The organism is Streptomyces sp. NPDC013187 (assembly GCF_042899705.1).
GTDB lineage: Bacteria > Actinomycetota > Actinomycetes > Streptomycetales > Streptomycetaceae > Streptomyces > Streptomyces hawaiiensis_A.
The window spans coordinates 114200-171870 of record NZ_JBIBAF010000006.1 but is presented as its reverse complement, the minus strand read 5'-3'; the positions used below and the strand labels follow the sequence as shown (position 1 = coordinate 171870).

Annotated in this window: 53 protein-coding genes (2 of these 53 running past the window's edge); 48 read left to right on the top strand and 5 right to left on the bottom strand. The window is 70.4% G+C overall.

Annotated features, from left to right (window positions below):
• The 3 genes from ACFY5B_RS14230 to ACFY5B_RS14220 all read left to right on the top strand — a co-directional run.
• Positions 1-682: the 3' portion of a hypothetical protein gene (locus tag ACFY5B_RS14230; protein ID WP_389968752.1), read on the top strand. 545 nt of this gene lie to the left of the window's left edge; the window shows 682 of its 1227 coding nt (coding positions 546-1227); the start codon falls outside the window, past its left edge; its stop codon occupies positions 680-682.
• 313 nt (positions 683-995) lie between these two features.
• Positions 996-2972, top strand: a complete 1977-nt coding sequence (gene thrS / locus ACFY5B_RS14225; RefSeq protein WP_389968750.1) for a threonine--tRNA ligase — start codon at positions 996-998, stop codon at positions 2970-2972.
• A 66-nt stretch (positions 2973-3038) separates the two neighbouring features.
• Positions 3039-3596, top strand: a complete 558-nt coding sequence (locus ACFY5B_RS14220; protein WP_381441732.1) for an HIT family protein — start codon at positions 3039-3041, stop codon at positions 3594-3596.
• A 111-nt stretch (positions 3597-3707) separates the two neighbouring features.
• Here ACFY5B_RS14220 and ACFY5B_RS14215 read toward each other — a convergent pair whose 3' ends face one another.
• Complete coding sequence (locus ACFY5B_RS14215) at positions 3708-5375, bottom strand: hypothetical protein (protein WP_389968747.1); 1668 nt, start codon at positions 5373-5375, stop codon at positions 3708-3710.
• Between the two features lie 171 nt (positions 5376-5546).
• Positions 5547-7745 carry an elongation factor G-like protein EF-G2 gene (locus ACFY5B_RS14210; protein ID WP_389968745.1) on the bottom strand — a complete coding sequence of 733 codons (2199 nt, stop codon included), beginning with the start codon at positions 7743-7745 and terminating at the stop codon, positions 5547-5549.
• Positions 7746-7963: 218 nt separating this feature from the next.
• Here ACFY5B_RS14210 and pgsA point away from each other — a divergent pair, with 218 nt between their 5' ends.
• The 16 genes from pgsA to relA all read left to right on the top strand — a co-directional run bounded on the left by pgsA (position 7964) and on the right by relA (position 24094).
• Positions 7964-8728, top strand: coding sequence for a phosphatidylinositol phosphate synthase (pgsA, locus tag ACFY5B_RS14205; protein ID WP_389969192.1), 765 nt, complete (start codon positions 7964-7966; stop codon positions 8726-8728).
• A complete protein-coding gene (locus ACFY5B_RS14200) occupies positions 8725-9633 on the top strand; it encodes a phosphatidylinositol mannoside acyltransferase (RefSeq protein WP_389968743.1) in 909 nt (302 codons plus the stop codon). The genes pgsA and ACFY5B_RS14200 overlap by 4 nt, the downstream gene beginning before the upstream one ends.
• Positions 9630-10793, top strand: a complete 1164-nt coding sequence (locus ACFY5B_RS14195; RefSeq protein ID WP_389968741.1) for a glycosyltransferase family 4 protein — start codon at positions 9630-9632, stop codon at positions 10791-10793. The genes ACFY5B_RS14200 and ACFY5B_RS14195 overlap by 4 nt, the downstream gene beginning before the upstream one ends.
• Positions 10794-10906: 113 nt before the next feature.
• A complete protein-coding gene (locus ACFY5B_RS14190; protein WP_389968739.1) occupies positions 10907-11449 on the top strand; it encodes a hypothetical protein in 543 nt (180 codons plus the stop codon).
• A 161-nt stretch (positions 11450-11610) separates the two neighbouring features.
• Positions 11611-11871, top strand: coding sequence for a hypothetical protein (locus tag ACFY5B_RS14185; RefSeq protein WP_389968737.1), 261 nt, complete (start codon positions 11611-11613; stop codon positions 11869-11871).
• A gap of 495 nt (positions 11872-12366) precedes the next feature.
• Positions 12367-13272, top strand: a complete 906-nt coding sequence (gene pdxS, locus ACFY5B_RS14180) for a pyridoxal 5'-phosphate synthase lyase subunit PdxS (protein WP_389968735.1) — start codon at positions 12367-12369, stop codon at positions 13270-13272.
• Positions 13273-13285: 13 nt separating this feature from the next.
• A complete protein-coding gene (pdxT, locus tag ACFY5B_RS14175) occupies positions 13286-13894 on the top strand; it encodes a pyridoxal 5'-phosphate synthase glutaminase subunit PdxT (protein WP_389968733.1) in 609 nt (202 codons plus the stop codon).
• 48 nt (positions 13895-13942) lie between these two features.
• Positions 13943-14695, top strand: coding sequence for a YebC/PmpR family DNA-binding transcriptional regulator (locus tag ACFY5B_RS14170; RefSeq protein WP_003988987.1), 753 nt, complete (start codon positions 13943-13945; stop codon positions 14693-14695).
• 198 nt (positions 14696-14893) lie between these two features.
• On the top strand, positions 14894-15433 hold the full coding sequence (gene ruvC, locus ACFY5B_RS14165) for a crossover junction endodeoxyribonuclease RuvC (RefSeq protein ID WP_031139032.1): 540 nt from the start codon (positions 14894-14896) through the stop codon (positions 15431-15433).
• Positions 15430-16035: a Holliday junction branch migration protein RuvA gene (ruvA, locus tag ACFY5B_RS14160; protein WP_389968731.1), complete on the top strand. Its 606-nt coding sequence runs from the start codon at positions 15430-15432 to the stop codon at positions 16033-16035. Before ruvC ends, ruvA begins: the two co-directional genes overlap by 4 nt.
• 22 nt (positions 16036-16057) lie before the next feature.
• Complete coding sequence (ruvB, locus tag ACFY5B_RS14155; RefSeq protein ID WP_389968729.1) at positions 16058-17128, top strand: Holliday junction branch migration DNA helicase RuvB; 1071 nt, start codon at positions 16058-16060, stop codon at positions 17126-17128.
• A gap of 196 nt (positions 17129-17324) precedes the next feature.
• Positions 17325-17816, top strand: a complete 492-nt coding sequence (gene yajC, locus ACFY5B_RS14150) for a preprotein translocase subunit YajC (protein ID WP_389968727.1) — start codon at positions 17325-17327, stop codon at positions 17814-17816.
• Between the two features lie 132 nt (positions 17817-17948).
• Positions 17949-19715: a protein translocase subunit SecD gene (gene secD / locus ACFY5B_RS14145; RefSeq protein WP_389968725.1), complete on the top strand. Its 1767-nt coding sequence runs from the start codon at positions 17949-17951 to the stop codon at positions 19713-19715.
• A gap of 1 nt (position 19716) precedes the next feature.
• On the top strand, positions 19717-20832 hold the full coding sequence (gene secF, locus ACFY5B_RS14140) for a protein translocase subunit SecF (protein WP_389968723.1): 1116 nt from the start codon (positions 19717-19719) through the stop codon (positions 20830-20832).
• Positions 20829-21368 (top strand): adenine phosphoribosyltransferase, encoded by a 540-nt coding sequence (locus ACFY5B_RS14135; protein WP_389968721.1) that lies wholly within the window; start codon positions 20829-20831, stop codon positions 21366-21368. Before secF ends, ACFY5B_RS14135 begins: the two co-directional genes overlap by 4 nt.
• 203 nt (positions 21369-21571) lie before the next feature.
• Positions 21572-24094, top strand: a complete 2523-nt coding sequence (gene relA, locus ACFY5B_RS14130) for a GTP pyrophosphokinase (protein WP_389968719.1) — start codon at positions 21572-21574, stop codon at positions 24092-24094.
• Between the two features lie 72 nt (positions 24095-24166).
• Here relA and ACFY5B_RS14125 read toward each other — a convergent pair whose 3' ends face one another.
• Entirely contained in the window at positions 24167-25396 is a 1230-nt protein-coding gene (locus tag ACFY5B_RS14125) for a DUF349 domain-containing protein (RefSeq protein WP_389968717.1), read from the bottom strand.
• A 136-nt stretch (positions 25397-25532) separates the two neighbouring features.
• Positions 25533-26378, bottom strand: a complete 846-nt coding sequence (locus ACFY5B_RS14120; RefSeq protein ID WP_389968715.1) for a peptidylprolyl isomerase — start codon at positions 26376-26378, stop codon at positions 25533-25535.
• Positions 26379-26545: 167 nt separating this feature from the next.
• Between ACFY5B_RS14120 and ACFY5B_RS14115 the strand changes: the two genes are divergently transcribed.
• The 19 genes from ACFY5B_RS14115 to nusB all read left to right on the top strand — a co-directional run bounded on the left by ACFY5B_RS14115 (position 26546) and on the right by nusB (position 45517).
• On the top strand, positions 26546-27253 hold the full coding sequence (locus tag ACFY5B_RS14115; RefSeq protein ID WP_389968713.1) for an MBL fold metallo-hydrolase: 708 nt from the start codon (positions 26546-26548) through the stop codon (positions 27251-27253).
• Between the two features lie 11 nt (positions 27254-27264).
• Positions 27265-28527, top strand: a complete 1263-nt coding sequence (hisS, locus tag ACFY5B_RS14110) for a histidine--tRNA ligase (protein ID WP_389968711.1) — start codon at positions 27265-27267, stop codon at positions 28525-28527.
• Between the two features lie 330 nt (positions 28528-28857).
• Positions 28858-29514: a vitamin K epoxide reductase family protein gene (locus tag ACFY5B_RS14105; protein ID WP_389968709.1), complete on the top strand. Its 657-nt coding sequence runs from the start codon at positions 28858-28860 to the stop codon at positions 29512-29514.
• 57 nt (positions 29515-29571) lie between these two features.
• Positions 29572-30924 carry a replication-associated recombination protein A gene (locus tag ACFY5B_RS14100; protein WP_389968707.1) on the top strand — a complete coding sequence of 451 codons (1353 nt, stop codon included), beginning with the start codon at positions 29572-29574 and terminating at the stop codon, positions 30922-30924.
• 305 nt (positions 30925-31229) lie between these two features.
• The gene (gene rpsD, locus ACFY5B_RS14095; RefSeq protein WP_053668303.1) at positions 31230-31844 is read left to right on the top strand and encodes a 30S ribosomal protein S4; all 615 of its coding nucleotides are present in this window, start codon (positions 31230-31232) and stop codon (positions 31842-31844) included.
• A 261-nt stretch (positions 31845-32105) separates the two neighbouring features.
• On the top strand, positions 32106-32546 hold the full coding sequence (locus ACFY5B_RS14090; protein WP_104778781.1) for a DUF948 domain-containing protein: 441 nt from the start codon (positions 32106-32108) through the stop codon (positions 32544-32546).
• Positions 32547-32555: 9 nt separating this feature from the next.
• The gene (locus ACFY5B_RS14085; RefSeq protein WP_389968704.1) at positions 32556-32921 is read left to right on the top strand and encodes a hypothetical protein; all 366 of its coding nucleotides are present in this window, start codon (positions 32556-32558) and stop codon (positions 32919-32921) included.
• On the top strand, positions 32921-35593 hold the full coding sequence (gene alaS, locus ACFY5B_RS14080; RefSeq protein WP_389968702.1) for an alanine--tRNA ligase: 2673 nt from the start codon (positions 32921-32923) through the stop codon (positions 35591-35593). The genes ACFY5B_RS14085 and alaS overlap by 1 nt, the downstream gene beginning before the upstream one ends.
• Before the next feature lie 17 nt (positions 35594-35610).
• Entirely contained in the window at positions 35611-36075 is a 465-nt protein-coding gene (gene ruvX / locus ACFY5B_RS14075) for a Holliday junction resolvase RuvX (RefSeq protein ID WP_389968700.1), read from the top strand.
• Positions 36076-36196: 121 nt separating this feature from the next.
• Positions 36197-37933: an endolytic transglycosylase MltG gene (gene mltG / locus ACFY5B_RS14070; RefSeq protein ID WP_389968698.1), complete on the top strand. Its 1737-nt coding sequence runs from the start codon at positions 36197-36199 to the stop codon at positions 37931-37933.
• The gene (locus ACFY5B_RS14065; protein ID WP_389968696.1) at positions 37914-38753 is read left to right on the top strand and encodes a shikimate dehydrogenase; all 840 of its coding nucleotides are present in this window, start codon (positions 37914-37916) and stop codon (positions 38751-38753) included. Before mltG ends, ACFY5B_RS14065 begins: the two co-directional genes overlap by 20 nt.
• A gap of 51 nt (positions 38754-38804) precedes the next feature.
• On the top strand, positions 38805-39221 hold the full coding sequence (locus tag ACFY5B_RS14060; protein ID WP_389968694.1) for a hypothetical protein: 417 nt from the start codon (positions 38805-38807) through the stop codon (positions 39219-39221).
• 141 nt (positions 39222-39362) lie between these two features.
• Positions 39363-40547: a chorismate synthase gene (gene aroC, locus ACFY5B_RS14055; protein ID WP_389968692.1), complete on the top strand. Its 1185-nt coding sequence runs from the start codon at positions 39363-39365 to the stop codon at positions 40545-40547.
• On the top strand, positions 40544-41059 hold the full coding sequence (locus ACFY5B_RS14050) for a shikimate kinase (RefSeq protein ID WP_389968690.1): 516 nt from the start codon (positions 40544-40546) through the stop codon (positions 41057-41059). The genes aroC and ACFY5B_RS14050 overlap by 4 nt, the downstream gene beginning before the upstream one ends.
• On the top strand, positions 41056-42147 hold the full coding sequence (gene aroB / locus ACFY5B_RS14045; protein WP_389968688.1) for a 3-dehydroquinate synthase: 1092 nt from the start codon (positions 41056-41058) through the stop codon (positions 42145-42147). Before ACFY5B_RS14050 ends, aroB begins: the two co-directional genes overlap by 4 nt.
• A 163-nt stretch (positions 42148-42310) precedes the next feature.
• Positions 42311-43162: a Pro-rich N-terminal domain-containing protein gene (locus tag ACFY5B_RS14040; protein WP_389968686.1), complete on the top strand. Its 852-nt coding sequence runs from the start codon at positions 42311-42313 to the stop codon at positions 43160-43162.
• Positions 43163-43344: 182 nt separating this feature from the next.
• The gene (locus ACFY5B_RS14035) at positions 43345-44460 is read left to right on the top strand and encodes an aminopeptidase P family protein (protein WP_389968684.1); all 1116 of its coding nucleotides are present in this window, start codon (positions 43345-43347) and stop codon (positions 44458-44460) included.
• 53 nt (positions 44461-44513) lie between these two features.
• Positions 44514-45080, top strand: a complete 567-nt coding sequence (gene efp, locus ACFY5B_RS14030; protein ID WP_030843148.1) for an elongation factor P — start codon at positions 44514-44516, stop codon at positions 45078-45080.
• A gap of 2 nt (positions 45081-45082) precedes the next feature.
• Positions 45083-45517 (top strand): transcription antitermination factor NusB, encoded by a 435-nt coding sequence (nusB, locus tag ACFY5B_RS14025; RefSeq protein ID WP_344454648.1) that lies wholly within the window; start codon positions 45083-45085, stop codon positions 45515-45517.
• Positions 45518-45702: 185 nt separating this feature from the next.
• On the opposite strand, the gene bldD is transcribed toward nusB, so the two are convergent.
• Positions 45703-46206 carry a transcriptional regulator BldD gene (gene bldD / locus ACFY5B_RS14020; RefSeq protein WP_006131213.1) on the bottom strand — a complete coding sequence of 168 codons (504 nt, stop codon included), beginning with the start codon at positions 46204-46206 and terminating at the stop codon, positions 45703-45705.
• Between the two features lie 266 nt (positions 46207-46472).
• On the opposite strand from bldD, the gene pyrR reads away from it, so the two are divergent.
• The 10 genes from pyrR to gmk all read left to right on the top strand — a co-directional run.
• Positions 46473-47048 (top strand): bifunctional pyr operon transcriptional regulator/uracil phosphoribosyltransferase PyrR, encoded by a 576-nt coding sequence (pyrR, locus tag ACFY5B_RS14015; RefSeq protein ID WP_389968681.1) that lies wholly within the window; start codon positions 46473-46475, stop codon positions 47046-47048.
• A 102-nt stretch (positions 47049-47150) separates the two neighbouring features.
• Entirely contained in the window at positions 47151-48128 is a 978-nt protein-coding gene (locus ACFY5B_RS14010; protein WP_389968679.1) for an aspartate carbamoyltransferase catalytic subunit, read from the top strand.
• Between the two features lie 5 nt (positions 48129-48133).
• A complete protein-coding gene (locus tag ACFY5B_RS14005) occupies positions 48134-49420 on the top strand; it encodes a dihydroorotase (RefSeq protein ID WP_389968677.1) in 1287 nt (428 codons plus the stop codon).
• Entirely contained in the window at positions 49417-49986 is a 570-nt protein-coding gene (locus ACFY5B_RS14000) for a hypothetical protein (protein ID WP_389968676.1), read from the top strand. Before ACFY5B_RS14005 ends, ACFY5B_RS14000 begins: the two co-directional genes overlap by 4 nt.
• Positions 49983-51125 (top strand): glutamine-hydrolyzing carbamoyl-phosphate synthase small subunit, encoded by a 1143-nt coding sequence (gene carA / locus ACFY5B_RS13995; protein ID WP_389968674.1) that lies wholly within the window; start codon positions 49983-49985, stop codon positions 51123-51125. Before ACFY5B_RS14000 ends, carA begins: the two co-directional genes overlap by 4 nt.
• On the top strand, positions 51118-54426 hold the full coding sequence (gene carB, locus ACFY5B_RS13990) for a carbamoyl-phosphate synthase large subunit (protein WP_389968672.1): 3309 nt from the start codon (positions 51118-51120) through the stop codon (positions 54424-54426). The genes carA and carB overlap by 8 nt, the downstream gene beginning before the upstream one ends.
• 70 nt (positions 54427-54496) lie before the next feature.
• The gene (locus tag ACFY5B_RS13985; protein ID WP_389968670.1) at positions 54497-55603 is read left to right on the top strand and encodes a quinone-dependent dihydroorotate dehydrogenase; all 1107 of its coding nucleotides are present in this window, start codon (positions 54497-54499) and stop codon (positions 55601-55603) included.
• On the top strand, positions 55600-56445 hold the full coding sequence (pyrF, locus tag ACFY5B_RS13980) for an orotidine-5'-phosphate decarboxylase (protein ID WP_389968668.1): 846 nt from the start codon (positions 55600-55602) through the stop codon (positions 56443-56445). The genes ACFY5B_RS13985 and pyrF overlap by 4 nt, the downstream gene beginning before the upstream one ends.
• A gap of 277 nt (positions 56446-56722) precedes the next feature.
• Positions 56723-57046, top strand: coding sequence for an integration host factor (locus tag ACFY5B_RS13975; protein ID WP_003977346.1), 324 nt, complete (start codon positions 56723-56725; stop codon positions 57044-57046).
• A 58-nt stretch (positions 57047-57104) separates the two neighbouring features.
• Positions 57105-57671: the 5' portion of a guanylate kinase gene (gmk, locus tag ACFY5B_RS13970; RefSeq protein ID WP_031105569.1), read on the top strand. Its footprint extends 27 nt past the window's final position; only the first 567 of its 594 coding nucleotides appear in the window; it begins with the start codon at positions 57105-57107; the stop codon falls past the right edge of the window.

Below are 57671 nucleotides of genomic sequence, written 5' to 3'. Positions count from 1 at the left end.
CACCGGCGGTCGGCTGACCGCGTTCGTGCCGGTCGCCGGCGGCCGCCCCCTGGCCGTACGCCTCCACCAGGCGCTGTTCGCCGCCCGGGAGGCGATCGACTACCAGCGGGCCACCGGTGGCATGGACGGCTTCGACACCGCCGTCGAGGCCGGGGTGAGCCACGAGCTCACCGAGGCCCTGGTGGCGCTCGTCCGGGGCACGGAAGGGGCCCGGATCGCCGTCGAGTGGGCCCCGGCGGCGGGCGTGCCCGAGGGGTGCGCGCCCTCCGCCGAGCCCGTCGAGTTCTCGCCCGGCGACCTGGCCGTGCTGCGCGAGGCGGGAGCCCGCTACCTGCGTGAGGAACCCGCCGTGGCGGTGCGGATCACGGGAGCGGTGGTACGGCTGCGCCGGGCCGGGCCGCGCGGCTACGGCACCGTACGGCTGCGTGTGCTGGCCGGGGCCGACGTCCCGAACGTCCGGATCACCCTCGACGAGGACGCGTACCGGATCGCCGGGCACGCCCATCTCGTGGGACTTCCGGTCCGGGTGCAGGGGCGGCTGGAGAGCCGGGGCGGGTTCCGCCGCCTCACCGGTGCCCACGGCGTCGTGCCCGTCCAGGTCGACGACGCCGAGCGGGACCGCCTGATGAAGGAGCTCCACGAGAACCTCGACTTCTTCGAGGGGGCGTGCGAAGGGGACTGACGCACCCTGCGGCAGGGGACCGCCGAGGCCCGGGGAGGGACTGCCGAGGGGACTGACGCACCCTGCGGCAGGGGACCGCCGAGGCCCGGGGAGGGACTGCCGAGGGGACTGACGCACCCTGCGGCAGGGGAGAGCCGAGGTCCGCGGAGGGACTGCCGAGGGGACTGACGCACCCTGCGGCAGGGGAGAGCCGAGGCCTGCTGAGGGGGCTGCCGGGACTGATTTCGCGTCGGGCGGTCCCGGGTCGGTACGATCCTTACTCGTGCGCGCGCTCGGGTATGGCGCCGCAGCCCCCTTCAGTCAGGAGAGACCGGTGTCAGACGTCCGTGTGATCATCCAGCGCGATTCCGAGCGGGAAGAACGCGTGGTGACGACGGGCACTACGGCCGCCGAGCTCTTCGCCGGCGAGCGCTCGATCATCGCCGCGCGCGTGGCCGGCGAGCTCAAGGACCTGTCGTACGCCCTGTCCGAGGGCGACGAGGTCGAGGGCGTCGAGATCTCCTCCGAAGACGGCCTCAACATCCTGCGCCACTCCACCGCGCACGTCATGGCACAGGCCGTGCAGGAGCTCCACCCCGAGGCCAAGCTCGGCATCGGCCCGCCCGTCAAGGACGGCTTCTACTACGACTTCGACGTCGAGAAGCCGTTCACGCCCGAGGATCTCAAGGCCATCGAGAAGAAGATGCAGGAGATCCAGAAGCGCGGGCAGCGCTTCTCGCGCCGTGTGGTGACCGACGAGGCCGCCCGCGAGGAGCTGGCCGACGAGCCCTACAAGCTGGAGCTGATCGGCCTCAAGGGCGCCGCCTCGTCCGACGACGGCGCGGACGTCGAGGTCGGCGCCGGTGAGCTGACGATCTACGACAACCTGGACGCCAAGACCGGCGACCTGTGCTGGAAGGACCTCTGCCGAGGCCCGCACCTGCCGTCGACCCGGGCCATCCCCGCCTTCAAGCTGATGCGCAACGCGGCCGCCTACTGGCGCGGCAGCGAGAAGAACCCCATGCTCCAGCGCATCTACGGCACCGCCTGGCCCACCAAGGACGAGCTGAAGGCCCACCTGGAGTTCCTCGCCGAGGCCGAGAAGCGCGACCACCGCAAGCTGGGCAACGAGCTGGACCTGTTCTCCGTCCCCGAGCAGATCGGCTCCGGCCTCGCCGTCTTCCACCCCAAGGGCGGCATCATCCGCCGGGTCATGGAGGACTACTCGCGCCGCCGCCACGAGGAGGAGGGCTACGAGTTCGTCTACACCCCGCACGCCACCAAGGGGAAGCTCTTCGAGACCTCGGGCCACCTGGACTGGTACGCCGACGGCATGTACCCGCCCATGCAGCTCGACGAGGGCGTGGACTACTACCTCAAGCCCATGAACTGCCCGATGCACAACCTGATCTTCGACGCGCGCGGGCGTTCCTACCGTGAACTGCCGCTGCGTCTCTTCGAGTTCGGGACCGTGTACCGGTACGAGAAGTCGGGCGTCGTGCACGGCCTGACCCGGGCCCGCGGCTTCACCCAGGACGACGCGCACATCTACTGCACGCGTGAGCAGATGTCCGAGGAGCTGGACTCCACGCTCACCTTCGTGCTGAACCTCCTGCGCGACTACGGCCTGACCGACTTCTACCTGGAGCTCTCCACCAAGGACCCGGAGAAGTTCGTCGGCTCGGACGAGGCCTGGGAAGAGGCCACCGAGACGCTGCGCCAGGTCGCCGAGAAGCAGGGCCTGCCCCTGGTGCCCGACCCGGGCGGCGCCGCCTTCTACGGCCCGAAGATCTCCGTCCAGGCCAAGGACGCCATCGGCCGGACCTGGCAGATGTCGACGATCCAGCTCGACTTCAACCTGCCCGAGCGCTTCGACCTGGAGTACACGGGTCCCGACGGCTCCAAGCAGCGCCCCGTCATGATCCACCGCGCGCTGTTCGGCTCCATCGAGCGGTTCTTCGCGGTGCTCCTGGAGCACTACGCGGGCGCCTTCCCGGCGTGGCTGGCCCCGGTCCAGGCCGTCGGCATCCCGATCGGTGACGCGCACGTCGAGTACCTGGAGAAGTTCGCCGCCGCGGCCAAGAAGAAGGGCCTGCGCGTCGAGGTCGACTCCTCCTCCGACCGCATGCAGAAGAAGATCCGCAACGCCCAGAAGCAGAAGGTGCCCTTCATGGTCATCGCGGGCGACGAGGACATGTCCCACGAGTCCGTGTCCTTCCGCTACCGCGACGGCTCGCAGGAGAACGGCATCCCCTTCGACGAGGCCATCGCCAAGATCCTGAAGGTCGTCGAGGAGCGCGCCCAGGTCTGATCACGCGAGGCACGGGCCCCCGGGGAGATCCCGGGGGCCTTTGCCGTCCCCCCAGCTCGACGCCATATGCTGCACTGCATGACGAGTGAGCCGGAGCAGCAGCTGGGAGTGGGGACGCAGGACGCGTTCCAGCGTCTGTGGACGCCCCATCGGATGGCCTACATCCAGGGTGAGAACAAGCCCACCGGCCCGGGTGCCGGCGACGGCTGCCCCTTCTGCTCGATCCCGGCCAAGTCCGACGAGGACGGGCTCGTCGTCCGGCGCGGCGAGCAGGTCTACGCGGTGCTCAACCTCTACCCGTACAACGGCGGCCACCTGATGACCGTGCCCTACCGGCACGTCGCCGACTACACCGACCTCACCGCGGGGGAGACGGCCGAGCTCGGCGAACTCACCAAGCAGGCGATGACGGCCCTGCGCACGGCCTCCGGCGCCCACGGCTTCAACATCGGCATGAACCAGGGCACGGTCGCCGGCGCGGGCATCGCCGCACACCTGCACCAGCACATCGTGCCGCGCTGGGGCGGGGACACGAACTTCATGCCGGTGGTCGGGCACACGCGGGTGCTGCCGCAGTTGCTGGCCGACACGAGGAAGATGCTGGCGGAGGCATGGCCGTCATAAACCGCGGGCATGCGTGCCGCCTGGGGCGGCACGGGTGGGCGCGGCGGCACCCCGCAGCGCCGGGTTGCGCACCCACCCGCGCCCCAGCAACAACGCTGGGCACTCCACCAACTAGGCGTCGTAGACGTCGGCCTTCTTCGGTGAAGCCTCCTGCACCGCCCCGCTGAGCGCCGCCGACCTGGACCCGAACTTCTCCACGTCCACCCCGTTCTCCCGCAGCACCTTCAGCGCCGCCGTGTGCACCACCCGCAGCACCGGCGTGGCCGCCCGCAGCGCGTCGTCGGCCATGAAGCGGTGCCGCCACGGCTGGTCGGCCCACGCGTGCCGCAAGCCGAACGGCTCCGGCAGCGTCAGACTGCCGCCGAGCCAGTTCAGCACCGGCGGGTACCAGGTCAGCGGGGCGCGCGCGGCCAGCCGTACCACCTCGTCGGCGTCGATCAGCGGGAGCTTCACCGTGCGGGTCTCCCAGAACCGGAGCGACTTCTGGACCGTCTTCTCCTTGGCGGCCGGCTTCTCGTTGAACAGGGAGTTCACCGGCCCCAGGGCGTGCCCGGTGACCTCGATGCGCAGCGTGTCGTGCAGCACGGTCACCGTGATCAGCATCGTGATCACCAGGTGGCCGTCCCACAGGGTCCACTGCACGCCCAGGTAGTGCCGGTCGCCGCTGCCGAACTGCTGCTTGTTGCAGATGTCCTGTATGGCGTGCGTCCGGACCGTGTACGCGTCGACGTCCGTGCCGCTCGGCCGGGACACCTCCGTCGCCTTCTCGCCGATCGGCGTGACGACCCAGTGGGTGATGGACGGCTTGGGGAAACCGCCGGTGTTGATCGACGTGCGCTCCAGCATGCCGAGGCCGCCCTGGATCGCCACGATGATGTCCCAGCTGCGGAACGGGTGGAACTCCTTGCCCGGCTCGGCGGAGACCAGCTCCTCGGCCAGTTGCCAGCTGCCCCACCGCGTGCCCATGCCGAGTATGCCCTTGGGGCCGGCGTAGAAGACCGAGTTGGAACGCTGTTCGGCGGCGAGGCGGGCCAGCTCCTTGCGGACCTGCTCGGCCGCGTCACCGGGGTTGCCGGGGACGGCCTCGGGGATCTTGGCGCCGACCCCGCCGCCCGACAGCAGGCTCGACCAGCGCTCCCGCAGGTCCCGGGCGGTCCGCTCGCAGATGTGCTTGGCCCAGAACCAGCCGACGACCGGCATGATCACCGCCGCGCGCCCGTACAGGGCCCAGAACCCCGTGAACGGCATGCGCAGCAGGAACAGCACGGCCAGTGCGCCCACGGCGACCAGCAGCGTCGTGGCCAGGGCGCCCGCACGCTTGTCCTCGCGCTTGGCCATGGTCGTGCGCAGGGTGAACACCAGCAGCCACACGAGGAAGCCCGGGAGGAACAGGAGCCCGCAGATCACCGTGATCGCCGACAGCCAGTTGTCGCGGTCGCGGCGGATGCGGTGGGCCGCCAGGCAGTGCTCCACGACGACCTGGGGCTCGATGCCGAAGGACTGGATGACCGGCTTGCGCCCGGCCCCCAGCATCCGGTCGATCACCGCGCGCGAGAACGCCTCGCCCAGCCTGGGGCGGAAGATCTTCGCCCAGGAGCGCGGCGGGGTCACCTTCGACTGGTGCCACTCGTTGTCGGCGGCCAGGATCTTGGTGACCTCGTCGTCCCGGTACGCCGCCGCGGCCAGCGCGTAGGTCGCCGCCGTCTGGCCGCTCGCACCCGCGAGAGGAACCTGGGCTCCCGGGCTGAAGTCGAATCCGTCCGTCACTGCCGCCCCCATCGCTGCCGCATCCGCATCTGCGGCCTTCCCGACTTCCGCGCTCCGCACACCTGTTGATCAGGTCATCAGCGTATCCGTCCGCACCGGCGTGCGGGGGCGGGCGGCCTGTCAAGCCGTCCGCCCCCGCGGAGGGGAGCCCACACAGGGGCACTTGGTGGCGCCGGGCGCCAACTACGACGCCTTGCGCTCCTCTTCACGCACCCGGTCCGCGACCTGCTGCGGCATCGGTTCGTGCCGCGCGTACCGGCGGCTGAACCCCGCCGTGCCGTGCGCCATCGACCGCAGGTCGATCGCGTACCGGCCGATCTCGATCTCGGGCACCTCGGCCCGGATCAGCGTGCGCCCGCCGGGGGTCTGCTCGGTGCCGAGCACTCGCCCGCGCCGCCCCGACAGGTCGCTCATCACAGCGCCCACGAAGTCGTCGCCGACCAGCACCGACACCTCGGCCACCGGCTCCAGCAGATGGATCTTCGCGTCGGCCGCGGCCTCCCGCAGCGCGAGCGCGCCGGCCGTCTGGAACGCGGCGTCGGAGGAGTCCACCGAGTGCGCCTTGCCGTCCAGCAGGGTCACCCGTACGTCGATGAGCGGGTAACCGGCCGCCACGCCTCTGGCCGCCTGAGCGCGCACCCCCTTCTCCACCGACGGGATGAACTGCCGGGGCACCGCGCCGCCCACGACCTTGTCGACGAACTCGATGCCGGACCCGCCGGGCAGCGGCTCGACCTCGATCTCGCAGATGGCGAACTGCCCGTGCCCGCCGGACTGCTTGACGTGCCTGCCCCGGCCGGCCGACCTGGTCGCGAACGTCTCGCGCAGGGACACCCGGTGCGGCACGACGTCGACCTGGACGCCGTACCGGCTGCGCAGCCGCTCCAGGGCCACGTCGGCGTGCGCCTCGCCCAGGCACCACAGCACCACCTGGTGGGTGTCCTGGTTCTGTTCGAGCCGCATCGTCGGGTCCTCGGCCACCAGTCTGGCCAGGCCCTGGGAGAGCTTGTCCTCGTCCGGTTTGCTGTGCGCCTGGATGGCCAGCGGCAGCAGCGGGTCGGGCATCTGCCACGGCTCCATGAGCAGCGGGTCGTCCTTGGCGGACAGGGTGTCGCCGGTCTCGGCGCGGCCCAGCTTCGCCACACAGGCCAGGTCACCCGCGATGACGTGCGACACCGGGCGCTGCTGCTTGCCGAACGGCGTGGACAGGGCGCCGATCCGCTCGTCGACGTCGTGGTCCTCGTGCCCCCGGTCGGCCAGCCCGTGCCCGGAGACGTGGACCGTCTGGTCGGCGCGCAGGGTGCCGGAGAACAGCCGGATCAGCGACAGCCGGCCCACGTACGGGTCGGAGGAGGTCTTCACGACCTCCGCGACCAGCGGAGCGCCCGGGTCGCACGGCTTGAGCTCGCGCGGCTTTCCGTCGATCGTCGTCACCCGCACCGTCTCGTGCTCCAGTGGCGTCGGGAAGCCCCGCGTGATCAGCTCCAGCAGCTCCAGGGTGCCGAGGCCCTGCCGGGCGCCCTCACCCGCGGGGGCGGCGGCCAGGACCGGGAAGAAGACACCCCGCGCGACGGCCCGCTCCAGATCGTCGATGAGCGTCTTGACGTCGATCGGCTCCCCGCCGAGGTAGCGGTCCATGAGGGTCTCGTCCTCGCTCTCGGAGATGATCCCCTCGATGAGCCGGTTGCGGGCCTCCTCGATCAGCGGCAGCTGGTCCTCGCCCGGCTCGGACTCCTTGCGCTCGCCGGTCGAGTAGTCGAACAGCTTCTGTGACAGCAGGCCGATCAGCCCGGTCACGGGCGCGTGCCCGTCGGGGGCCTGGGGGCCGTGCAGCGGCAGGTAGAGCGGCAGGACCGCGTCGGGGTCGTCCGCGCCGAAGGCCTCCGCGCAGGTCCGGGTCATCTCCTCGAAGTCGGAACGCGCCGACTCCAGGTGCGTGACGACGATGGCCCGGGGCATGCCCACGGCCGCGCACTCCTCCCACACCATGCGGGTCGAGCCGTCCACGCCGTCCGAGGCCGAGACGACGAAGAGGGCCGCGTCCGCCGCGCGCAGACCGGCCCTGAGCTCACCGACGAAGTCGGCGTATCCGGGGGTGTCGAGAAGGTTGACCTTGATGCCGTCCCACTCGACGGGCACCAGGGAGAGCTGCACCGAGCGCTGCTGCCGGTGCTCGATGTCGTCGTAGTCGGAGACGGTGCCGCCGTCCTCCACGCGGCCCGCCCGGTTCACCGCCCCCGCCGTCAGTGCGAGGGCCTCCACCAATGTGGTCTTGCCCGATCCGGAGTGGCCGACCAGCACCACATTCCGTACGGACTGAGGGTGGTCGGCCGCTTGTGCCCTGCCGGCGGCCCCAGGGTGTGTCTGTGCCTTGTCGCCCATGATCCTGCCTCCCGTGCACGGTGAGGTCACTGTGGGCGCGGACACGCGGGATCCGCGTGCGGTGCGGCTCCGGCGACGCCCGCGGTCATTCGACCTTCCCACTGTCGTCACGGCGCGTCCATACGAACGACGTGAGCGCGCCGCCCACCAGCGGCCCGTGGGTTCCCCCGAAAGGGGTCCGGGTGCCCGCCCCTCACCCACGCGCGCGCGTGACTACGATGGGCCAGCCGGTGGCCAGCAGGGGCCAGACGGCGACACCGACCCTCGGGAAGGCCATGCTGAACAAGTACGCGCGTGCATTCTTCACGCGTGTCCTCACACCGTTCGCCGCGTTTCTGATCCGGCGGGGCGTGAGCCCCGACACCGTCACGCTCATCGGCACGGCCGGTGTGGTCGCGGGCGCGCTGGTCTTCTACCCCATGGGCGAGTTCTTCTGGGGCACGGTCGTGATCACACTGTTCGTGTTCTCCGACCTCGTCGACGGCAACATGGCCCGTCAGCTGGGCCGCTCCAGCCGCTGGGGCGCCTTCCTGGACTCGACGCTCGACCGGGTCGCCGACGGCGCGATCTTCGGCGGCTTCATCCTCTGGTACGCCGGCGGGGGCGACGACCTCGTCCTGTGCGCCGTCTCGATCTTCTGCCTGGCCAGCGGGCAGGTGGTGTCGTACACCAAGGCCCGGGGCGAGTCGATCGGACTGCCGGTGGCGGTCAACGGGCTCGTCGAGCGGGCCGAGCGGCTGGTGATCTCCCTGGTCGCGGCGGGGTTGGCGGGCCTGCACAAGTTCGGTGTGCCCGGCATCCAGTACCTGCTGCCCGTCGCCCTGTGGATCGTCGCCGTGGGCAGCCTCGTCACGCTCATCCAGCGGGTCGTCACGGTCCGCCGGGAGTCCGCGGAGGCCGAGGCGGCGGCGGCCACGCCGGACGGGAAGGACAATGAGGACGAGCAGCAGAACGCCTCTCACGGGAGCGAGGCGGCCACGTGAGCGTTCAGGACCGGTTGACGGACACGCTGTACGGCCTCGGCTGGAGCACGGTCAAAAAGCTCCCCGAGCCCGTCGCCGCACGGCTCGGCCGGATCATCGCCGATCTGGCCTGGAAGCAGCGCGGCAAGGGCGTGAAGCGCCTGGAGAGCAACTACGCGCGCGTGCTGCCCGGCGCGAGCTCCGAGCGCCTCGCCGAGCTGTCCCGCGCGGGCATGCGCTCCTACCTGCGCTACTGGATGGAGTCCTTCCGCCTCCCGGCCTGGAGCGAGGAGCGGGTCAAGGCCGGCTTCGAGGCCAAGGACCTGCACCACCTCACCGAGGGCCTGGCCGCCGGCAAGGGCGTGATACTCGCCCTGCCGCACCTCGCCAACTGGGACCTCGCCGGTGCCTGGGTCACCACGAAACTCGGCATCCCCTTCACCACGGTCGCCGAGCGTCTGAAGCCCGAGACGCTCTACGACCGGTTCGTCGCCTACCGCGAGGGCCTCGGCATGGAGGTCCTGCCGCACAGCGGCGGCACCGCCTTCGGCACCCTGGCCCGGCGGCTGCGCGACGGCGGTCTGGTCTGCCTGGTCGCCGACCGCGACCTGTCGGCCTCCGGGGTCGAGGTGGACTTCTTCGGCGACACGGCCCGCATGCCGGCCGGGCCGGCCCTGCTCGCCCAGCAGACCGGCGCCCTGCTGCTGCCGGTGACCCTCTGGTACGACGACTCGCCCGTGATGCGGGGCCGCGTCCACCCGCCGGTCGAGGTGCCCGAGTCGGGTACGCGCGCCGAGAAGACGTCTGCCATGACACAGGCGCTGGCCGACGCCTTCGCCACCGGCATCGCCGACCATCCGGAGGACTGGCACATGCTGCAACGCCTGTGGCTCGCGGACCTCGACCCCGCGAAGGGGCGCCCGTGAGAATCGGTATCGTCTGCCCGTACTCCTGGGACGTACCGGGCGGCGTGCAGTTCCACATCCGTGACCTCGCCGCGTACTTCATCCGCCTCGGCCACGAGGTGTCCGTCCTGGCCCCGGCCGACGACGACACCCCGCTGCCGCCGTACGTGGTCTCGGCCGGACGCGCGGTGCCGGTGCCGTACAACGGCTCGGTGGCCCGGCTGAACTTCGGCTTCCTGAGCGCCGCCCGGGTGCGCCGCTGGCTGCACGACGGCTCGTTCGACGTCATCCACATCCACGAGCCGACCTCGCCGTCGCTGGGCCTGCTGACCTGCTGGGCCGCCCAGGGGCCGATCGTCGCCACGTTCCACACGTCCAACCCGCGCTCCCGGGCGATGATCGCCGCGTACTCGATCCTCCAGGCCGCCCTGGAGAAGATCAGCGCCCGCATCGCGGTGAGCGAGTACGCCCGCCGCACGCTGGTGGAGCACCTCGGCGGCGACGCGGTCGTGATCCCCAACGGCGTCGACGTCGACTTCTTCGCCGAGGCCGAGCCCAAGGCCGAGTGGCAGGGCGACACGATCGGCTTCATAGGGCGCATCGACGAGCCCCGCAAGGGACTCCCGGTGCTGATGAGGGCCTTGCCCAAGATCCTCGCCGCGCGCCCGCAGACCCGGCTGCTCGTCGCCGGCCGTGGCGACGAGGAGGAGGCCGTGGAGTCCCTGCCGGCCGACCTGCGCTCCCGCGTCGAGTTCCTCGGCATGGTCAGCGACGAGGACAAGGCCCGCTTCCTGCGCAGCGTCGACCTGTACGTCGCGCCCAACACCGGCGGCGAGAGCTTCGGCATCATCCTCGTCGAGGCCATGTCCGCCGGAGCTCCCGTCCTCGCCTCCGACCTGGACGCCTTCGCCCAGGTCCTGGACCGGGGAGCGGCCGGCGAACTGTTCCCCAACGAGGACGCCGATGCCCTGGCCGACGCGGCCGTACGGCTCCTGGCGGACCCGGAGCGGCGGGCGGAGCTGCGTGCGCGGGGGAGCGCCCACGTGCGGCGCTTCGACTGGTCGACCGTCGGCGCGGACATCCTGTCCGTCTACGAGACGGTCACGGCGGGAGCGGCGGCGGTGGCCGAGGACGAGCGGACGACCGGCCTGTGGGGGCGTCTGGGGTTCGCCCGGGACTGATGCCGGGCCGGCACCGGCCCGGCATCAGTCCCGGGCCGGCACCGGGCCGGCGGCCGACCACGGGCGGGGCGGGGTGAACGGCGAGGCCGCCCGTGCCGCTAGCCTTGCCGCCCGTGACCACCACTCTCATCTGGATCGCCGTCGCCCTGGTCGCGATCGGGCTCTACCTGAGCTGGACCGCCGGCCGGCTCGACCGTCTCCACGCCCGGATCGACGCCGCCAGGGCCGCCCTGGACGCGCAGCTGCTGCGCCGGGCCTCGGTGGCGCAGGAACTGGCGACTTCCGGGGTACTGGACCCGGCCGCCTCGATCGTGCTGTACGAGGCCGCGCACGCCGCCCGGCAGGCCGAGGAGGACCAGCGGGAGGTCGCCGAGAGCGAACTGAGCCAGGCGCTGCGGGCCGTCTTCGCAGAGGCCCCTCAGGTGGAGGCGGTGCGGGAGGCACCCGGGGGAGAGGAGGCGGCCCGGGAGCTCACGGAGGCGGTCCGCAGGGTGCCGATGGCCCGGCGCTTCCACAACGACGCCGTCCGCGCGGCCCGGGCCCTGCGCCGGCATCGCAAGGTGCGCTGGTTCCGCCTGGCCGGTCACGCGCCCTTCCCGATGGCCTTCGAAATGGACGACGAGCCTCCGGCGGCCCTGGTGGACCGGGCCGCCTAGAGCGGCACCGGCCTTTGGTCAACCGAACCGCCCCGGTACGACTGGCAGGGGCCGAACGGCGCGCCTCACATCGAGTTCGTCATCCCGGTCGGGCGGCTGAAGGGATTTTACGATCTCACCGTCAAGCGTGAGTAGCTGAAGGGCAAGAAGGGCTGACGGCCATGGAGTATTCCCTGCACTACGAAGTCGACGTCACCGTGGTCGCCGCCCGCCCCTGGGGTCTGGAGGTCGAATCGGGACACGGCGCCCCTGCCTTCATCGACAACACCAAGAGCCCGGCGTGGCCGTCGGGCGATCAGCAGGCCCTGGTCGGCAGCGTCCTGCGTGCCGTCGTCATCGACGACCGGCGGGACCCGGTCCGGCTGAGCACCCTCGACACGGACATGCGGATCGCCCGCGAGAAGAGGAGCTGTTCCTCCTAGGGGCAGCAGCTCACAAGGCCCCACCGGCCGGGACGCCGGCGGGCCGTCCTCCGACACCGTGACACGAGGGAGGAGAACCGGTATGGGTCTGGCGATGCGCAGACTGAACCCGCGCGCAGGACGTGCCCTCCGGAGGAGGTGAACCGCTCGGTTGCGCGATCCAGACGCTGCGGCCGGACGGCCTCACGCCGGAGCAGGCCGACACGGTCGAGGCAGCCGTCGTCGCGGCGGCGACGGGACTTCGGTGCGCGAACCACTCGGGGACAAGCGCCTGAGGGCGTCGCCGGAGCTGAAGAGTGAGGAGAGTGGGGCAGGTCTGACCCTGCTCTCTCCCGCCCGTCCGTGTCGACAGCCGGCCGACCCCGCTGCGTCATCGACCGCACCGACGCTCGCCGAGAAAAATCCACCGGCTTCCCATTGGCCCTTGATGTGGCCTGGCCCCGTCCCGTTTCCTCGTTGCTGCAGAAACCCCCTTTCCCCTCAGCGAGGTCACCCGTGTCCATCTCCGAAAACCAGGCTCCCGAGACCGGCACCGCCCGAGTGAAGCGCGGCATGGCCGAGCAGCTCAAGGGCGGCGTGATCATGGACGTCGTCACGCCGGAGCAGGCCAAGATCGCCGAGGACGCGGGCGCCGTCGCCGTCATGGCGCTGGAGCGGGTCCCCGCCGACATCCGCAAGGACGGCGGCGTGGCCCGCATGTCCGACCCGGACATGATCGAGGGCATCATCGACGCCGTCTCGATCCCGGTCATGGCCAAGTCCCGCATCGGCCACTTCGTCGAGGCCCAGGTCCTGCAGTCCCTCGGCGTCGACTACATCGACGAGTCCGAGGTCCTCACCCCGGCCGACGAGGTCAACCACAGCGACAAGTTCGCCTTCACCACCCCCTTCGTCTGCGGCGCCACCAACCTGGGCGAGGCCCTGCGCCGCATCGCCGAGGGCGCGGCCATGATCCGCTCCAAGGGCGAGGCCGGCACCGGAAACGTGGTCGAGGCCGTCCGCCACCTGCGCCAGATCAAGAACGAGATCGCCCGCCTGCGCGGCTACGACAACAACGAGCTGTACGCCGCCGCCAAGGAGCTGCGCGCCCCGTACGAGCTGGTCAAGGAAGTCTCCGAGCTCGACAAGCTCCCCGTCGTGCTGTTCTCCGCCGGCGGCGTGGCCACCCCGGCCGACGCGGCCCTGATGCGCCAGCTCGGCGCCGAGGGCGTCTTCGTCGGCTCCGGCATCTTCAAGTCCGGCGACCCGGCCAAGCGCGCCGCCGCCATCGTGAAGGCCACCACCTTCTACGACGACCCGAAGATCATCGCCGACGCGTCCCGCAACCTCGGCGAGGCCATGGTCGGCATCAACTGCGACACCCTCCCCGAGGCCGAGCGCTACGCCAACCGCGGCTGGTAAGGCACAGGACTCCATGAGCGACACCCCCGTCATAGGCGTCCTGGCCCTGCAGGGCGACGTACGGGAGCACCTCGTCGCCCTGGCCGCGGCCGATGCCGTGGCCAGGCCGGTGCGGCGCCCCGAAGAGCTCGCCGAGGTGGACGGCCTCGTCCTCCCCGGCGGCGAGTCCACCACCATCTCCAAGCTGGCCGTCCTGTTCGGCCTGATGGAGCCCCTGCGCGCACGCGTGCGGGACGGCATGCCCGTCTACGGCACCTGCGCCGGCATGATCCTGCTCGCCGACAAGATCCTCGACCCGCGCTCGGGCCAGGAGACCATCGGCGGGATCGACATGATCGTGCGCCGCAACGCCTTCGGACGGCAGAACGAGTCCTTCGAAGCGGCCGTCGGCGTCAAGGGCGTCGAGGGCGACCCGGTGGAGGGCGTCTTCATCCGAGCCCCCTGGGTGGAGTCCGTCGGTGCCCGGGCCGAGGTGCTCGCCGAGCACGACGGCCACATCGTCGCCGTCCGCCAGGGCGCCGCGCTGGCCACGTCGTTCCACCCGGAACTGACCGGCGACCACCGTGTGCACGCCCTGTTCGTCGACATGGTGCGGGGGAACCGGACAGCCGAGTCCTTGTAGGATTCCTGCGTTCGTTGCTGAGATGGGTTACGCGAAGGAGACAGGCAGATGTCCGGCCACTCTAAATGGGCCACGACGAAGCACAAGAAGGCCGTCATCGATGCCAAGCGCGGCAAGCTCTTCGCGAAGCTGATCAAGAACATCGAGGTCGCGGCGCGGATGGGTGGCGTCGACCTCGAGGGCAACCCGACGCTCTACGACGCCGTTCAGAAGGCCAAGAAGCAGTCGGTGCCGAACAAGAACATCGACTCCGCGATCAAGCGCGGTGGCGGTCTCGAGGCCGGCGGCGCCGACTACGAGACGATCATGTACGAGGGTTACGGCCCGAACGGCGTCGCCGTGCTCATCGAGTGCCTCACCGACAACCGCAACCGCGCGGCCTCCGACGTCCGCGTCGCCATGACCCGCAACGGCGGCTCGATGGCCGACCCGGGCTCGGTGTCCTACATGTTCAGCCGCAAGGGCGTCGTCATCGTCCCCAAGGGCGAGCTGACCGAGGACGACGTCCTCACGGCCGTCCTGGACGCGGGTGCCGAGGAGGTCAACGACCTCGGCGAGTCCTTCGAGGTCATCAGCGAGGCCACCGACCTGGTCGCGGTCCGCACCGCCCTCCAGGACGCCGGCATCGACTACGACTCCGCCGACTCCAGCTTCGTGCCGTCCGTCCAGGTCGAGCTGGACGAGGAGGGCGCCAAGAAGATCTTCAAGCTGATCGACGCGCTCGAGGACAGCGACGACGTGCAGAACGTCTTCGCCAACTTCGACGTGAGCGACGAGGTCATGGAGAAGGTCGACGCGTAACGCTGCCGCGAGTGCCGCGATCTCTGCGGGCCGGGGGACACACGTCTTCCGGCCCGCTGTCGTTGTCGGTGGCGGCGGATAGCCTGGCGTAGTCAAAGATCACCGTCCACGACCGCGACCATCGATCGAGGAACCACGACGGTGCTCGGCCAGGTCCGCGAGAGCGGCGGCGGTTCAGCCGGAACAAGGGGAGGGCGCGTGCGCGTACTGGGGGTGGACCCGGGGCTGACCCGGTGCGGTGTCGGCGTCGTCGAGGGCGTCGCCGGGAGGCCGCTCACGATGATCGGCGTCGGTGTCGTCCGCACGCCCGCCGACGCCGACCTCGGCCACCGCCTCGTGGCGGTCGAGCAGGGCATCGAGCAGTGGCTCGACGAGCACCGGCCCGAATGCGTCGCCGTCGAGCGCGTCTTCAGCCAGCACAACGTCCGTACGGTCATGGGCACCGCGCAGGCCAGCGCCGTCGCGATGCTCTGCGCCGCCCGCCGCGGCATCCCCGTCGCCCTGCACACCCCGAGCGAGGTCAAGGCGGCCGTCACCGGCAGCGGCCGGGCCGACAAGGCACAGGTGGGCGCCATGGTGACCCGCCTGCTCCGGCTCAGCGCCCCGCCCAAGCCCGCCGACGCGGCCGACGCCCTCGCCCTCGCCATCTGCCACATCTGGCGCGCCCCCGCGCAGAACCGACTTCAGCAGGCCGTCGCCCTGCACACCGCCAAAGCACCGAAAGGCCGGACGGCATGATCGCCTTCGTCAGCGGCACAGTGGCCGCACTCGCTCCGGACGCCGCGGTCGTCGAGGTCGGCGGCGTCGGCATGGCCGTCCAGTGCACGCCGAACACGCTGTCCACGCTTCGCATGGGGCAGCCGGCCAAGCTGCACACCTCCCTGGTCGTCCGCGAGGACTCCCTCACCCTCTACGGCTTCGCCGACGACGACGAGCGGCAGGTCTTCGAGCTGCTCCAGACCGCGAGCGGCGTGGGACCGAGACTCGCCCAGGCGATGCTGGCCGTGCACACCCCGGACGCGCTGCGCCGGGCCGTCGCCACCGGCGACGAGAAGGCCCTCACCGCCGTCCCCGGCATCGGCAAGAAGGGTGCCCAGAAGCTGCTCCTGGAGCTGAAGGACCGGCTCGGCGCGCCGGTCGGCGCACCCGCTGTCGGCGCACCGGTCAGCAGCGGCTGGCGTGACCAGCTGCACGCGGCCCTGATCGGCCTCGGGTACGCCACCCGCGAGGCCGACGAGGCCGTGACGGCCGTGGCCCCCCAGGCCGAGGCCGCCGACGGCACGCCCCAGGTCGGCCAGCTGCTGAAGGCAGCCCTGCAGACCCTGAACCGCGCCCGCTGACCCCCACCCTGAGGCACATCACATGAACTGGGACGACACGACCGACGCCGACGCCGCGGAGCGGCTGGTGGACTCCGTCGCCGACCGTGAGGACCAGGCCGTCGAGGCCGCCCTGCGCCCCAAGGACCTGGACGAGTTCATCGGCCAGGAGAAGGTCCGCGAGCAGCTCGACCTCGTACTGCGCGCCGCACGCGCGCGTGGCGCGACGGCCGACCACGTGCTGCTCTCCGGCGCCCCCGGCCTCGGCAAGACCACCCTGTCGATGATCATCGCGGCCGAGATGGGCGCCCCCATCCGCATCACCTCGGGCCCCGCCATCCAGCACGCCGGCGACCTCGCCGCGATCCTCTCCTCCCTCCAGGAGGGCGAGGTCCTCTTCCTCGACGAGATCCACCGCATGTCCCGGCCCGCCGAGGAGATGCTGTACATGGCCATGGAGGACTTCCGCGTCGACGTCATCGTCGGCAAGGGCCCCGGCGCCACGGCCATTCCCCTGGAGCTGCCCCCCTTCACCCTGGTCGGTGCCACCACCCGGGCCGGCCTGCTGCCGCCCCCGCTGCGCGACCGCTTCGGCTTCACCGCGCACATGGAGTTCTACGAACCGGCCGAACTGGAGCGGGTCATCCACCGCTCGGCGAACCTCCTCGAAGTCGAGATCGAGCCGGCGGGCGCCGCCGAGATCGCCGGACGCTCCCGCGGCACGCCCCGCATCGCCAACCGCCTGCTGCGCCGCGTCCGCGACTACGCACAGGTCAAGGCCGACGGCCTGATCACCAGGGACATCGCCGCGGCGGCCCTCGCCGTGTACGAGGTGGACGCGCGCGGCCTCGACCGCCTCGACCGGGGTGTGCTGGAAGCCCTGCTCAAGCTGTTCGGCGGCGGCCCGGTCGGCCTCTCCACGCTCGCTGTCGCGGTCGGGGAGGAACGTGAGACCGTGGAGGAGGTCGCCGAACCCTTCCTCGTACGGGAGGGACTGCTGGCCCGCACCCCCCGCGGCCGGGTCGCCACACCCGCCGCATGGGCGCATCTCGGCCTCACCCCGCCCCGCTCCCAGACCACCGGAAACGGACAACAGGACCTGTTCGGGGCGTGACGGGACCGTCACGCCTCCGGGGCGGCGATCCGGCGGCGAGGTCACTGGCCGGACCAGGAACCCCGGTGCCATGCTGAGCGTTGTTCCATGCGCGCGGACTCGCTTAGACTCCGCCGATGCCGCCCTTGACAGCGGCGTACACACCCCCAACCATCTGGCCGCTCACAGCGCGGTCGTGTGAAGGAAGTACCGACCCGTGAGTCTCCTGACCCTCCTCCCGTTCATCGTGCTCATCGGGGCCATGTTCCTGATGACCCGATCGGCAAAGAAGAAGCAGCAGCAGGCCGTGGACATGCGGAACCAAATGCAGCCCGGCAGCGGCATCCGCACCATCGGGGGCATGTACGCCACGGTCAAGGAGGTCAACGAGGACACCGTCCTCGTCGACGCCGGTCCCGGCGTCGAACTCCTCTTCGCCAAGAACGCCGTCGGCGCCGTCCTCACGGACGACGAGTACAACCGCATCGTCCACGGCATCGAGCACGACCTGAAGTCCGACGCCGACATCGTCCCGGACGACGCCTCCTCCCTCACCGAGACCGGCGACTCCGCCGCCGACGCCCCCGCTGACGACAAGGCCGTCGACCTCGGCAAGAAGGACACGGCCGATGAGCCGGCCGACGAGGCGACCGAGGCGAAGACGGACGCAGAGCCGAAGAAGACCGACGGCGACTCCGAGGCGAAGTAGTCGTGACCCGGGGTGCGCGGGCCCGTCCCGCGCACCCCGGGACACGCCCAGCTCGCACGGAATCCCGACACCATGTCATGGCCGCCCGTCCGCCGATCCGGAGCGAGGTGGCCCGAGAGGGAGTACGAGAAGGTGGCCACACCTAAAAAGGGCAGGAACGCGAGCGCCCAGAGCAAGCCGGTGCGCTCGCTGGCCCTGATCCTGATCGCCATCGCGGCGCTCACCGGTGGAATGTTCGCCTCGGGTCACACCAAACCGCGTCTGGGCATCGACCTGGCCGGTGGCACGAGCATCACGCTCCGCGCGGTCCCCGAGGCCGGTAATGAGTCGGCGATCAACAAGACCAACATGGACACGGCCGTCTCCATCATGGAGCGCCGTGTCAATGGTCTGGGCGTCTCTGAGGCCGAGGTCCAGACGCAGGGCCGCGACAACATCGTCGTGAACATCCCCAAGGGGACCAACTCCGAGCAGGCCCGCAAGCAGGTCGGCACCACCGCCAAGCTCTACTTCCGCCCGGTCATCGCCACCGAGGTCTCCGGCGGCAATGGCGCGGCCAGCCCCTCCCCGAGCCCCACCGGCAGCCCCTCGGGCAAGCCGTCCGGCGCGGTCGGCGACAAGCCCGAGGCCACCGACAAGAACTCCGCCTCGCCGTCCGCCACGCCCACCACCCAGGGCCGCGCGGTCACCGACGGGCTGAAGGCCGACGCCACACCGTCCGCGAGCGCCTCCGACAAGCCCGGGACCAGCCCCTCCCCGTCGGCGAGCGGCGGCACCGCCGAGGCCGACGCGAACGCGCTGCAGGCGAAGTACGCCAAGCTCGACTGCACGGACGCCAAGACCCGCTCCAGCGTGGGCGACGGCGTCAAGGCCTCCCAGCCCACCCTGGCCTGCGGCAAGAACTCGGGGGGCCAGTGGCAGAAGTACATCCTCGGCCCCGCCGAGGTCGACGGCACCGACGTCGACAAGGCCCAGGCCGTCCTGAACACCCAGACCGGTGCCGGCTGGACCGTCACGATGGACTTCACGGACGCCGGCGCCAAGAAGTTCGGCGACATCACCGGCAAGCTGGCCCAGAACCAGCCGCCGCAGAACCAGTTCGCGATCGTCCTGGACGGCGACGTGGTCTCCGACCCGTCCGTCAAGCAGGCTCTGACCGGCGGCAACGCCGAGATCTCCGGCAACTTCAACCAGCAGTCCGCCCAGGAACTGTCCAACATGCTGAGTTACGGTGCGCTGCCGCTGACCTTCAAGGTGGACAGCATGACGACCGTGACCGCCGCGCTGGGCGGTGACCAGCTGCAGGCCGGCCTCATCGCCGGCGCGATCGGTCTCGCGCTGGTCGTCATCTACCTGCTGGCCTACTACCGCGGTCTGTCGTTCGTCGCGATCCTCTCGCTGCTGGTCTCCGCCGGCCTCACCTACACGCTCATGGCCCTGCTCGGCCCGGCCATCGGCTTCGCGCTGAACCTGCCGGCCGTCTGCGGTGCCATCGTCGCCATCGGCATCACGGCGGACTCGTTCATCGTCTACTTCGAACGTGTCCGGGACGAGATCCGCGAGGGCCGCACGCTGCGCCCCGCCGTCGAGCGGGCCTGGCCCCGCGCCCGGCGCACCATCCTGGTCTCCGACTTCGTGTCGTTCCTCGCCGCCGCGGTGCTCTTCATCGTCACCGTCGGCAAGGTGCGCGGCTTCGCCTTCACGCTCGGCCTGACCACGCTGCTCGACGTCGTCGTGGTCTTCCTTTTCACCAAGCCGCTGCTGACCCTGCTGGCCCGCCGTACCTTCTTCGCGAGCGGCCACAAGTGGTCCGGCCTCGACCCGAAGAGCCTGGGTGCCGAGCCGCCACTGCGCCGCACCCGCCGTCCCTCCGCCCCCGTCGAGACGAAGGAGGCGTGAGATGTCGAAACTCGGCAACCTCGGCGCCCGGCTGCACCGCGGCGAGATCGGCTACGACTTCGTCAAGAACCGCAAGATCTGGTACGGCCTGTCGATCCTGATCACCATCACGGCCATCGTCGGCCTGGCGGTGCGCGGCCTGAACATGGGCATCGAGTTCCAGGGCGGTGCCGTCTTCACCACCCCGAAGAACGTCAGCGTCTCGGTGTCCCAGGCCGAGGAGTACGCGGAAACGGCCTCCGGCCACGACGCGATCGTCCAGAAGCTCGGTGACGGCAGCCTGCGGATCCAGGTCGCGGGCATCGAGACCGACAAGGCCAACCAGATCAAGAGTCAGCTCTCGGACGACCTCAAGGTCGACGCGGAGCAGATCAACGCCGAACTGGTCGGCCCCAGCTGGGGTGAGCAGATCGCCGACAAGGCCTGGCAGGGCCTCGGCATCTTCCTCATCCTCGTGGTGATCTACCTGGCGATCGCGTTCGAGTGGCGCATGGCGCTCGCCGCCTTCGTCGCGCTGATCCACGACATCACCATCACCGTCGGCATCTACGCCCTCGTCGGCTTCGAGGTCACACCGGGCACGGTGATCGGTCTGCTGACCATCCTCGGTTACTCGCTCTACGACACGGTCGTGGTCTTCGACAGCCTCAAGGAGCAGACGAAGGACCTCACCAAGCAGACCCGCTGGACCTACAGCGACGTCGCCAACCGCTCGATCAACAGCACCCTGGTCCGCTCCATCAACACCACCGTGGTGGCACTGCTGCCGGTCGCGGGCCTGCTGTTCATCGGTGGCGGTGTCCTCGGCGCAGGCATGCTGAACGACATCTCGCTGTCGCTGTTCGTCGGTCTCGCCGCCGGTGCGTACTCCTCCATCTTCATCGCCACGCCGCTCGTCGCCGACCTCAAGGAGCGCGAGCCGGCGATGAAGGCCCTGAAGAAGCGCGTCCTCGCCAAGCGGGCCCAGTCCGCCGCCAAGGGCGAGCCCCCGGTCCAGGGCGACGACGAGGCGTTCGCCGACGAGCCCGAGGACGCCGCACCCGCGGTGGTCGGGCCGCGCAACCAGCCCGCCTCCCGCAGCCGCGGCCGCGGCCGTCCCTCGGGGAAGCGCCGATGACCGAGATCAGGGAGCTCCTCCTCAGCCGCATCCGGGACGTGGCCGACTATCCGGAGCCGGGTGTGATGTTCAAGGACATCACCCCGCTCCTGGCGGACCCGGCGGCGTTCACCGCGCTCACCGACGCCCTCGCCGAGATCGCCGAGAGGACCGGGGCCACCAAGGTCGTCGGCCTGGAGGCCCGTGGCTTCATCCTCGGTGCCCCGGTGGCCGTCCGCGCCGGACTCGGCTTCATCCCCGTACGCAAGGCGGGCAAGCTCCCCGGAGCCACCCTCGCCCAGGCCTACGACCTGGAGTACGGCTCGGCGGAGATCGAGGTGCACGCCGAGGACCTGAACCCCGAGGACCGGGTGCTCATCGTCGACGACGTCCTCGCCACCGGCGGCACGGCCGAGGCCTCGGTCGAGCTCATCCGCCGGGCCGGCGCCGAGGTCGCGGGTCTCGCCGTCCTCATGGAGCTCGGCTTCCTGAGCGGCCGCGCCCGCCTGGAGCCGGCGCTGAACGGTGCCCCGCTGGAGGCGCTGCTCACGGTCTAGCGGCCGCGCAGCCGGCCCGGCGGATACCGGCACGAGACCGCAGAGGCGGGCCCGGAGGAATCCGGAGCCCGCCTCGTGCGTTACCCGTGTTTCCCGGGTAGACGGTCCTCACATTGGCCTGAAGGCGATCCCGGGGCCCGGGATCGCTACCATGGGGGTCCGGAGCCTGACCGGGGGACCCGGATCGCGCACGAGGAGTCCTCTTGCCAGACGAGGCCCAGCACCTGACCGCCGCCAAGCCCGAGTCCGCCTCGGCAGCCGCGGCGAAGCCCGCGCCGAACGCGCCCCACGCGAAGAACGACACCCGCGGGCCGGTCGAGCACGCCCAGGCGGCGCCGGCCGACAAGTCGGAAGAGCAGTCGCGGCCCAAGCCCACCCCGCCGCCCGCGGTGCGGCAGAGCGCCGGACAGCCGGCCCGCTCCGGCTCCTCCAACCGCGTCCGCGCCCGTCTGGCCCGGCTCGGCGTGCAGCGCGCGAACCCGTACAACCCGGTGCTGGAGCCGCTGCTGCGGATAGTGCGCGGCAACGACCCGAAGATCGAGACGGCGACGCTCCGCCAGATCGAGCGCGCCTACCAGGTCGCCGAGCGCTGGCACCGCGGCCAGAAGCGCAAGAGCGGCGACCCGTACATCACGCACCCCCTCGCCGTCACGACCATCCTCGCCGAGCTGGGCATGGATCCGGCCACGCTGATGGCCGGCCTGCTGCACGACACGGTCGAGGACACCGAGTACGGGCTGGACGATCTGCGCCGCGACTTCGGCGACGTCGTCACGCTGCTCGTCGACGGCGTCACCAAGCTGGACAAGGTCAAGTTCGGCGAGGCCGCGCAGGCCGAGACCGTGCGCAAGATGGTCGTCGCCATGGCCAAGGACCCGCGCGTCCTGGTCATCAAGCTCGCCGACCGCCTGCACAACATGCGCACCATGCGCTACCTCAAGCGTGAGAAGCAGGAGAAGAAGGCGCGCGAGACCCTCGAGATCTACGCGCCGCTCGCCCATCGCCTGGGCATGAACACCATCAAGTGGGAGCTGGAGGACCTCGCCTTCGCGATCCTCTACCCCAAGATGTACGACGAGATCGTCCGGCTGGTGGCCGAGCGGGCGCCCAAGCGCGACGAGTACCTGGCCATCGTCACCGACGAGGTGCAGCAGGACCTGCGGGCGGCCCGCATCAAGGCGACCGTCACCGGCCGCCCGAAGCACTACTACAGCGTCTACCAGAAGATGATCGTCCGCGGCCGGGACTTCGCGGAGATCTACGACCTGGTGGGCATCCGCGTCCTCGTGGAGACCGTCCGCGACTGCTACGCGGCCCTCGGCACGGTGCACGCGCGATGGAACCCGGTCCCCGGCCGGTTCAAGGACTACATCGCGATGCCCAAGTTCAACATGTACCAGTCGCTGCACACGACGGTCATCGGCCCCGGCGGCAAGCCGGTCGAGCTGCAGATCCGCACCTTCGACATGCACCGCCGCGCCGAGTACGGCATCGCCGCGCACTGGAAGTACAAGCAGGAGGCCGTCGCCGGCGCGTCCAAGGTGCGCTCCGACGCCCCCAAGTCGTCCGGCAAGAGCAAGGACGACCACCTCAACGACATGGCCTGGCTGCGGCAACTGCTGGACTGGCAGAAGGAGACGGAGGACCCGGGCGAGTTCCTGGAGTCGCTGCGCTTCGACCTCTCCCGCAACGAGGTCTTCGTCTTCACCCCCAAGGGCGACGTCATAGCGCTCCCCGCCGGTGCCACCCCGGTGGACTTCGCCTACGCCGTGCACACCGAGGTCGGGCACCGCACGATAGGCGCCCGCGTCAACGGCCGGCTGGTCCCGCTGGAGTCCACCCTCGACAACGGCGACCTGGTGGAGGTCTTCACCTCCAAGGCGGCCGGTGCCGGCCCCTCCCGCGACTGGCTCGGCTTCGTCAAGTCGCCGCGCGCCCGCAACAAGATCCGGGCCTGGTTCTCCAAGGAACGCCGCGACGAGGCGATCGAGCAGGGCAAGGACGCGATCGTCCGCGCCATGCGCAAGCAGAACCTGCCGATCCAGCGCATCCTGACCGGCGACTCCCTGGTGACCCTCGCCCACGAGATGCGCTACGCCGACATCTCCGCGCTGTACGCGGCGATCGGCGAGGGCCATGTCTCCGCGCAGAACATCGTGCAGAAGCTGGTGCAGGCACTCGGCGGCGAGGAGGCCGCCACCGAGGAGATCGACGAGTCGGTCCCGCCGGCCCGCGGCCGCAGCCGCAAGCGCCGCTCCAGCGCCGACCCGGGCGTCGTCGTCAAGGGCGTCGAGGACGTGTGGGTCAAGCTGGCCCGCTGCTGTACGCCCGTCCCGGGCGACCCCATCATCGGCTTCGTCACCCGTGGCAGCGGCGTATCGGTGCACCGCAGCGACTGCGTGAACGTCGACTCGCTGTCCCGCGAGCCCGAGCGCATCCTCGACGTCGAGTGGGCGCCCACGCAGTCCTCGGTCTTCCTGGTCGCCATCCAGGTCGAGGCCCTGGACCGCTCCCGGCTGCTCTCGGACGTCACCCGCGTGCTGTCCGACCAGCACGTCAACATCCTCTCCGCGGCCGTCCAGACCTCCCGCGATCGCGTCGCCACCTCCCGCTTCACCTTCGAGATGGGCGACCCGAAGCACCTCGGCCACGTGCTGAAGGCGGTCAGGGGAGTGGAGGGCGTCTACGACGTGTACCGGGTGACGTCGGCGCGCAGCAGGTCGTAGCGGCCCGCGGCTGCCACACGAAAGGGGGGCTCCCGTACGAGGTGTACGGGAGCCCCCCTTCGCGTCGGCCGATCAGCCGCCGAACTCCTGCAGGCCCTTCAGCGCCTGGTCCAGCAGCGCCTGCCGGCCGTCGAGCTCACGCTGGAGCTTGTCGGCCCTGGCGTTGTTGCCCTGCGCGCGGGCCTGTTCGATCTGGCCCCGCAGCTTGTCCACGGCGGCCTGCAGCTGGCCGGTCAGACCCGCGGCACGCGCGCGTGCCTCCGGGTTCGTCCGGCGCCACTCGGCCTCCTCGGCCTCCTGGATGGCCCGCTCGACGGCGTGCATACGGCCCTCGACCTTGGGCCGGGCGTCGCGCGGCACATGGCCGATGGCCTCCCAGCGCTCGTTCACGTTCCGGAACGCGGCCCGGGCCGCCTTCAGGTCCGTGATCGGCAGGAGCTTCTCGGCCTCCTCGGCCAGCTCCTCCTTGAGCTTGAGGTTCTCCGACTGCTCGGCGTCCCGCTCGGCGAAGACCGAGCTGCGGGCCGCGAAGAAGACGTCCTGGGCGCCGCGGAAGCGGTTCCACAGGTCGTCCTCGTGCTCCCGCTGAGCGCGGCCCGCGGCCTTCCACTCGGACATCAGCTCGCGGTAGCGCGCCGCCGTCACGCCCCAGTCGGTCGAGTTCGACAGCGCCTCGGCCTCGGAGACCAGCCGTTCCTTGGTCTTGCGGGCCTCCTCACGCTGCGCGTCCAGCTGCGCGAAGTGCTGCTTGCGCCGCTTGGAGAACGCCGACCGCGCGTGCGAGAACCGGTGCCACAGCTCGTCGTCGGACTTGCGGTCCAGGCGCGGCAGGCCCTTCCAGGTGTCCACCAGGGCCCGCAGCCGCTCACCGGCCGCCCGCCACTGGTCCGACTGCGACAGCTCCTCCGCCTCGGCGACCAGCGCCTCCTTGGCGTGGCGAGCCTCGTCCGACTGCTTCGCCCGCTGCGCCTTGCGCTCCTCGCGGCGCGCCTCCACCAGCTCCACGAGCTTGTCCAGCCGGACCCGCAGGGCGTCCAGGTCGCCCACCACGTGGTGGGCGTCAACCTGCTCGCGGATGTGGTCGATGGCGGCCTGGGCGTCCTTCGCCGACAGGTCGGTGGTCTTCACTCGCTTCTCGAGGAGGCCGATCTCGACAACCAGGCCCTCGTACTTGCGCTCGAAATAGGCCAGCGCCTCCTCGGGGGAGCCCGCCTGCCAGGAACCGACGACCTGCTCGCCGTCGGCCGTACGCACGTACACGGTCCCCGTCTCGTCGACGCGGCCCCACGGGTCGCTGCTCACAGCGCCTCCTCCACATGATGCCTGCGAGGGGCCTGAAGCTCCCCCGGGCATCGTCCACAGTTTCGTCACGGCCAACATAGGCGACCGGCGGGGGGCCTGTCCGCATCCCGCGCGACCGAAATTACGCAGTTGAGGGTCAGGATTTGGTGATCGTGGCCTTGTTGATCACGACCGTCGCGTTGGGCGCCGTATTGCCCGTCTGGGGGTCGGGGGCCTGCGCTCCGGCGTCCGCGATCTTCTTCAGGACCTTCATGCCCGCCTCGGACACCGTACCGAACGGCGTGTAGTCGGGCGGAAGCTGACTGTCCTGGTAGACGAGGAAGAACTGGCTGCCGCCGCTGTTGCGGCCCTGCTTCGTCTGTGCGTTGTACTGGTTCGCCATCGCGACCGTGCCCGCCGGGTAGATCCCGCCCTTGAGGCTCTTGTCCTTGAGGTTCTCGTCCGGGATGGTGTAGCCCGGTCCGCCCATGCCGGTGCCCTTCGGGTCGCCGCACTGCAGGACGTAGATGCCCTGGTCGGTGAGCCGGTGGCACTTGCTGTGGTCCAGGTAGCCCTTGCCGAGCAGGAAGTTGAACGAGTTCACCGTGTGCGGCGCCGCCGACGCCTTCAGCGCGACGTCTATCTCACCGCAGGTGGTGTCCAGCTTCATCGTGTGCTTCGCCGACTCGTCGATGGTCAAAGCCGGTTCCTTCTTCCAGGTCTCCGACTTGACCTTGCCCGGGGCCGGCTTCTCGCACGGGTCCGGGGCCTTGCTGGGGGTGGCGCTCGGGGTGACCTCCGCGTTCGCGTTCTCCTTCTTGCCGTCGTCCTCGAACGGCTTGGTCAGGAAGACCGTCACCGAGAGCACCACGATCACGCCGAGGGCCGAGGCGATCACGGAGTTGCGGATACGGGCCTTGCGTCGCGCGTCCGTGCGTCGCTGCTGCTGCCGCAAGAACTTCTCCCGGGCGAGCTGACGCCGCCGCTGTTCCTGGCTGACCACCGGGTTCTCTCCTCATGGGTCTCGAACGTCGACCGGTACGCCTGCGTCCTGTGTGCCGACCGCCTGCGTGTGCCCCGTACCGTATATGGGTTCGCTGAGGAATCGGCAGCGCCGGTAGGCTCTGTGAGCAGCCGTAGCCGCCCGTATCGACACAACGAAGGACGATCGTGCTCATTGCCGGGTTCCCCGCCGGGGCCTGGGGGACGAACTGCTACCTCGTCGCCCCCGCCGCCGGTGAGGAGTGCGTGATCATCGACCCCGGCCATCAGGCCGCCGACGGCGTCGAGGAAGCGATCAGGAAGCATCGCCTCAAGCCCGTCGCCGTCGTCCTCACCCACGGCCACATCGACCATGTGGCCTCCGTCGTCCCGGTGTGCGGCGCGCACGACGTGCCGGCCTGGATCCACCCCGACGACCGGTACATGATGAGCGACCCCGAGAAGGGGATCGGCCGTTCCATCGGCATGCCGCTGCTCGGCGAGCTGACCGTGGGGGAGCCCGATGACGTCAAGGAGCTGGCCGACGGGGCGAAGCTGGAGCTGGCGGGCCTGGAGCTGTCCGTCGCGCACGCACCCGGCCATACCAAGGGGTCGGTGACCTTCGGCATGCCCGAGGCGGCGGACATCCCGCCGATCCTCTTCTCGGGCGACCTGCTCTTCGCCGGCTCCATCGGACGCACCGACCTGCCCGGCGGCGACATGGCCGAGATGCTCGACTCGCTGGCCCGCGTGTGCCTGCCGCTCGACGACTCGACCGTGGTGCTGTCCGGCCACGGCCCCCAGACGACCATCGGCCAGGAGCGCTCCACCAACCCGTATCTGCGGCAAGTGGCGACCGGCCAGGGAGCATCTCAGGCTCCCCGACGAGGAATGTGACGAGACCTTCCGTGAGCACCTTCAAGGCCCCCAAGGGCACGTACGACCTGATCCCGCCGGACAGCGCCAAGTACCTCGCCGTCCGCGAGGCGATCGCCGCTCCGCTGCGCAACTCCGGCTACGGCTACATCGAGACGCCCGGCTTCGAGAACGTCGAACTCTTCGCGCGCGGCGTCGGTGAGTCCACCGACATCGTCACCAAGGAGATGTACGCCTTCGAGACCAAGGGCGGCGACCGTCTCGCCCTGCGCCCCGAAGGCACGGCCTCCGTCCTGCGCGCGGCGCTGGAGGCCAACCTGCACAAGGCCGGCAACCTCCCGGTCAAGCTCTGGTACTCGGGCTCGTACTACCGCTACGAGCGTCCCCAGAAGGGCCGTTACCGCCACTTCTCCCAGGTCGGTGCCGAGGCGATCGGTGCGGAGGACCCGGCGCTGGACGCCGAGCTGATCATCCTGGCCGACCAGGCGTACCGCTCGCTGGGCCTGAGCAACTTCCGGATCCTGCTCAACAGCCTGGGCGACCAGGAGTGCCGCCCGGTGTACCGGTCGGCGCTGCAGGAGTTCCTGCGCGGCCTGGACCTCGACGAGGACACCCTGCGCCGCGCCGAGATCAACCCGCTGCGCGTCCTGGACGACAAGCGCGAGTCGGTCCAGAAGCAGCTGGGGGACGCGCCGCTGCTGCGCGACTACCTGTGCGACGCGTGCAAGGCGTACCACGAGGAGGTCCGGGAGCTGATCACGGCGGCGGGCGTCTCCTTCGAGGACGACGCGAAGCTGGTCCGCGGCCTGGACTACTACACCCGCACCACCTTCGAGTTCGTCCACGACGGCCTCGGCTCGCAGTCCGCGGTGGGCGGCGGCGGCCGCTACGACGGCCTCTCCGAGATGATCGGCGGGCCCGCGCTGCCGTCCGTCGGCTGGGCCCTCGGCGTCGACCGCACGGTCCTCGCCCTGGAGGCGGAGGGCGTCGAGCTCGAACTGCCCGCCACCACCAGCGTGTTCGCCGTCCCGCTCGGCGAGGAGGCCCGCCGGGTCCTGTTCGCCAAGGTCACGGAGCTGCGCAAGAACGGCATCGCGGCGGACTTCTCCTACGGCGGCAAGGGCCTCAAGGGCGCGATGAAGAACGCCAACCGCAGCGGTGCCCGCTACACGGTCGTCGCCGGCGAACGCGACCTCGCCGAGGGCGTCGTCCAGCTCAAGGACATGGAGTCCGGTGAGCAGACGGCGGTGGGCGTGAACGAGATCGTGGCGGAGCTGGAAGCGCGGCTCGGCTGACACGCGGTGGAAGGCGCCGGGCCTCCCGGCGCCTTCCTCACGTGCCAGCGGTGCGAACCGCGTCGCGCTCGTCACCACCGCCGTCCGGTCGTCCACGCCCACCTCGCTGAGCGGCGAAGTGACGCACGGTCGCGCGTACCGTCAACTCCGCGGGTGCCGATTCGTCCTGCCGGACGATTCCCCTTCGTGCGACGAGCCTCGGCCGGAATGCAGCCCTCGGGGACGACCCGGCCGACATCCTTATGTCCACTGAACGGTGGACACGGGCACCTGTGCGGCACAATGGCCCTGCCCGAAGATGTTCAGGTCTCAAGTGACGGAATCGGCGTGATGAGCAAGACGACAGTGAAGGACGTCTCCGTGGAGCCCGAGCCGCAGCGCGCCGAGATCGCGCCCCGCGCGGAGGGCGGCAGCCGGGCCCTGGCCCTGCTGCTGGTGATCACCGGCGCGGCCGGACTGCTCGCCTCGTGGGTCATCACGATCGACAAGTTCAAGATCCTCGAGGCCAAGGTCGAGGGCAGGTCGTACACGCCCGGCTGCAGCCTCAACCCCGTGGTCTCGTGCGGCAGCGTCATGGAGAGCAAGCAGGCCGCGGTCTTCGGTTTCCCGAACCCGATGCTGGGCATCGTCTGCTACGGCATCGTCATCGGCGTCGGCATGGCGCTGCTCGCCCGCGCCCGCTTCCCGCGCTGGTACTGGCTCACCTTCAACGCCGGCTGCCTCTTCGGCGTCGTCTTCTGCGCCTGGCTGATGTTCCAGTCGCTGTACCGGATCAACGCGCTGTGCCTGTGGTGCAGCCTGGCCTGGGTCGCCACGATCCTGATGTTCTGGTACGTCACGTCGTTCAACATCCGCAAGGGCTTCCTGCCGGCCCCAGGCTGGCTCAAGAGCTTCTTCGGCGAGTTCACGTGGGTCATGCCAGTGCTGCACATCGGCATCATCGGCATGCTGATCCTGACCCGCTGGTGGGACTTCTGGCTCAGCTGATCCGGTCCGTTCCGGGCCCCGGCCGGACTGTCAGTGCGGTGATTTAGGGTTTCTGACGTGGAGCCCGACCTGTTCACCGCCGCAGCCGAAGAACGCCAGGAGAAGGAGCCGTCCAGCAGCCCCCTGGCGGTGCGGATGCGCCCGCGCACCCTCGACGAGGTCGTGGGCCAGCAGCATCTGCTGAAGCCGGGCTCACCCCTGCGCAGACTGGTGGGGGAGGCCTCCGGCCCGGCCGGGCCCTCCTCGGTGCTCCTGTGGGGCCCGCCCGGCACCGGCAAGACCACCCTGGCCTACGTCGTCTCCAAGGCGACCGACGCACGCTTCGTGGAGCTGTCGGCGATCACCGCCGGCGTCAAGGAGGTCCGCGCGGTCATCGACGGCGCCCGCCGCGCCTCCGGCGGCTACGGCAAGGAGACCGTCCTCTTCCTCGACGAGATCCACCGCTTCAGCAAGGCCCAGCAGGACTCCCTGCTCCCGGCCGTCGAGAACCGCTGGGTGACGCTCATCGCGGCGACGACGGAGAACCCGTACTTCTCGGTGATCTCGCCCCTGCTGTCCCGCTCCCTGCTGCTCACCCTCGAACCGCTCACGGACGACGACATCAGGGCCCTCATCCGGCGCGCCCTCACCGACGAGCGGGGCCTGGGGGGCGCCGTCACCCTCCCCGAGGAGACCGAGAGCCACCTCCTGCGCATCGCCGGCGGCGACGCCCGCCGCGCCCTGACCGCCCTGGAGGCGGCCGCCGGAGCAGCCCTCGACAAGGGCGAGGCGGAGGTCGGCCTGACGACCCTGGAGGAGACGGTCGACCGGGCCGCCGTGAAGTACGACCGCGACGGCGACCAGCACTACGACGTGGCGAGCGCCCTGATCAAGTCCATCCGCGGCTCCGACGTCGACGCTGCCCTGCACTACCTGGCCCGCATGATCGAGGCCGGCGAGGACCCCCGCTTCATCGCCCGGCGCCTGATGATCTCCGCCAGCGAGGACATCGGCCTGGCCGACCCGACCGCCCTGCAGACGGCGGTCGCCGCCGCCCAGGCCGTAGCCATGATCGGCTTCCCCGAGGCGGCCCTCACCCTCAGCCACGCCACCATCGCCCTCGCCCTGGCGCCCAAGTCCAACGCCGCGACCACCGCGATCGGCGCCGCCCTGGAGGACGTCCGCAAGGGCCACGCCGGACCCGTGCCCGCCCACCTGCGCGACAGCCACTACAAGGGCGCGACCAAGCTCGGCCACGGCCAGGGCTACGTCTACCCGCACGATCTGCCCGAGGGCATCGCGGCCCAGCAGTACGCCCCGGACGAGCTGAAGAACCGCGAGTACTACGAGCCGACCCGGCACGGCGCGGAGGCCCGCTACGCGGACGCCGTGGAGTGGACCCGGAAGAACCTCGGTCGAAAGCGGTCCTGAGCACCCTGTAAACTCGTCCGGAGTGCCGCGTCCCGTGCAGTCAGAACGGGACAGTCGGCCGGAGCACCGGTCCTCCGGGATCGGCTCCAGGAGCGTCGCGCACCGTCGAACGGTGTCGCGGGCAGCCCACCACCACCCGTCCTGTGACGGGAGCGGTCGGTGGGCCACTCGCGTGCTGCACGTATGTGCCCAGACCAGGGGAGCGGCTGCCCACCCGGGCCCGACAGGGTTCCAGGCGGGTTTCCCCGGCTGCGGATGCGACCTCCCACAACCCTGACAAGCCGATACAACGAAAGCGAAAAACAGTGGCGAACCAGTCCCGCCCCAAGGTCAAGAAGTCGCGTGCCCTCGGCATCGCGCTGACCCCGAAGGCCGTCAAGTACTTCGAGGCCCGCCCCTACCCGCCGGGTGAGCACGGCCGCGGCCGCAAGCAGAACTCGGACTACAAGGTCCGTCTGCTCGAGAAGCAGCGTCTGCGCGCGCAGTACGACGTGTCCGAGCGCCAGCTCGTCCGCGCCTACGACCGTGCTTCCAAGGTCCAGGGCAAGACCGGTGAGGCCCTGATCATCGAGCTGGAGCGTCGTCTCGACGCCCTGGTTCTGCGTTCGGGCATCGCCCGCACGATCTACCAGGCCCGCCAGATGGTCGTCCACGGCCACATCGCGGTCAACGGCAAGAAGGTCGACAAGCCCTCCTTCCGTGTCCGTCCGGACGACGTCGTGCAGGTCCGCGAGCGCTCCAAGGAGAAGACCCTCTTCACGATCGCTCGTGAGGGTGGCTTCGCCCCCGACGGTGAGACCCCGCGCTACCTCCAGGTGAACCTCAAGGCCCTGGCGTTCCGCCTGGACCGCGAGCCGAACCGCAAGGAGATCCCGGTGATCTGCGACGAGCAGCTCGTCGTCGAGTACTACGCCCGCTGATCCACGGCAGGCACGCGGTACCCCAGCCCGCCGTCTCCCCGCCCCTCCGGGCGGGCGAGGCGGCGGGCTTTCGCGATCGGCCCGGCGCCGGAGGGTGATCCGGTGCGGGCTTTCGCGATCGGCCCGGCGCCGGAGGGCGATCCGGTGCGGGCTTTCGCGATCGGCCCGGCGCCAGGGGGTAATCCGGTACGGAGCCCCACCCCCGGCGCGATAGGCTCGTCGCACGACTTTTTCGATGTTCAGGCACGTTTCAGGGAGCGGGTGCACACAGTGTCCGGTGGAGAGGTTGCCGGAATCCTGGTGGCCGTCTTCTGGGCGATCCTGGTCTCCTTCCTCGCCGTCGCGCTGGCGAGGGTGGCCCAGACGCTCAAGGCGACCACCAAGCTCGTGGCGGACGTGACCGACCAGGCCGTCCCGCTGCTGGCCGACGCCTCCGCGGCGGTGCGCTCCGCGCAGACCCAGATCGACCGGGTCGACTCGATCGCCTCCGACGTCCAGGAGGTCACGTCGAACGCCTCCGCGCTGTCGACCACCGTCGCCTCCACCTTCGGCGGCCCCCTGGTCAAGGTCGCGGCCTTCGGCTACGGCGTGCGCCGGGCCCTCGGCGGCGGCAAGGAGGACGTGCCCGCCAAGGCGTCCAGGCGTACCGTGATCGTGGGCCGCACGGTCACCCGGCGCAGCGCCCGAGGGAAGAGGGACTGAGAGCCAGCGATGTTCCGCCGCACCTTCTGGTTCACCACGGGCGTCGCCGCCGGTGTGTGGGCCACCACCAAGGTCAATCGCAAGCTGAAGCAGCTGACCCCCGAAAGCCTGGCCAGAACCGCCGGGAACAAGGCGATCGAGGCCGGTCACCGCATCAAGGACCGCGCGGTCGGCTTCGCGCTCGACGTCCGGGACAACATGGCCGTGCGGGAGGCCGAACTCGGCGATGCCCTCGGGATCAACGAGAATCCCGAACTCCCGGCCCCCCGGCGGCACATCGCCATCGAGAACCGCAACAACCCCAAGTACGTCGACGGTTCGAAGCACCAGACGACGTACCAGACGTACCCGTACAACCGGAATGAGGACCACTGATGGAGTCGGCTGAGATTCGCCGCCGCTGGTTGAGCTTCTTCGAGGAGCGCGGTCACACCGTCGTCCCTTCGGCGTCGCTCATCGCGGACGACCCGACTCTGCTCCTCGTCCCGGCCGGCATGGTGCCCTTCAAGCCCTACTTCCTGGGTGAGGTCAAGCCGCCCTTCGCGCGCGCCACCAGCGTGCAGAAGTGCGTGCGCACGCCCGACATCGAAGAGGTCGGCAAGACCACGCGGCACGGCACGTTCTTCCAGATGTGCGGAAACTTCTCCTTCGGCGACTACTTCAAGGAAGGCGCCATCAAGCACGCCTGGGAGCTGCTCACCAGCGCCCAGGACAAGGGCGGTTACGGCCTCGACCCCGAGCGCCTGTGGATCACCGTCTACAAGGACGACGACGAGGCCGAGCGCATCTGGCACGAGGTCGTCGGTGTGCCGAAGGAGCGCATCCAGCGCCTCGGCATGAAGGACAACTACTGGTCCATGGGTGTCCCCGGCCCCTGCGGCCCCTGTTCCGAGATCAACTACGACCGCGGCCCCGAGTTCGGCGTCGAGGGTGGCCCCGCCGTCAACGACGAGCGCTACGTGGAGATCTGGAACCTCGTCTTCATGCAGTACGAGCGGGGCGAGGGCATCGGCAAGGACAACTTCGAGATCCTCGGCGAACTGCCCAGCAAGAACATCGACACCGGCCTCGGCCTCGAACGCCTCGCCATGATTCTGCAGGGCGTGCAGAACATGTACGAGATCGACACCTCGATGGCCGTCATCAACAAGGCCACCGAGCTGACCGGCGTCCGCTACGGCGACGCCCACGGCTCGGACGTCTCCCTGCGCGTGGTCACCGACCACATGCGCACCTCCGTGATGCTCATCGGCGACGGCGTCACCCCCGGCAACGAGGGCCGCGGCTACGTGCTGCGCCGCATCATGCGCCGCGCCATCCGCAACATGCGCCTGCTCGGTGCCACCGGTCCGGTCGTGAAGGACCTGATCGACACCGTGATCGAGATGATGGGCCAGCAGTACCCCGAGCTCATCACCGACCGCGAGCGCATCGAGAAGGTCGCCCTCGCCGAGGAGAACGCCTTCCTCAAGACGCTGAAGGCCGGCACCAACATCCTCGACACGGCCGTCACCGACACCAAGGCCGCCGGCGGCACCGTCCTGCCCGGCGACAAGGCCTTCCTGCTCCACGACACCTGGGGCTTCCCGATCGACCTCACCCTGGAGATGGCCGCCGAGCAGGGCCTGTCCGTGGACGAGGACGGCTTCCGCCGCCTGATGAAGGAGCAGCGGGAACGCGCCAAGGCCGACGCCCAGGCCAAGAAGACCGGACACGCCGGCGCCGGCGCCTACCGTGAGATCGCTGACCAGGCCGGTGCCACCGACTTCATCGGCTACACCGACACCGAGAGCGAGTCCACGATCGTCGGCATCCTCGTCGACGGCACCTCCTCCCCGGCCGCCACCGAGGGCGACGAGGTCGAGATCGTCCTCGACCGCACCCCCTTCTACGCCGAGGGCGGCGGCCAGATCGGCGACACCGGCCGCATCAAGGTCGACACCGGTGCCGTCATCGAGATCCGCGACTGCCAGAAGCCGGTCCCGGGGGTCTACGTCCACAAGGGCGTCGTCCAGGTCGGCGAGGTCACCGTCGGCGCCAAGGCCCACGCCTCGATCGACGACCGCCGCCGCAAGGCCATCGCCCGCGCCCACTCGGCCACCCACCTGACGCACCAGGCCCTGCGCGACGCCCTCGGCCCGACGGCCGCCCAGGCCGGTTCCGAGAACCAGCCCGGCCGCTTCCGGTTCGACTTCGGCTCCCCGTCGGCCGTTCCGACGGCCGTGATGACCGACGTCGAGCAGAAGATCAACGAGGTGCTCGCCCGCGACCTCGACGTCCGGGCCGACGTCATGGGCATCGACGAGGCCAAGAAGCAGGGCGCCATCGCCGAGTTCGGCGAGAAGTACGGCGAGCGCGTGCGCGTCGTGACCATCGGCGACTTCTCCAAGGAGCTGTGCGGCGGCACCCACGTGCACAACACCGCCCAGCTCGGCCTGGTGAAGCTGCTCGGCGAGTCCTCCATCGGCTCGGGTGTGCGCCGTATCGAGGCCCTGGTCGGCGTGGACGCCTACAACTTCCTCGCCCGTGAGCACACGGTAGTCGCCCAGCTCCAGGAGCTGATCAAGGGCCGCCCCGAGGAGCTCCCGGAGAAGGTCTCCGCCATGCTCGGCAAGCTGAAGGACGCCGAGAAGGAGATCGAGAAGTTCCGTGCCGAGAAGGTCCTGCAGGCCGCCGCCGGCCTCGCCGAGTCCGCCAAGGACATCCGTGGCGTTGCTGTCGTGACCGGTCAGGTCCCGGACGGCACGAGCGCCGACGACCTGCGCAAGCTCGTCCTCGACGTGCGCGGACGCATCCAGGGCGGGCGGGCCGTCGTCGTCGCCCTGTTCACGGTGGCGAACGGCAAGCCGCTCACGGTCATCGCCACCAACGAGGCCGCCCGGGAGCGAGGCCTGAAGGCCGGCGAACTGGTCCGTACGGCTGCCAAGACCCTCGGCGGTGGCGGTGGCGGCAAGCCGGACGTCGCCCAGGGCGGCGGCCAGAACCCGGCCGCCATCGGTGACGCCGTGGACGCTGTGGAGCGCCTGGTCACCGAGACGGCCAAGTAAGAGACGGGTCGGACAGTATGCGCAGAGGACGTCGACTCGCGATCGACGTCGGGGACGCCCGCATCGGGGTCGCCTCGTGCGACCCCGACGGGATCCTCGCCACCCCGGTGGAGACGGTCCCGGGGCGTGACATCCCCGCAGCTCAGCGGCGGTTGAAGCAACTCGTCGAGGAGTACGAGCCCTTGGAGGTCGTGGTCGGTCTCCCGCGCTCCCTCAAGGGGGGCGAGGGCCCGGCCGCGGTCAAGGTCCGGGGCTTCACCCAGGAACTGGCCCGCATGATCTCCCCGATTCCGGTGAGACTCGTCGACGAACGCATGACGACGGTGACGGCCAGTCAGGGACTGCGCGCCTCGGGCGTGAAATCCAAGAAGGGCCGGTCCGTCATCGACCAGGCCGCGGCCGTGATCATCCTGCAACAGGCGCTCGAATCCGAACGGATGTCAGGTAAAGCACCCGGCGAAGGCGTCGAAGTGGTCATCTGATCGCGATACGGTAACGTTCCGCGCGATGCGACGGCGTTCGAACAGCCGCCGCACAGCAAGAGGCGGGACGGGAGCCGGGCCGGAAGCCGCGCGACCGCCGCCTCGCGGCTCTAGGGGATCGATGACTGAGTATGGCCGGGGCCAAGGCTCCGAACCGTGGCATCCGGAGGACCCGTTGTACGGGGACGGCGGATGGGGCGGGCAGCAGGCCCATCAGGGTCAGCAGTCCCCCTACGGCGGCCAGCCGCAGCACTATCCAGAGCAGCCGCAGCAGCCGCAGTACGGCGACTGGGGCACCGGTGACCAGGCCGGATACGGTCAGGCGCAGCAGCAGTACCCGTACGACCAGCAGCAGTACGCGGCACAGGCCCACGGGCACCAGCAGTACCCCGGGCAGCAGGACCACGGACATCAGCAGGCTCAGGGCTACCACCAGCAGCAGTACGACACCGGCGGCTGGGCCAACGATCCCCACCAGCAGGTCTCGTACTCCGCTGATCCCCAGGATCCGTACGGGCAGCAGGCCGGCGCGTACGACGGGGGCCGGCAGGACTACTACGGCGCGCCTGAGGCGTATCCGTCCCCGGAGCCGCCCGGTCGGCGTGGGGCAGAGCCCGCCCAAGAACCCGCTCAGGAACCGGCCACCGACTGGGACCCCGGGCCCGACCAGGGCGAACACGCTTTCTTCGCGGGCGGCGACGATGACGACGGCGAGGAGCCGGAGGGCCGTCGCGGTCGCGACGACAAGCGCGGACGCGGCGGCGGGAAACCGAAGAAGAAGAGCCGCAACGGCATGGCCTGCCTGCTGGTCGCGGTGATCCTCGGCGGCGGCCTGGCAGGCGCCGGATACTTCGGCTACCAGTTCTACCAGGACCGTTTCGGCGACGCCCCGGACTTCGCGGGTGGGGGCAACGGGCAGCAGGTGACGGTCGAGATCCCCGAGGGCGCCCTCGGATACAAGATCGGCCAGGTGCTGAAGGACGCGGGAGTCGTCAAGAGCGTCGACGCGTTCGTCGCGGCCCAGGAAAGCAACCCGGACGGCAAGGGCATCCAAGACGGCGTCTACACGCTGCAGAAGCAAATGTCGGCCGCGAGCGCGGTCGAACTGATGCTCAGTCCGAAGAGCCGCGACAACCTGATCATCGCCGAAGGCAAGCGCAATGCCGACGTCTACCGGCTCATCGACAAGCGCCTCAAGGTCAAGGAAGGCACCACCGCCGCGGTCGCCGAGAAGGACTACAAGAAGCTGGGCCTGCCCGCCTGGGCGCTGAATCATCCGAACGTCAAGGACCCGCTGGAAGGATTCCTCTACCCGTCCAGCTACGGCGTCAGCAAGGGGCAGAAGCCCGAGGCCGTGCTCAAGCAGATGGTGGCTCGGGCCACCGCGACGTACGAGAAGGCCGGCGTCGAGAAGAAGGCCGAAAGCCTCGGGCTCGACAACCCGTGGCAGCTGATCACCGTCGCGAGCCTCGTCCAGGCCGAAGGCAAGACGCACGACGACTTCCGAAAGATGGCCGAGGTGGTCTACAACCGCCTCAAGCCGACCAACACGGAGACCAACCAGCTGCTTCAGTTCGACTCGACCTTCAATTACCTGAAGAACGAGAGCAACATTCACATCAGCGAGTCCGAGATCAACAGCAACAAGGACCCGTACAACACGTACACCAACAAGGGCCTGCCGCCGGGTCCGATCGACAACCCCGGGGACGTCGCGTTGCGGGCGGCCCTGAATCCGACGAAGGACGGCTGGATCTACTTCGTGGCGACCGACGGTGTGCACAAGACCGAGTTCGCCAAGGACTACGCGCAGTTCCAGAAGCTCAAGAGGAAGTTCGATGCCAGCACAGGCAACTGACGCCCGCCGTGCCGGAGTGCTCGGCAGCCCCATCGCCCACTCCCTCTCCCCGGTGCTGCACCGCGCGGCGTATGCGGAACTGGGGCTGAGTGACTGGTCGTACGACCGCTTCGAGATCGACGAAGCGAAGCTGCCCGCCTTCATCGAGGCACTCGGGCCCGAGTGGGCCGGGCTGTCGCTGACCATGCCGTTGAAGCGGGCCGTCATCCCGCTGCTGGACGAGGTCAGTGAGACCGCCGCCTCGGTGGAGGCGGTCAACACCGTCGTGTTCACCGAGGACGGCCGCCGCATCGGCGACAACACCGACATCCCCGGCATCGTCGCGGCGCTGCGCGAACACGGCATCGAGCAGGTCGACTCCGCCGCCGTCCTCGGTGCCGGTGCCACCGCTTCCTCCGCGCTGGCCGCGCTGTCCCGGGTCTGCCCGGGCGAGATCGCCGTGTACGTGCGCAGCGAGGCCCGGGCCGCCGAGATGCGGCAGTGGGCCGAGCGGCTCGACGTCGCCGTCCGCATCGCCGACTGGGCGGACGCCGAGCAGGCCCTGCGCGCCCCGCTCGTGATCAGCACCACGCCGGCCGGGGCCACCGACGCCCTCGCCCGGTCCGTACCGGAACGCCCGGCGGCTCTCTTCGACGTCCTCTACGACCCCTGGCCGACCGACCTCGCCGCCCGCTGGTCGGCGTACGGCGGTGCCGTCGTCAGCGGTCTCGACCTGCTGGTGCACCAGGCCGTGCTCCAGGTCGAGCAGATGACGGGACTGGCCCCGGCACCCTTGGACGCCATGCGAAAAGCGGGCGAGCGGGCTCTCGCCGACCGATAAGATCCGCTCTCGGTTCCGCAGGGGGCGGAACAGGGGAGGGGAACGTCCGTCATGTCCGCAGGCCTGCCTCAGGCGTCCGTCAAGTCCCAGATATTCGAGTCCCTGCTCGGATTCCTGCCCGACTGGGTGCAGATCACGGTGCTCGCCCTGATCGTGCTCGCCGTCGTGGCGTCCTGGGGCGTCAAGATCAAGCGCAAGATCGCCTACCGGCGCGCCGTCCGCAACGGGCAGCCGGTCCACGCCGCCGCGCAGTACGGGCAGGGGCGCGGCGCGGACTACCTGGGGCAGTACGCGCCGGAGCAGACGCGGCCGGCCCAGCAGCAGGGCAGCGGGGCCGACCACCTGGGGGCGTACGCCCCGCAGCGGCAGGCCGAGCCCGCGCAGCAGCCGAGCGGTGCCGACTTCCTCGGGGCGTACGCGCCGCAGCAGCGTCAGGGCGACGGCCCGTCCGCGAACGCGTCCGCTTGATGGACCGGCCGCCGGGCAAGCGGCCCCGGCGTGGGAGGATCGGAGATGGCGGACCGGGCCGCGCACCCGGGCACGCCGTCGCCGTACGCGACGAGGCGCGTACGCAGGGCAGTACCAGAGCGCGAGCACTGAGGAGCACCGTTGAGCAGGTTGCGCTGGCTTACCGCGGGGGAGTCCCACGGTCCCGCACTCGTGGCGACGCTGGAGGGCCTTCCCGCCGGCGTGCCGATCACCACGGACATGGTGGCGGACCATCTCGCGAGGCGGCGCCTGGGCTATGGGCGCGGTGCCCGGATGAAGTTCGAGCGCGACGAGGTCACCTTCCTCGGCGGCGTCCGGCACGGCCTCTCCCTCGGCTCCCCCGTCGCGATCATGGTGGGCAACACCGAGTGGCCCAAGTGGGAACAGGTCATGGCCGCCGACCCGGTCGACCCGGAGATCCTCGACGGGCTCGCACGCAACGCCCCGCTGACCCGCCCGCGCCCCGGCCACGCCGACCTCGCGGGCATGCAGAAGTACGGCTTCGACGAGGCCCGGCCGATCCTGGAGCGCGCCTCCGCGCGGGAGACGGCCGCACGCGTGGCACTGGGCGCGGTGGCCCGCTCGTACCTGAAGGAGACCACCGGCGTCGAGATCGTCTCGCACGTGGTGGAGCTGGCGGCGGCGAAGGCGCCGAAGGGCGTGTACCCGACCCCGGCCGACGTCGAGAAGCTGGACGCCGACCCCGTGCGCTGCCTGGACGCCGACGCCTCGAAGGCGATGGTCGCCGAGATCGACCAGGCCCACAAGGACGGTGACACCCTCGGCGGCGTGGTCGAGATCCTGGCCTACGGCGTGCCCGTCGGCCTCGGTTCCCACGTGCACTGGGACCGCAAGCTGGACGCCCGGCTCGCCGGTGCCCTCATGGGCATCCAGGCCATCAAGGGTGTCGAGATCGGCGACGGGTTCGAACTGGCCCGGGTGCCCGGCTCCAAGGCGCACGACGAGATCGTGAAGACCGACGACGGCATCCGGCGCACCTCCGGCCGCTCGGGCGGCACCGAGGGCGGTCTGACCACCGGTGAACTGCTGCGCGTCCGTGCCGCGATGAAGCCGATCGCGACCGTGCCGCGCGCCCTGCAGACCGTGGACGTCACCACCGGCGAGGCGGCGCAGGCGCACCACCAGCGCTCCGACGTGTCCGCGGTCCCGGCCGCCGGCATCGTCGCGGAGGCCATGGTGGCCCTGGTGCTCGCGGACGCGGTCGCGGAGAAGTTCGGCGGCGACTCGGTGGCCGAGACCCGCCGCAACGTGACGTCGTACCTCGACAACCTCGCCATCCGATGAGCGGCCCGCTGGTCGTCCTGGTCGGCCCGATGGGCGTGGGCAAGTCCACCGTCGGGCAGCTGCTGGCCGAGCGGCTCGGGCTCTCCTACCGGGACACCGACGACGACATCGTGGCCGATCAGGGCAGGACCGTCGCCGAGATCTTCGTCGACGAGGGCGAGCCCGCCTTCCGCGCGATCGAGAAGGCGGCCGTGCACCGGGCGCTCGCCGAGCACGACGGCGTCCTGGCCCTGGGCGGCGGCGCGATCCTCGACGCCGACACGCGCGCGCTGCTCGCCGGGCAGCGGGTGGCGTACCTGTCCATGGACGTCGAGGAGGCGGTCAAGCGCACCGGCCTCAACGCGGCGCGTCCCCTGCTCGCGGTCAACCCGCGCAAGCAGTGGCGCGAGCTGATGGAGGCCCGCCGCCACCTGTACGAAGAGGTCGCCACGGCCGTGGTCGCCACCGACGGCCGTACGCCCGAAGAGGTCACCGAAGCAGCCCTGGACGCACTGGAGTTGAAGGAAGCATGAGCGAGGCAGTCACCCGGATCCAGGTCGGCGGCACGGCGGGCACCGACCCGTACGAGGTCCTGGTGGGCCGGCAGTTGCTGGGTGAACTCGGCGGGCTGATCGGCGAGAAGGCCCAGCGGGTCGCGATTCTCCACCCCGAGGCGCTGGCCGAGACCGGTGACGCGCTGCGCGCCGACCTGGCCGAGCAGGGCTACGAGGCCATCGCCATCCAGGTGCCCAACGCGGAGGAGGCCAAGACCGCCGAGGTCGCCGCCTACTGCTGGAAGGCCCTCGGCCAGTCCGGGTTCACGCGCACGGACGTCGTCGTCGGCGTCGGCGGCGGCGCGACCACGGACCTCGCCGGGTTCGTGGCCGCCACCTGGCTGCGCGGAGTGCGCTGGATCGCGATTCCCACCACCGTGCTCGCCATGGTGGACGCTGCCGTCGGCGGCAAGACCGGCATCAACACCGCCGAGGGCAAGAACCTCGTCGGCGCCTTCCATCCGCCCGCCGGTGTGCTCTGCGACCTGTCCGCGCTGGACTCCCTGCCGGTCAACGACTACGTCTCCGGCCTGGCCGAGGTCATCAAGGCCGGGTTCATCGCCGACCCGGTGATCCTCGACCTCATCGAGTCCGACACCGAGGCCGCCCGCACCCCGGCCGGCCCGCACACCGCCGAGCTCATCGAGCGCTCCATCCGGGTCAAGGCCGAAGTCGTGTCGTCGGACCTGAAGGAGTCGGGCCTGCGCGAGATCCTCAACTACGGCCACACGCTCGGCCACGCCATCGAGAAGAACGAGCGCTACAAGTGGCGCCACGGCGCGGCGGTCTCGGTCGGCATGCACTTCGCCGCCGAACTGGGGCGCCTGGCGGGCCGGCTGGACGACGCGACGGCCGACCGCCACCGCACGATCCTCGAAGCGGTCGGACTGCCCCTGCACTACCGGTACGACCAGTGGCCCAAGCTGCTGGAGACCATGAAGGTCGACAAGAAGTCCCGCGGCAACCTGCTGCGCTTCATCGTCCTCGACGGCCTGGCCAAGCCCACCGTCCTGGAGGGACCCGACCCGGCCGTACTGCTCGCCGCGTACGGCGAAGTCGGGCAGTAAGTCCTCCGGCGCGCCTTCCGCCCGAATTCACCTTACGGAGCCGGGCACTTCGAGCCGCCCCCGGCCGTTCACACATCGACGACCGGGGGCGGTACCGTTCGGTAGCAAGGGGATTCCACCCCCTGTCAGCGCCCATCGCCTGTACGAGACGGAGTGGCACCGGATGCAGCACGCAGTGGGTTCTCCGCTGCCGCCGCCCCATCAGCCGGGGCACGGACCGGCCACGGGCTGGTCGCCGGCCGCACATCATCCTGGCCCGCCGAACGCGGGCGCCCACCAGGGCTCGGTGCCCGTGCCCCCGCCGCCCCCGGCGCCGGGATATCCGGCGCCCCCGCCCGGGCCGGCCTCCTCTTGTGCCCCGTCGGCGCCCGAGACCACCGGCCATGTGCCACTGCCGCCCGGCGGCCCCGTCGCCATGCCCATGGCCCCGGCCGCCGCGACGGTTCCCGATCCCGCCGGTACGACACTCGCGGTGCTGCTCATCGGTCCCGCGGGCGCGGGCAAGACCAGCGTCGCCAAATACTGGGCGGACCACCGCCGGGTCCCCACGGCCCACATCAGCCTCGACGACGTACGCGAGTGGGTCCGCTCCGGCTTCGCCGACCCCCAGTCCGGGTGGAACGACAACTCCGAGGCGCAGTACCGCCTGGCCCGCCGCACCTGCGGCTTCGCCGCGCGGAACTTCCTGGCCAACGGCATCTCGTGCATCCTCGACGACGCGGTCTTCCCCGACCGCCCGGTCGTCGGCCTCGGCGGCTGGAAGCGCCACGTCGGACCGGGCCTGCTGCCGGTCGTCCTCCTGCCCGGGCTGGACATCGTCCTCGAACGCAACGCGGAGCGCTCCGGCAACCGACGGCTGTCGGACGAAGAGGTCGCCCGCATCCACGGCCGCATGGCCGGCTGGTACGGATCCGGTCTGCCGATCATCGACAACTCCCAGCTGGACGTCCCGGAGACGGCGAGAATCCTGGACGACGTCCTGGCCCGCTCCATCGCCAGCCCACCCCAATGGTGAGCGCCCTCAGGTAAGCGCCCTTCAGGGGCGCGGGGAACTGCGCGCCAAGCCCTCACACAGCCGCGGACGGCATACAACCTCGCGCGGCACCCCCGCTCCCGAACGGCACCCCGCACACCAGGCACCGCCCACTCAGACGCCCTCAACCAGCGCAAAACCGGCGGAGCTCATACGCTCGGGTCATGTCAGAGGTGTACGCGGCCCGCCGGACGCGTCTGAGGGACTACTGCAACGCGGGCGGCAGCGCGGCGGCGCTGGTCTCCCGCCCCGCCAACGTGCGCTATCTCGCGGGCGCCGCCCCGCACGGCGCCGTTCTGCTGCTGGGCAGGACCGAGGAGCAGGACCTCCTGGTCTGTGCCGGGCCGACGGCCGACCGCCCCGCACAGGAGCGCCCCGACGAGGCCCTGCGCGTCCACACCCTGCCCGGAGTCGGCGGCGGTGACCCGGCCGTCGCGGCGGCCCGCCTCGCCGCGGGCCAGGACGCCGACTCCCTCGCGGTGGAGGAGCACCACCTCACCGTGGCCCGGCACCGCGCCCTCGGCTCGGTCGCCCCCGGGCTGCGCCTGGCGGGCCTCGGCAGCGCGGTCGAGCAGCTCCGGGTCGTCAAGGACGAAGAGGAGATCTCCTGCCTGCGCATCGGCGCCGAGATCGCCGACCAGGCACTCGGCGAGCTGCTGGAGTCGATCCTCGTCGGCCGCACCGAGCGCCACCTCGCCCTGGAACTCGAGCGACGACTCGTGGACCACGGGGCGGACGGGCCGGCCTTTCCGACATCCGTCGCCACCGGCCCGAACTCCGGCCGGCCCGGACACCGGCCCACCGACCGCCGCGTCGAGGAGGGCGATTTCCTCTCCGTCTGCCTCGGCGCGACGTACCGCGGCTACCGCTGCGAGATCGGCCGCACCTTCGTCATCGGCACCGCTCCCGCGGACTGGCAGATCGAGCTGTACGACCTGGTCTTCGCCGCCCAGCGGGCCGGGCGTGAGAGCCTGGTACCCGGCGCCGCCTGCCGGGACGTCGACCGCGCGGCCCGCCAGGTCCTGGACTCCGCGGGGTACACGGAGGGCCTCACGGTCCTGACCGGACACGGTGTAGGGCTCGAAATCGACGAGGACCCTCAATTGAGTCCCGCGGCCATGGGTAAACTGGACGCTTGCGTGCCAGTCACCGTCGAACCGGGGGTCCACCTCCCGGGCCGGGGCGGTGTCCGGATCGATGACACGCTCGTCGTCCGCCCCGAGGCGGACGGCGGACCCGAGCTACTCACCATCACGACCAAGGAGCTGCTCGCCCTGTAGCCAGGCAGGTGCGTGCCCCGGGGTCGTACGTCAGTCCAGGAGATTCCGCAACCGTGGCTTCCACGAACGACCTCAAGAACGGCATGGTGCTCAAGCTCGAAGGCGGCCAGCTCTGGTCCGTCGTCGAGTTCCAGCACGTCAAGCCCGGCAAGGGCCCGGCCTTCGTGCGCACCAAGCTCAAGAACGTGCTCTCCGGCAAGGTCGTCGACAAGACCTTCAACGCCGGCGTCAAGGTCGAAACGGCCACCGTCGACAAGCGCGACATGCAGTTCTCCTACATGGACGGCGAGTACTTCGTCTTCATGGACATGGAGACCTACGACCAGCTGCACGTCGACAAGAAGGCCGTCGGCGACGCCGCCAACTTCCTGATCGAGGGCTTCACCGCCACCGTCGCGCAGCACGAGGGCGAGGTGCTCTTCGTCGAGCTGCCGGCCGCCGTCGAGCTCGTCATCCAGGAGACCGAGCCGGGCGTCCAGGGCGACCGCTCCACCGGCGGCACCAAGCCCGCCATCCTGGAGACCGGCCACCAGATCAACGTGCCGCTCTTCATCACCACCGGTGAGAAGATCAAGGTCGACACCCGCACGAGCGACTACCTCGGCCGGGTGAACAGCTAACCGTGGCTGCCCGCAACACGGCCCGTAAGCGCGCCTTCCAGATCCTCTTCGAGGGGGACCAGCGCGGCGCCGAGGTGCTGACCGTCCTCGCGGACTGGGTCCGGCTGTCCCGGGCGGACACCCGGCAGCCGCCGGTCAGCGAGTACACGATGGAGCTGGTCGAGGGCTACGCGAAGCACGCGAAGCGCATCGACGAGCTGATCGCGCAGTACTCCGTCGGCTGGACCCTCGACCGGATGCCCGTCGTCGACCGCAACATCCTGCGGCTCGGCGCCTACGAGCTGATCTGGGTCGACGCGACGCCGGACGCCGTCGTCCTCGACGAGATGGTGCAGCTGGCGAAGGAGTTCTCCACGGACGAGTCCCCCTCGTTCGTGAACGGCCTGCTCGGCCGGCTGAAGGAGCTCAAGCCCTCGCTCCGCCGCGACGAGGTCTGAGACGGACCACATGCCGGAGGGCCCGCAGCGTGACTGCTGCGGGCCCTCCGGCGTTCCCGTACGTCCTCGGTGTGGCGCGCGGAGTTCAGAGCCGCACAACGCCGCCGGGGCGGCCGAGAACCATACGGTTCCGGCCACCCCGGCGGCACGTTTCTGCTGGACCCGTCTCCCGGCCCGCGGAGCGGTCAGGCGTCCTCGTGGGACGCCACCGCACGGCGCGCGTCCGCGTCCAGGACACCCCAGCTGATCAGCTGTTCCGTGAGGACGGACGGCGACTGGTCGTAGATGACGGCGAGTGTGCGCAGGTCGTCCTGGCGGATCGACAGCACCTTGCCGTTGTAGTCACCGCGCTGCGACTGGATCGTGGCCGCGTAGCGCTGAAGGGGGCCCGCCTTCTCGGCCGGCACTGTGGCCAGCCGCTCCAGGTCCAGGACCAGCTTCGGCGGCGGCTCGGCGGCCCCGCCCGGGGTTGTGCCCGGAAGCAGTTCCTGCACCGGAACGCCGTAGAAATCCGCCAGCTCGGCAAGGCGCTGTACGGTCACGGCACGGTCGCCGCGCTCGTACGAACCGACCACGACCGCCTTCCAGCGTCCCTGGGACTTCTCCTCGACACCGTGGAGGGAAAGGCCCTGCTGGGTGCGGATCGCCCGGAGCTTGGCCCCGAGCTGTTTGGCGTATTCGCTGGACATATAGCTCCCCGGCACTGTGTCGACGCGTCTGGCGTGGGTGCCAGGCCGCGCGGCTGGTAACTCACTGTGAGGTTACGCAGCGTTACTCTGCCGCGTCAAGCCGAATGGTCCGCACCGACTCTTCCGTGGTATCGGCGTTCCGTTGGGCCGAGTGGGTGATCCAAGGGGGCCGTACGGGCGATCACGGGGACCTGCTACCGTGTATGGCGCAATCTCGACGTCCTTTAAGGTCCGTCCCGTGAGGCGGAGAAGGAGGTCCGTTTCGTATGGACACGCACGACACGCGCGACACGCAGTCCGATGCCCGGCCCGTTCTCGAAGGCCCCGACATCGCACGGGTGCTGACCCGCATCGCCCACGAGATCGTCGAACGCGCCAAGGGCGCCGACGACGTGGTGCTCCTCGGCATTCCGACCCGGGGCGTCTTCCTCGCCCGGCGGATCGCGGACAAGCTCGAGCAGATCACCGAGCGCAAGGTTCCCTGCGGCTCGCTCGACATCACCATGTACCGCGACGACCTGCGCATGCACCCGCCGCGGGCGCTGGCCCGCACCGAGATCCCCGGTGACGGCCTCGACGGCAAGCTCGTCGTCCTCGTCGACGACGTGCTCTTCTCCGGCCGCACCATCCGCGCCGCCCTCGACGCGCTGAACGACCTCGGGCGCCCGCGCGCGGTGCAGCTCGCCGTCCTCGTCGACCGCGGACACCGCGAACTGCCCATCCGTGCCGACTACGTCGGCAAGAACCTCCCCACGTCGTTGCGGGAGACGGTCAAGGTCCAGCTCGCCGAGGAGGACGGTCGCGACACCGTGCTGCTCGGTGCCAAGCCGGCCCCTCAGTAGCGCTCCAGGCGTACGCCGCCGTCGTACGCCGGCTCAGTGCGCGCCCCGGCGCGCCCGTCTGCCCCGATTCTCCCGAATGAACTGCCTTACGGAGCCTGACAGATGCAGCGTCATCTCATCTCGGCCGCCGACCTCACCCGCGACGACGCCGTCCTGATCCTCGACACCGCCGAGGAGATGGCCCGGGTCGCCGACCGGCCGATCAAGAAGCTGCCGACCCTGCGCGGCCGCACGATCGTCAATCTCTTCTTCGAGGACTCCACCCGGACCCGGATCTCCTTCGAGGCCGCCGAGAAGCGGCTGTCCGCGGACGTCATCAACTTCTCCGCCAAGGGCTCCAGCGTCTCCAAGGGCGAGTCCCTGAAGGACACCGCCCAGACCCTGGAGGCCATGGGCGTCGATGCCGTGGTCATCCGGCACGGCGCCTCCGGAGCCCCGTACCGCCTGGCCAACTCCGGCTGGATCGACGCCGTCGTCGTCAACGCCGGCGACGGCACCCACCAGCACCCCACCCAGGCCCTGCTGGACGCCTTCACCATGCGCCGCCGCCTGATCGGCCCGGACGCCGGGCTCGGCCACGACCTCGAAGGCAAGCGCATCACGCTCGTCGGTGACGTCCTGCACAGCCGGGTCGCCCGCTCCAACGTCGACCTGCTGCACACCCTCGGCGCCGAGGTCACCCTCGTCGCCCCGCCGACCCTGCTGCCGGTCGGCATCGAGACCTGGCCCTGCGAGGTCTCCTACGACCTCGACAGCACGCTGCCCAAGTCCGACGCGGTGATGATGCTGCGCGTCCAGCGCGAGCGCATGAACGCCGCCTTCTTCCCGACCGAGCGCGAGTACTCCCGGCGCTATGGCCTCGACGGCGACCGCATGGCGCGGATGCCCGAGCACGCCATCGTGATGCACCCCGGCCCGATGGTCCGCGGCATGGAGATCACCGCAGAGGTCGCCGACTCCGACCGCTGCACCGTCGTCGAGCAGGTCGCAAACGGAGTGTCCATCCGGATGGCCGTCCTGTACCTGCTGCTCGGGGGCAACGAGCCCGCAGTCACCCACCCCCGCACCGAGGAGAAGTAAGACAGATGAGCAAGATCCTGATCCGTGGTGCGAAGGTGCTCGGCGGCGTGCCGCAGGACGTCCTGATCGACGGCGGCACCGTCGCGGAGGTCGGCAACGGGCTGTCCGCCGAAGGCGCAGAGATCGTCGAGGCCGACGGCAAGGTGCTGCTGCCGGGCCTGGTCGACCTGCACACCCATCTGCGCGAGCCCGGCCGCGAGGACTCCGAGACCGTCCTCACCGGCACGCGCGCCGCCGCCTCCGGCGGCTACACCAGCGTGTTCGCCATGGCCAACACCTTCCCGGTCGCCGACACCGCCGGTGTCGTCGAGCAGGTCTGGCGGCTCGGCCAGGAGCACGGCTACTGCGACGTCCAGCCCATCGGCGCCGTCACCGTCGGCCTGGAGGGCAGGAAGCTCGCCGAGCTGGGCGCCATGCACGAGTCGGCCGCCGGCGTCACCGTCTTCTCCGACGACGGCAAGTGCGTCCACGACGCCGTGATCATGCGCCGCGCCCTGGAGTACGTGAAGGCCTTCGGCGGTGTCGTCGCGCAGCACGCGCAGGAGCCGCGGCTGACCGAGGGCGCCGAGATGAACGAGGGCGTCGTCTCCGCCGAGCTGGGCCTCGGGGGCTGGCCCGCGGTGGCCGAAGAATCGATCATCGCCCGGGATGTCCTGCTCGCCGACCACGTCGGCTCCCGCGTCCACATCTGCCACCTGTCGACCGCCGGCTCCGTCGAGATCGTCCGCTGGGCCAAGTCCCGCGGCATCGCCGTCACCGCCGAGGTCACCCCGCACCACCTCCTCCTCACGGATGAGCTGGTGCGCACCTACAACCCCGTCTACAAGGTCAACCCGCCGCTGCGCACCGAGCGCGACGTCATGGCCCTGCGCGAGGCGCTCGCCGACGGCACGATCGACATCGTCGCCACCGACCATGCCCCGCACCCGCACGAGGACAAGGACTGCGAGTGGGCCGCGGCCGCCATGGGCATGGTCGGCCTGGAGACCGCGCTGTCGGTGGTGCAGGAGACCATGGTCGACACGGGTCTGCTGGACTGGGCCGGCGTCGCCGACCGGATGTCCGTCAAGCCCGCGCAGATCGGACAGGCCACGGGCCACGGACGTCCCGTCTCGGCAGGTGAGCCCGCCAACCTCACCCTGGTCGACACGGCATACCGTGGGCTCGTGGAACCCGCGGGCTTCGCCTCGCGCAGCCGCAACACCCCCTACGAGGGGCGTGAGCTGCCGGGCCGTGTGACGCACACGTGGCTGCGGGGCAAGGCCACGCTCGTCGACGGGAAGCTCACGTGACACCTGTACTCCTGCTGGCCGCCGAGAAGGAATCGGCGCAAGTGACCGACTGGGCCGCCCGCATCGGCTGGGTCGTCGGCCTCGCCCTGTTCGTCGCGCTCGTCTACTGGCTGATGCGCGAGGGCTGGAAGTGGCGCGGCACCCTCCAGGGCGACCTGCCCGAGCTGCCCGCCACCCCGGACTACCCGGGTCCCGAGAAGCTGACCCTGAGCGGCCGCTACCACGGCTCCACCACCGCCGGGCAGTGGCTCGACCGCATCGTCGCGCACGGCCTGGGCACCCGCAGCCGAGCCGAGCTGACCCTGACGGACGCCGGCCTCGACGTCGTACGCCCCGGCGCGGACGACTTCTTCGTCCCGGCCGCGGCGCTGCGCGAGGCCCGGCTCGACAAGGGCATCGCCGGGAAGGTCCTCACCGAGGGCGGTCTGCTGATCGTCACCTGGGAGCACGGCGACCGGCTGATCGACTCCGGCTTCCGCTCCGACCACGCGGCCGAGCACCACGAGTGGGTCGAAGCCATCAACTCCATGATCGAAACGAACACCAGGGAAGGCGCCGAACGATGACCACCTCCACCAGGGGAGCCGCCAAAACTCCCGCCGTACTCGTCCTGGAGGACGGCCGGGTCTTCCGCGGCCGCGCCTACGGGGCCGTGGGGGAGACCTTCGGCGAAGCGGTGTTCTCCACCGGCATGACCGGCTACCAAGAGACCCTCACCGACCCCTCCTACCACCGCCAGGTGGTCGTCATGACCGCCCCGCACGTCGGCAACACGGGCGTCAACGACGAGGACATGGAGTCCAGGAAGATCTGGGTCTCCGGCTACGTCGTGCGCGACCCCGCGCGCGTGCCGTCCAACTGGCGCTCCCGGCGCACGCTGGACGAGGAGCTGGACGCCCAGGGCGTCGTCGGCATCAGCGGCATCGACACCCGCGCCCTCACCCGGCACCTGCGTGAGCGCGGTGCCATGCGCGTCGGCATCTTCAGCGGCGACGCGGTCCAGGACGACGCCGCGCTGCTGGCCCGCGTCCAGGAAGCCCCGCAGATGAAGGGCGCGAACCTCTCCGCCGAGGTCGCCACCACCGAGCCGTACGTCGTCCCGGCCATCGGCGAGAAGAAGTTCACCGTCGCCGCCGTCGACCTCGGCATCAAGGGCATGACCCCGCACCGCATGGCCGAGCGCGGCATCGAGGTGCACGTGCTCCCGGCGACCGCGACCGTCGAGGACATCTACGCGGTGAACCCGGACGGCGTGTTCTTCTCCAACGGCCCGGGCGACCCGGCCACCGCCGACCACCCCGTCTCCGTGATGCAGGGCGTCCTGGAGCGCGGCACCCCGCTCTTCGGGATCTGCTTCGGCAACCAGATCCTGGGCCGCGCGCTCGGCTTCGGCACCTTCAAGCTGAAGTACGGCCACCGCGGCATCAACCAGCCGGTGCAGGACCGCACGACCGGCAAGGTCGAGGTCACCGCGCACAACCACGGCTTCGCCGTCGACGCCCCGCTCGACCAGGTCTCCGAGACCCCGTTCGGGCGCGCCGAGGTGTCCCACGTCTGTCTGAACGACAACGTGGTGGAAGGGCTCCAGCTCCTCGACCGCCCCGCGTTCAGCGTCCAGTACCACCCCGAAGCGGCAGCCGGCCCGCACGACGCCGCCTACCTGTTCGACCGCTTCGTATCCCTGATGGAGGGCCAGCGTGCCTAAGCGCACCGATATCCAGTCCGTCCTGGTCATCGGCTCCGGCCCGATCGTCATCGGCCAGGCCGCCGAGTTCGACTACTCCGGCACCCAGGCGTGCCGCGTCCTGAAGGCCGAGGGCCTCAGGGTCGTCCTGGTGAACTCCAACCCGGCGACGATCATGACCGACCCGGAGATCGCCGACGCCACCTACGTCGAGCCGATCACACCCGAGTTCGTCGAGAAGATCATCGCCAAGGAGCGCCCCGACGCGCTGCTGCCCACCCTGGGCGGCCAGACGGCCCTCAACACGGCCATCTCGCTGCACGAGGCGGGCACGCTCGACAAGTACGGCGTCGAGCTGATCGGCGCCAACGTCGAGGCCATCAACAAGGGCGAGGACCGCGACCTCTTCAAGGAGGTCGTCGAGGCCGTCCGCGGCAAGATCGGCCACGGCGAGTCCGCCCGCTCGGTCATCTGCCACTCCATGGACGACGTGATCCAGGGCGTCGACACGCTCGGCGGCTACCCGGTCGTCGTCCGCCCGTCCTTCACCATGGGCGGCGCCGGCTCCGGTTTCGCCCACGACGAGGAGGAGCTGCGCCGCATCGCCGGCCAGGGCCTCACGCTCTCCCCGACCACCGAGGTGCTCCTGGAGGAGTCCATCCTCGGCTGGAAGGAGTACGAGCTGGAGCTGATGCGCGACAAGCACGACAACGTCGTGGTCGTCTGCTCCATCGAGAACTTCGACCCCATGGGCGTCCACACCGGCGACTCGATCACCGTCGCGCCGGCCATGACGCTCACCGACCGCGAATACCAGACCCTGCGTGACATCGGCATCGCCGTGATCCGCGAGGTCGGCGTCGACACCGGCGGCTGCAACATCCAGTTCGCGGTGAACCCCGAGGACGGCCGGGTCATCGTCATCGAGATGAACCCGCGCGTGTCGCGCTCCTCGGCGCTCGCCTCCAAGGCGACCGGCTTCCCGATCGCCAAGATCGCCGCCAAGCTCGCCGTCGGCTACACGCTGGACGAGATCCCGAACGACATCACCCAGGAGACCCCGGCCTCCTTCGAGCCCACGCTCGACTACGTGGTCGTGAAGGCTCCGCGCTTCGCCTTCGAGAAGTTCCCGAGCGCCGACGCCACCCTCACCACCACCATGAAGTCCGTCGGCGAGGCCATGGCCATCGGCCGCAACTTCACCGAGGCCTTCCAGAAGGCGCTGCGCTCCCTGGAGAAGAAGGGCAGCCAGTTCACCTTCGTCGGCGAGCCCGGCGACAAGACGCAGCTGCTGGAGCAGGCCGTCCGTCCCACCGACGGCCGCATCAACACCGTCATGCAGGCCATCCGCGCCGGCGCCACGCCCGAGGAGGTCTTCGACTACACGAAGATCGACCCCTGGTTCGTCGACCAGCTCTTCCTGATCAAGGAGATCGCCGACGAGCTGGCCGAGGCGCCCGAGCTGACCACCGACCTGCTCGCCGAGGCCAAGCGGCACGGCTTCTCCGACACGCAGATCGGCGAGATCCGCGGCCTGCGCGAGGACGTCGTCCGCGAGGTCCGGCACGCCCTCGGCATCCGCCCGGTCTACAAGACGGTCGACACCTGCGCCGCCGAGTTCGCCGCGAAGACGCCGTACTTCTACTCCTCCTACGACGAGGAGACCGAGGTCGCGCCCCGCGAGAAGCCGGCCGTCATCATCCTGGGCTCCGGCCCGAACCGCATCGGCCAGGGCATCGAGTTCGACTACTCCTGCGTCCACGCCTCGTTCGCCCTGAGCGACGCGGGCTACGAGACCGTGATGGTCAACTGCAACCCGGAGACCGTCTCCACGGACTACGACACCTCCGACCGCCTGTACTTCGAGCCGCTGACGCTGGAAGACGTGCTGGAGATCGTGCACGCCGAGCAGCAGGCCGGACCGGTCGCGGGCGTCGTCGTGCAGCTCGGCGGCCAGACCCCGCTGGGCCTGTCGCAGGCGCTGAAGGACAACGGCGTGCCGATCGTCGGCACGTCCCCGGAGGCCATCCACGCCGCCGAGGACCGGGGTGCCTTCGGCCGGGTCCTCAAGGAGGCGGGCCTTCCTGCCCCGAAGCACGGCACCGCCACCACCTTCACCGAGGCCAAGGCCATCGCCGACGAGATCGGCTACCCGGTCCTGGTGCGTCCTTCGTACGTCCTCGGCGGACGCGGCATGGAGATCGTCTACGACGAGACCCGGCTGGAGTCCTACATCGCCGAGTCGACCGAGATCAGCCCCTCCCGGCCGGTCCTGGTCGACCGGTTCCTCGACGACGCGATCGAGATCGACGTCGACGCCCTCTACGACGGCGAGGAGCTCTACCTCGGCGGCGTCATGGAGCACATCGAGGAGGCCGGCATCCACTCCGGCGACTCGGCGTGCGCCCTGCCCCCGATCACGCTGGGCGGCTTCGACATCAAGCGCCTGCGCGCCTCCACGGAGGGCATCGCGAAGGGCGTCGGCGTCCGCGGCCTGATCAACATCCAGTTCGCGCTCGCGGGCGACATCCTCTACGTCCTGGAGGCCAACCCGCGCGCGTCCCGGACGGTCCCCTTCACCTCGAAGGCGACGGCGGTGCCGCTGGCCAAGGCCGCCGCCCGGATCTCGCTCGGCGCCACGATCGCCGAGCTGCGCGCCGAGGGCCTGCTCCCGGCCACCGGCGACGGCGGCGAGCTGCCGTTCGACGCGCCGATCTCCGTGAAGGAGGCCGTCATGCCGTGGTCGCGCTTCCGCGACATCCACGGCCGCGGCGTCGACACGGTCCTCGGCCCGGAGATGCGCTCCACCGGCGAGGTCATGGGCATCGACTCCGTCTTCGGCACGGCGTACGCCAAGTCGCAGGCCGGCGCCTACGGCCCGCTGCCCACCAAGGGCCGCGCGTTCATCTCGGTCGCCAACCGCGACAAGCGCTCGATGATCTTCCCGGCCCGCGAGCTGGTCGCGCACGGCTTCGAGCTGCTCGCCACGTCCGGCACCGCCGAGGTCCTCAAGCGCAACGGCATCAACGCCACCATCGTGCGCAAGCAGTCCGAGGGCACCGGCCCGAACGGCGAGAAGACCATCGTCCAGCTCATCCACGACGGCGAGGTCGACCTCATCGTCAACACCCCGTACGGCACGGGCGGCCGCCTCGACGGCTACGACATCCGAACGGCGGCCGTGGCGCGCTCCGTGCCCTGCCTGACGACGGTCCAGGCACTCGCGGCGGCGGTCCAGGGCATCGACGCCCTCAACCGCGGCGACGTGAGCGTCCGCTCGCTCCAGGAACACGCGGAACACCTGACCGCGGCCCGCGACTAGCAGCCCCGAGGGGGACACCGGAAACGGTGTCCCCCTCTTCGTGAGGACGCCGAGTCCTCGTGAGGACACCATGTACAAGTACTTCTTCCGTCTCGTCTTCAAGAGGTTGGACCCGGAGCAGGCCCACCACCTGGCCTTCCGCTGGATCCGCCTGGCCGCCCGCGTGCCCGTGCTGCGCACCTTCCTCGCGGCCGCCCTCGCGCCCCGGTACAAGGAGCTGCGCACCGAGGCCCTGGGCCTGCGCATGCACGGCCCCTTCGGGCTCGCCGCGGGCTTCGACAAGAACGCCGTCGGCATCGACGGCATGGCCATGCTCGGCTTCGACCACGTCGAGATCGGCACGGTGACGGGTGAACCGCAGCCCGGCAACCCCAAGCAGCGACTGTTCCGCCTGGTCAAGGACCGCGCGCTGATCAACCGCATGGGCTTCAACAACGACGGCTCGCTCCGCGTCGCCGCCCGCCTGGCCTCCCGCACGCCCGTCTTCAAGCCGGTCGTCGGCGTCAACATCGGCAAGACCAAGGTCGTCCCCGAGGAGGAGGCCGTCGCGGACTACGTGAAGTCCGCCGAGCGGCTCGCGCCGTACGCCGACTACCTGGTCGTCAACGTCTCCTCGCCGAACACGCCGGGGCTGCGCAACCTCCAGGCCACGGAGGCGCTCCGTCCCCTGCTGAGCGCCGTCCGCGAGGCAGCCGACCGCACGGTGTCCGCGCGGCGCGTCCCGCTGCTGGTCAAGATCGCGCCGGACCTCGCCGACGAGGACGTCGACGCCGTGGCCGACCTCGCCGTGGAGCTCGGCCTGGACGGCATCATCGCCACCAACACCACCATCGCGCGGGACGGACTCGGCCTGAAGTCCGACGCCTCCCTGGTCAAGGAGACCGGCGGCCTCTCCGGGGCGCCCCTGAAGGAACGCTCCCTGGAGGTCCTGCGCCGCCTCTACGCGCGCGTGGGCGACCGGATCACCCTGGTGGGCGTCGGCGGCGTCGAGAACGCCGAGGACGCCTGGCAGCGCATCCTGGCCGGCGCCACGCTGGTCCAGGGCTACAGCGCCTTCATCTACGAGGGGCCCTTCTGGGGCCGCGCGATCCACAAGGGGCTCGCCGCTCGTCTGGCCACGAGCCCCTACGCCACGCTCGCCGACGCGGTGGGCGCCGACGTGAGGAAGACGGCATGAGTGGTCTCGAACCCTTCGGCGCGCGCCTGCGCCGGGCCATGGACGAGCGCGGCCCGCTGTGCGTCGGCATCGACCCGCACGCCTCCCTGCTCGCCGAGTGGGGCCTGAACGACGACGTGGCGGGCCTGGAGCGGTTCAGCCGCACGGTCGTCGAGGCGGTGGCCGACCGGGTCGCCGTGCTCAAGCCGCAGAGCGCGTTCTTCGAGCGCTTCGGCTCGCGCGGCGTCGCCGTCCTGGAGAAGTCCGTCGCCGAGGCCCGGGCGGCGGGCGCGCTGGTCGTGATGGACGCCAAGCGCGGCGACATCGGCTCCACCATGGCCGCCTACGCCGAGTCCTTCCTGCACAGGGACGCGCCGCTGTTCTCCGACGCCCTGACCGTCTCGCCGTACCTCGGGTACGGCTCGCTCAGCCCGGCCGTCGCGCTGGCCCGGGAGAGCGGCGCGGGCCTGTTCGTGCTGGCGCTGACCTCCAACCCGGAGGGCGGCGAGGTCCAGCACGCCGTGCGGGCCGACGGCCGGAACGTCGGAGCGACGATGCTCGCGCACCTGGCCGCCGAGAACACGGGGGAGGAGCCCCTGGGTTCCTTCGGGGCGGTCGTGGGCGCCACCCTCGGCGATCTGTCGACGTACGACCTGGACATCAACGGCCCGCTCCTCGCGCCCGGTATCGGCGCCCAGGGCGCCGAGCCGGCCGATCTCCGCGGCGTCTTCGGTGCGGCGGTGCGCAACGTCGTGCCGAACGTCAGCCGCGGAGTGCTACGCCACGGTCCCGACGCGGTCGCTCTGCGTGACGCCGCCGAACGCTTCGCGGAGGAGATCCGTCAGGCCGTGACCTCCTCGTGAGGCGGTCCGGCCCGTCCGGCGAGACCTCCGATGAGTGGTCCGGGGCGGCCTTGAGTCTGAATACATCCTCAAATCCGGGGCAGTATGTCCTAAATGTCCGTTCAGATGAAGGCTGACCAGGACTTTTCCGCTGTTCTCAATGACTCCGGCGGACTTGCCCGCTAGTCTCCGACGAGAGAACGGGCAAGCGTGTGTTGCTCGTGGCTCCCCAGGTGTGGGGCGACTAGGTTCCTCACCGGTCCGTATCCGACAGTTCGACATCCGAGGTGACGTAGGCGTGGCTCTTCCGCCCCTTACCCCTGAACAGCGCGCAGCCGCGCTCGAAAAGGCCGCCGCGGCTCGCCGGGAGCGGGCCGAGGTCAAGAATCGACTCAAGCACTCCGGCGCCTCCCTTCACGAGGTCATCAAGCAGGGCCAGGAGAACGACGTCATCGGCAAGATGAAGGTCTCCGCCCTCCTCGAGTCGCTGCCCGGCGTGGGCAAGGTCCGCGCCAAGCAGATCATGGAGCGACTCGGCATCTCCGAGAGCCGCCGTGTGCGTGGCCTCGGTTCCAACCAGATCGCCTCCCTGGAGCGCGAGTTCGGCAGCACCGGCTCCTGAACCGGGCAGTCCGGGGAAGCGAGTCCCGGGCACTCCGCGATTGCTGGATAATCGCTGCATGGCTGCAACACCCCGGGGGACGTCCCCCGTACCCCCGGACGTACGTCCGCGGCTGACCGTGCTCTCCGGCCCTTCCGGGGTCGGCAAGAGCACGGTCGTCGCTCATATGCGCAAGGAACACCCCGAGGTCTGGCTCTCCGTGTCGGCGACGACCCGCAAGCCCCGCCCCGGCGAGCAGCACGGAGTCCACTACTTCTTCGTCTCCGACGACGAGATGGACAAGCTCATCGCCAACGGGGAACTGCTGGAGTGGGCCGAGTTCGCCGGCAACCGCTACGGCACGCCGCGTGCGGCCGTGCAGGAGCGACTGGAGAACGGCGAGCCCGTCCTGCTGGAGATCGACCTGCAGGGCGCCCGCCTGGTCCGCGAGTCGATGCCCGAGGCCCAGCTGGTGTTCCTGGCTCCCCCCTCCTGGGAGGAGCTGGTGCGCCGACTCACCGGGCGGGGCACCGAACCGCCCGAGGTGATCGAGCGCCGGCTCGAAGCGGCGAAGATCGAACTCGCGGCCGAGCCGGAGTTCGACACCACCCTGGTCAACACCTCCGTCGAGGACGTGGCGCGCGAG

Excerpts from the sequence above, each read along its gene's own strand:
- ACFY5B_RS14220 (WP_381441732.1), top strand. The coding sequence starts at position 3,039 with ATGCTGCACTGCATGACGAGTGAGCCGGAGCAGCAGCTGGGAGTGGGG.
- ACFY5B_RS14215 (WP_389968747.1), bottom strand. The coding sequence starts at position 5,375 with ATGGGGGCGGCAGTGACGGACGGATTCGACTTCAGCCCGGGAGCCCAG.
- ACFY5B_RS14210 (WP_389968745.1), bottom strand. The coding sequence starts at position 7,745 with ATGGGCGACAAGGCACAGACACACCCTGGGGCCGCCGGCAGGGCACAA.
- pgsA (WP_389969192.1), top strand. The coding sequence starts at position 7,964 with ATGGGCCAGCCGGTGGCCAGCAGGGGCCAGACGGCGACACCGACCCTC.
- ACFY5B_RS14185 (WP_389968737.1), top strand. The coding sequence starts at position 11,611 with ATGGAGTATTCCCTGCACTACGAAGTCGACGTCACCGTGGTCGCCGCC.
- pdxT (WP_389968733.1), top strand. The coding sequence starts at position 13,286 with ATGAGCGACACCCCCGTCATAGGCGTCCTGGCCCTGCAGGGCGACGTA.
- ACFY5B_RS14170 (WP_003988987.1), top strand. The coding sequence starts at position 13,943 with ATGTCCGGCCACTCTAAATGGGCCACGACGAAGCACAAGAAGGCCGTC.
- ruvA (WP_389968731.1), top strand. The coding sequence starts at position 15,430 with ATGATCGCCTTCGTCAGCGGCACAGTGGCCGCACTCGCTCCGGACGCC.
- ruvB (WP_389968729.1), top strand. The coding sequence starts at position 16,058 with ATGAACTGGGACGACACGACCGACGCCGACGCCGCGGAGCGGCTGGTG.
- secF (WP_389968723.1), top strand. The coding sequence starts at position 19,717 with ATGTCGAAACTCGGCAACCTCGGCGCCCGGCTGCACCGCGGCGAGATC.
- ACFY5B_RS14135 (WP_389968721.1), top strand. The coding sequence starts at position 20,829 with ATGACCGAGATCAGGGAGCTCCTCCTCAGCCGCATCCGGGACGTGGCC.
- ACFY5B_RS14105 (WP_389968709.1), top strand. The coding sequence starts at position 28,858 with ATGAGCAAGACGACAGTGAAGGACGTCTCCGTGGAGCCCGAGCCGCAG.
- ACFY5B_RS14085 (WP_389968704.1), top strand. The coding sequence starts at position 32,556 with ATGTTCCGCCGCACCTTCTGGTTCACCACGGGCGTCGCCGCCGGTGTG.
- alaS (WP_389968702.1), top strand. The coding sequence starts at position 32,921 with ATGGAGTCGGCTGAGATTCGCCGCCGCTGGTTGAGCTTCTTCGAGGAG.
- ruvX (WP_389968700.1), top strand. The coding sequence starts at position 35,611 with ATGCGCAGAGGACGTCGACTCGCGATCGACGTCGGGGACGCCCGCATC.
- mltG (WP_389968698.1), top strand. The coding sequence starts at position 36,197 with ATGACTGAGTATGGCCGGGGCCAAGGCTCCGAACCGTGGCATCCGGAG.
- ACFY5B_RS14065 (WP_389968696.1), top strand. The coding sequence starts at position 37,914 with ATGCCAGCACAGGCAACTGACGCCCGCCGTGCCGGAGTGCTCGGCAGC.
- ACFY5B_RS14060 (WP_389968694.1), top strand. The coding sequence starts at position 38,805 with ATGTCCGCAGGCCTGCCTCAGGCGTCCGTCAAGTCCCAGATATTCGAG.
- ACFY5B_RS14050 (WP_389968690.1), top strand. The coding sequence starts at position 40,544 with ATGAGCGGCCCGCTGGTCGTCCTGGTCGGCCCGATGGGCGTGGGCAAG.
- aroB (WP_389968688.1), top strand. The coding sequence starts at position 41,056 with ATGAGCGAGGCAGTCACCCGGATCCAGGTCGGCGGCACGGCGGGCACC.
- ACFY5B_RS14040 (WP_389968686.1), top strand. The coding sequence starts at position 42,311 with ATGCAGCACGCAGTGGGTTCTCCGCTGCCGCCGCCCCATCAGCCGGGG.
- ACFY5B_RS14035 (WP_389968684.1), top strand. The coding sequence starts at position 43,345 with ATGTCAGAGGTGTACGCGGCCCGCCGGACGCGTCTGAGGGACTACTGC.
- bldD (WP_006131213.1), bottom strand. The coding sequence starts at position 46,206 with ATGTCCAGCGAATACGCCAAACAGCTCGGGGCCAAGCTCCGGGCGATC.
- pyrR (WP_389968681.1), top strand. The coding sequence starts at position 46,473 with ATGGACACGCACGACACGCGCGACACGCAGTCCGATGCCCGGCCCGTT.
- ACFY5B_RS14010 (WP_389968679.1), top strand. The coding sequence starts at position 47,151 with ATGCAGCGTCATCTCATCTCGGCCGCCGACCTCACCCGCGACGACGCC.
- ACFY5B_RS14005 (WP_389968677.1), top strand. The coding sequence starts at position 48,134 with ATGAGCAAGATCCTGATCCGTGGTGCGAAGGTGCTCGGCGGCGTGCCG.
- carA (WP_389968674.1), top strand. The coding sequence starts at position 49,983 with ATGACCACCTCCACCAGGGGAGCCGCCAAAACTCCCGCCGTACTCGTC.
- ACFY5B_RS13985 (WP_389968670.1), top strand. The coding sequence starts at position 54,497 with ATGTACAAGTACTTCTTCCGTCTCGTCTTCAAGAGGTTGGACCCGGAG.
- pyrF (WP_389968668.1), top strand. The coding sequence starts at position 55,600 with ATGAGTGGTCTCGAACCCTTCGGCGCGCGCCTGCGCCGGGCCATGGAC.